The sequence below is a fragment of the Nocardia sp. NPDC059154 genome (genome assembly GCF_042755705.1).
Lineage (GTDB): Bacteria > Actinomycetota > Actinomycetes > Mycobacteriales > Mycobacteriaceae > Nocardia.
Genome location: NZ_JBHZCS010000013.1, coordinates 1 through 56,579 on the forward strand (window position 1 = coordinate 1; position 56,579 = coordinate 56,579).

Genomic DNA, 56,579 nt, shown 5'->3' on the forward strand with positions numbered 1-56,579 from the left:
GTTCGGACAGTGGGTCCAGGGTGGTGGCGGCGCCGACCGGGTCGGTGCCATGGTCGGCGCCAGGGATGATGTCGAACTGGACCGGGGTGCCGGCGGCGCAGTAGCGGTCCGCGGTCTCGAGGGCGAGGTCCAGGGGGACCTGGTCGTTGCTGCCGTGCCATTCGTAGAGGGGTTGGCGGATGAGCTCCGGGACGACCTCGAGGGCATTGGCGTGCATGGTGTGGATCAGGTCCGGGTCGTTCTCCTTGCCGGGGTGGAAGACGTCGCCGATGCTGTGGTTCGCGCCGACCGTAATGATGTCGTCCACACAGGAATTGGCGATGCGGTCGCGCATCCAGAAGCCGAAGGGGGTGAGCGAGCTGTCCAGCTGGATCTGGGCGGGGTACTCGCGCTCCATGCCCACTGCCACCGCGAAGCCCAGGCCGAACAGCGGCTGGGGCGTATTGCCCACCTGGATGGCCAGTTTGCCCGGATTGACCGGCACGCCGCCCTCCGCGACGCCGACGATCGGCAGCTCGGGCGCATAGTTGGGGGCGATGGCGGCCGCGAAACCGGTGGCCATCGCACCGCCGGAGTAACCGGCCAGGCCGACCGGCGAATCACCCAGTCCCGCCGGGGCGAAACGCTCGACGGCGCGAATGCCGTCGAGGGTGATCTGCCCGCCCATGCGGGCCGCGCCGTAGGCGCTGTCGGGGCCGAGGTGATCGGGCACGGCGATCGCCCAGCCGCGCGCCAGCAGCAGCGGGAAAGCGGCAGCCTCCCGCACGCCGCCGTTGAACAGGGCGTGCGACGGCGCGCATTGCATGCCCAGGGAATTCACGAACGGCTGATACGACACCAGCGGTCGCGGGCCGGGGCCCGGGGTGATGAGGGTGGTCACCGCGGCGATGGGCACGCCGGTGGAGTTCGTGGAGCGGAACTTCAGCTGCCACACCGTCGCTCCGGGCCAGGGATGGTTGGGCACCAGGCGGGAATCGAGGACGTCACCGTTGTGGGCGGCGGCGAGATTCCCTGTGGCGTAGTAGAACCCGTCCGGGTCGGAAACCGGATAAATCGCCCCGGCCTGGGCCGCGGGGGTGGCAGCCATGGCGGCCACCAGTACCGTGGCGATTCCGAACCCTTGAACCAGCAACTTTCTGATCGACTGCCGCACCGCCAACTTGACTCCTCGAGGCCGATGGGACAACTCCGGGCAAGCGGCACTATCCTCGCAGTTCCGGGCTGCTGTTCGGGTTCACCAACACGCCGAACAGCAATTATTTGGCTAATTGGAGAGGATGGGCGGTGGCAGCGAGAGTCGCGGGCGTGGACGCCGCCCTGCTCGGTGTCATCGCCCTCGGTGGCGCAATCGGCGCGGAAGCGCGCTACGCCATGAGCCTGTGGGTGCCGCACCACGGCTCGATTCCGTGGCAGACCTTGGCGGTCAACGTGATCGGTTGCTTCCTCATCGGGGTACTGATGGTGTGTATCACCGAGATCTGGGTGGCGCACCGGCTGTTGCGGCCCTTTCTCGGGGTCGGGATTCTCGGCGGATTCACCACCATGTCCACCTACGCGGTGGAAGTTCGTACACTGCTCGAGTCGGGCCGGGTCGGCGCCGGACTGGCCTACCTCGGGGGAACGGTGGTGACAGGACTGATTTCGGTCCTGCTGGGCGTGAGTGCGACACGATGGGTATCGGAGATGGCACGACGATTGGGGGCAGGCGATGAGTGACATGGTTCGGCAGTGGGTACCCGCGTCTCGGCTGACGGTGCTGCTCGGCGAGGACGACACCTATCGGCACCGGCCCCGGTATCACGAGATCGTGCGGCGTGCCCGGGATGCCGGATTGGTCGGGGCCAGTGTGTGGCGCGGCGTCGAGGGTTACGGAGTGTCCTCCCATATCCACACGGCCCGGCTGCTCGATCTGGCCGAGCGGTTGCCGGTGATGGTGATGATCGTCGACGACACCGCGCGGCTGCGGGCGTTCGTGGAAAGCAATGCGGACCTGCTGGATTCGGTGACGGTGGCGCTCTCGCCGGTCGAGGTCTTCGCCGGAGTGCGGCGGTGACAGGGCTGCTGGTGATCCTCGGCGCGCTCTTCGGGGCGCCCGTCCGGTATCTGGTGGATCGCGCGGTGGCCTATCGATTCGATAGTGTTCTCCCCCTGGGCACACTGGCGGTGAACATGGGCGGTTCGGCCGTGCTGGGCGCGTTGATCGGTGCGGGAGCGAATCATTGGCTCCTGGCTGCCGTGGGAACGGGGTTCTGCGGCGCGCTGACCACGTTCAGTACGTTCGGGTACGAAACGGTTCGATTGGCCGAGGAGGGCGCTTACAGCTATGCGGTGGCGAACGTCGTGATCGGCGTCGGCGCAAGCCTGGCCGCGGCCTACCTCGGTGCCTTCCTCGGGCAGTGGGTGTGGCCGTGATTCTCATGACCAGCCGGGCGCAGGCGATACGGAAGGGAGGTGCGAGCATGGCCCACGATCGAGCCGGACGACCGGCCCGGGCCACGGACCTCGAGGACATCGCGCACTTGGTGACGGCCTACTACAGCCGCATTCCGGATCCGTCGGATCCGGCGCAGCTGGTGTCCTTCGGCACCTCCGGGCATCGCGGGTCGAGCCTGGACTGTGCCTTCAACGAGGCGCACATCCTGGCCATCACCCAGGCGATCGTGGAATACCGTGCCTCGCGCGGCATCACCGGGCCGGTGTATCTGGCACGGGATACGCACGCGCTGTCCGAGCCCGCCTGGACCACCGCGCTGGAGGTGCTGGCCGCCAATGACGTCACCGCCGTCATCGACTCGCGCGACAGGTACACGCCCACACCGGCTTTGAGTCACGCCGTGCTGCGGCACAATCGGGGCGGGACCCGGCACCAGGCCGACGGCATCGTGGTGACGCCCTCGCACAATCCGCCGCGCGACGGCGGGTTCAAATACAACCCGCCGCACGGCGGTCCCGCCGACACCATCGCCACCGATGCCATTGCCGCGCGCGCCAACGAGCTGCTGCGCACCGGGCTCGCCGACGTCAAGCGCACCTCGCTGGCGCAGGCGCTGGCCACCAACGTGGAGCGCTACGACTACCTGGACCGCTACATCTCGGACCTACCCAATGTGCTGAACCTGGACGCCATTCGGGGCGCCGGGATTCGGCTGGGCGCGGACCCCATGGGCGGAGCCTCGGTGGACTACTGGGAGGAGATCGGGCAGCGGTACGACCTCGAGCTCGAGGTGGTGAATCCGTTCGTCGATCCGACCTGGCGATTCATGACGCTGGACTCCGACGGGCGGATCCGGATGGATCCCTCGTCGCGGTACGCCATGGCCTCGCTGGTGGCGATTCGCGATGATTACGACATTTCCACCGGCAACGACGCGGACGCGGACCGGCACGGGATCGTGACTCCCGATGCGGGACTGATGAATCCGAACCACTACCTGGCGGTGGCGATCGAGTACATGATCGCCAATCGGATGGGGTGGGACGCGCTCACCAAGATCGGCAAGACGGTGGTGACGTCCTCCATGATCGACCGGGTGGTCGGTGTGCTCGGCCGCGACGTGTACGAGGTGCCGGTCGGGTTCAAGTGGTTCGTGCCCGGATTGTTCAGCGGCAGCCTGGCTTTCGGCGGCGAGGAATCCGCGGGCGCGTCGTTCCTGCGCATGGACGGCACCGTGTGGACCACCGACAAGGACGGCATCCTGCTCGCACTGCTGGCCGCGGAGATCACCGCCGTCACCGGGCAGAGTCCGTCCACCCGCTACACCGAACTCGAAAAACGCTACGGCTCACCCGCCTACGCCCGTGTCGACGCCACCGCCACCCCGGAACAGAAGACCCGCCTGGCGGCGTTGACGCCCGACATGATCACTGCGACCGAAATCGCCGGCGAACCCATCACCGGCATCCAGACCCGTGCCCGCGGCAATGGCGCGGCCCTCGGCGGCGTCAAGGTCACCACCGAGAACGCCTGGTTCGCCGCCCGCCCGTCGGGCACCGAGGACAAGTACAAGATCTACGCCGAATCCTTCCAGGGGCCGGAGCACCTCGCGCAGGTCCAGGCCGCGGCCGAGGAGATCGTCGGACACGCCCTCACGGGTGAATAGCGCGGCCTTCGGTCAGGTGTGGCGAATGGATGGATCGATGTGTGCGCCGGGCGGATCCGGGTGGGCGGTGCGTCGTGGTGAGTGAGGTCGAGGGGCCGGTCGGCGGGCGGCATCGGCTGCCGGTGGAGATCTGGGTGCTGGTGGGGTCGGCGTTCACGATCGCCATCGGGTTCGGGTTGGTGGCGCCGGCGCTGCCGCAGTTCGCGCGGAGTTTCGATGTGGGAGTGGCCGCGGCCTCGTTCATCGTGAGCGCGTTCGCGCTGATGCGGTTGATCTTCGCGCCGCTGGCGGGTCGGCTGCTACAGAAGCTGGGGGAGCGGCCGGTCTATCTGACCGGGCTGTTGATCGTGGCGGTGTCGACCGGTGCGTGTGCGCTGGCCCAGAGTTATTGGCAGCTGCTGGTATTGCGGTCACTGGGCGGGATCGGGTCGACGATGTTCACGGTGTCCTCGCTGGGGCTGGTCATCCGGATGTCCCCGCCCGCCGAACGAGGCCGGGTGTCGGGGGTGTACTCGACGAGCTTCCTGATCGGCTCGATCAGCGGGCCGCTGGTCGGGGGTGCGCTGTCCTTCCTGGGCCTGCGTGCGCCGTTCCTCATCTACTGCGTGGCGTTGCTGATCGCCAGCCTGATCGTGTATGTGGCGCTGCGGGATTCCCCACTGGCCCTGCCGGAGAAATCGAACGGCGCGCCCGTGATGACCTTCCGTGAGGGGCTGGCCCGGCCCGCCTACCGGGCCGCGCTGTGGGCCAACTTCGGCAATGGCGCCGCCGTTTTCGGTGTGCGCATGGCGCTGGTGCCGCTCATCGTGGTGGAGGTGCTGAAGCAGGACGCCGCCCTCGCGGGCGTGGCCCTGACCGCCTTCGCCCTCGGCAATGCCTCGGTGCTGTTCCTGTCCGGGCGGTGGTCGGACACGGTGGGCCGCAAGCCCTTCCTCATCGCAGGAACCCTGGTCTGCGCAGTCGGCACCGCGGGCATCGGCCTGGCCCCCACCCTCGTCTGGCTTCTGGTCGCCTCCTGCGTGGCGGGCATCGGCTCCGGCATGTTCACCCCCGCCCTGCAAGCGGCGGTCGCCGACATCATCGGCCCCGGCACCCGCGGCGGCCCGGTCCTCGCGGGCTACCAGATGTCCGCCGACCTGGGCACCTTCCTGGGCCCCTACGCGATCGGCATGCTCGCCGACCGCGTCTCCTACGGCGTGGCCCTCGGTGTGACCGGCGCCCTACTGGCCTCGGCATCGGCGGTCTGGCTGCTGGTACCGGAAACCCTCCGCCGAAGAGAACCCGCCGCATCCACCGCCGCCTAGCGGGTCGGCCGCAGATTTTGGTGGGGCGGGGTGGGTGTTGCTCGGGTGGGGGCGTCGGGCAGAGTGTTGCGGGTGAGCAAACCGACTTCGAAGCACACACCGCGGCCGGTCTCGAGCAAGACCACCTACGCGCTGGCCGGGCTGGCCGTTGTCGTGGTCGTGGTGATCGTGGCGGCCCTCTACCTGTGGAATCGCGGCGGCGGGGACGAGGTGCGCAACGACGGGTACGGTCCGGTGCACGATCCTGCGGTGTCGGTGGCGCTGGATTCCGACGGAGCCATTGTGCTGGGCAAGCCCAATGCGAAAACCATTGACATCTATGAGGATCCGCTGTGCCCGGCGTGTGGTCAGCTGGAGAAGATCTACGGGCAGGAGATCGCCCAGCAGGTCGACCTCGGCAAGATCGCGGTGCGGTACCGCCTGGTGAACTTCCTCGACCCGCGGTCGAGCAGCAAGGACTACTCCACCCGCGCGGTGGCCGCCAACGAGTGCGTCGCCCAGGCCGGTGACGGTCCGGTCTACTCGAAGTTCCACTCGCTGCTGTTCACCACCAAGCAGCCCGCCGAGGGCGGTTCCGACCACGACAACAAGGAACTGGCCGCCATCGCCAAGGAGGCGGGCGCCGGTGACGATGTCGCCAAGTGCATCACCTCCGGCGACCGCGCCGACACCGGCCGCGCCCACGCCGAAGCCGCGCTCAAGGCCCTCAACGACGCCCTCAACAATCGCGCCGCCACCCCGTCGGTCTTCATCGACGGCAAGAAGGTCGACGTGAACAACAAGAACTGGGTCCTCGACGCCACGAAATAGGCTGGGCGATAAGGCTTCAGGCGTCGAGGACGGGCCGGCGCAGGCGACCTGTGTAGGTGGCTGCCCGGCCCAGCGCATCCTCGGCGGCATCGAGTTCGATGAGGGCCTCGTCGAACACCTCGGCGGCGCCGGCGACGCAGTAGGCCGGGGTGGTGAGTGCGCCGGTGCCCGGCGTATCGAGCAGCAGGCCGGAGTCGGGGAGATCGCGGTAGGCGGCGGTCAGGTCCGCCAGGTCCGCGCGGAGGGTCTGCAGCCGATCTTGCAGTAGCTGCCGCCGCTGCTCCAGCAACAGCGGGTCCCGCAGGTCGGCTTCCTGGCTCGATTCGTGGTCGCTCATGTGACCAGCATGCAGTGGTGGGCCAGAACATGCAGTGGTGCACAGGAATTCGGATGTTCTTGTGCACCACCGCATGCCGGGCGGAATGGGTGGGGTGCGGCCCTCGGGGGAACGGAGAAGTGAGCCGCACCCCGGGGAGGGAGCCGGGCTGGGGGCTCGGCTCCGTGGTCGGGGAGGGGATCTTGCGGGTCAGCGCGATGCGGCTCGGGTGGGGGTTTCGGGGATGTCGTTGTCCGGGGTGGCGCGGGACAGCTGGGGGTGGATGAGGATGTGGGATTCCATCGGGTAGGCCAGGTCCTGGGTGAAAGCTGCTCCAGCCGTGGCGGTTTCGATGGGGTCGGGAACGACGCGCAGGGGGTGTGGCCTGGCGGGTGCGTCGATATCGGTGTGCGGGAACAGGTAGCGCGCACCTTCGCGCACGGTTTCGTGCGACTCGCCACTGGGGTCGATCCAGCGCATGCGATCGGTGTCCGAGAGATAGACGCGCCAGGGGTGTTTTCCGCTGTCGGCCAGTAACTTCAGCCGATGGTGATGGGTGCACAGGACGGCGCGGTAGGCGGGATTCGGGCCCGTGGCGCCGCGCGAGGGATGCGGCTCGAACTGGACCAGAGTGGTTTCCGCCGCGGGCATGGTGCAGCCGGGGAAGCGGCACAGGCCATCGACGGCGCGGACCTCACGGGGTGGCGCGCTCGAAAAAGCTCGTACCGCCACTGGTTTCGAATCCAGAGCGGTCATGGCGCGTTCCCAGGGAGCTTGCCGGACCGTATTGGTCCGTGACTCCGGCCTGCGCGAGGTGCGGGGGCCCGGCGCGCCGGCCGGTTCGGCGCGCTGGGGGGCCGCTCCGTCCGTCGCGTTCGTCTCCTGGACGGCCTCGTTCGGGAAGTACTCCGGAATCACCTGGAAACGTGCGTGTTCGGCAAGGGTGCGTGCGAGGGCGCCGTCGACGGGGCCGTAGCCGGCGAGGAAGGCCGGATCGTCGCGCAGTCCGAGCAGGGTTTCGGCGGAGACCCCGACCTGGATGAGCGGGCGGCGGGGCGTGGTGGGGGCGTCGGCCTTGGGGCAGTCGAGTCCCCGGCCGCAGCCGCAGCGCAGGCGGCCGGAGCCGTCGGCGAGCGCGACCAGCGCGTCGGTGCGGCGCTGGGACATGGTGCGGGGATCGGCCTCACAGACCTGGAGGCTCATTTCGCGTAGCCGCATGGCGAGCGCCTGGGCTCCGGCGGCGGGCAGCAGGCCGTCGAATACGGCCATGCCGTCCTGCACCGCGCGAATGCGGACGTCGCGGTCCTGCTCGCGCTCCTCGCGGCGGCGGGTCTCACCTTCGGGGTCCAGGCGGGTGACCCAGCGCTGGGCGGTCTGGCGTAATCGGGCCGGATCCGAGCGCAGCGCCGCCTCGATCAGCTTGGGCTCCAGCACTTCTCGCACCTCGTGCGGCAGGCCGCGCAGACTGTCCGCGATCACCTGCACCCGCGACAGGTCGATCCGCCCGGCCGCGAAGGCGTGCTTGGTCTGCGGTAGGGAATCCAGCGCCAACCCGATATCGATGAGGGCCGCCGCCACCGCCTCCGATACGTGCACCGCCACGGCGATCTCCGCCGCGGCGAACTCCCCGGCACGCACCCCGCCCGCTCCCGGCGCGGCATTCGCGGCCCGATGCCGGCGATACACCTCCCGCACCGCTGTGATTTCCGCCGCCTGTGCGAACGCCGCCGCCCCGTGTGCCCGCCGCAGCGCGTCGATCAGCTCTTCCTCGCCCATCGCCTCCACCTCTCGGCTATCGAACATGCGTTCGAGACTACATCGAGAAGATCGCCGCCGCCAGCCTCTGTGCAGGCGATTTGGTTTGTTCGACACCAGTCGTGTAACTTCGTTCAAGCAAGCAGGGCAACGCCCGGCTGGCAGAGAAGTGAACACGGGGCTATGGCGCAGCTGGTAGCGCACCACACTGGCAGTGTGGGGGTCAGGGGTTCGAGTCCCCTTAGCTCCACAGAACGACAGAGTCGCAGGTCATCGACCTGCGGCTCTGTTGCTTTTCCTGCGATGCATGAATCCGGGGCGGTCGGCAGGCTCGGACAGCGCCGCCTGGCCGATTACAACACCTACGGGCTGCAGGCCACTTCGGCTGGTTCTGGATGCCGCCGGCCCGGAGCCCACCAGTTGAGGCGGCCCATGGTCTGCATGAGGGCTGGGACCAGGATGGTGCGGATGATCGTTGCGTCGACCAGTACGGCCAGGGTGAGTCCCAGGCCGAAGAGCTGGACGAAGGACACCCCGGAGAACACCATGCCGACGAAGGCGATGGCCAGCAGGGCCGCCGCTGCCGTGAATATCCTTGCGGTGCGGGCGATTCCGACGGCGACGGCGCGACCGGTTGCGCCGGAGGCGAGATGCTCCTCCCGAATGCGTGACAGCAGGAACACCTCGTAGTCCATGGATACGCCGAATGCCAGGCAGAACATCAGGATCGGCATGGTCGGGACCAGATAGCCGGTCGAGGTGAATCCCAGTACGCCCGAGAGGTGTCCGTCCTGGAAGATCCACACCATCGCGCCGAAGGTGGCCGTCAGCGACAGCACCGTCAGCGCCAGTGCCTTGATCGGTAGCACCACGCTGCGGGTGAACATCAGCAGCACCAGGAACATCGACACCGCGATGATGCTCAGCGCCAGGGGAACTCGCCGGGCCAGGGTGGACACCGAGTCGGCATTGCGGGCCGCCGGTCCGCCGAAGAGCACCCGGCCCGGGGCGGGGACCGCGCGCAGGCGGTCGAGTTGAGTGGTCGCCGCCGTGGAATAGGGATCGAGGCGGGTGCCGATCCGCAGATACGTGCCCGCGTCCCCGGCCAGCGCGGATTGTGGTCCGGCCACCTGGAATCCGCCGGCGTAGGCCCCGGCGCTGGACAGCACCGACGTGACATCGGGAATCTGGGACAGCGTCTTCGCGTAGTCGCCGACCGCCGCGGTGTCACCGTGATCGTCGGGCAGGATCGCCAGGATGCCCGCGGTCAGGTTCTCGGAGAAGCCGGACCGGGAGGCGTCGCCGACATCGCGGCTGGAGCCGGCGGCGAGCACCCGATCGTCGGCCCAGCCGAAACGCACGGTGAGGAACGGCGATCCGAGCAGCAGCAGGACCGCCACCACGGCGGTGATCCACAGCACGGGACGGCGCATCACACCCATGGCGAAGCGGTACCAGCGGTCGTCTTCGACGGGAACGGGTACGGGGTCGGGGCGTCCGAGACGGCGGCGCAGGAACCGCCGCACATCCCAGGCGTCGACCCGGGGACCCATGAGCGCCAGGGCCGCGGGGAGCACCAGCAGCGTGGTGAACACCGCCGCCGCGAGCACGGCCAGCCCGGCGTAGGCGAACGAGCGCAGGAAGTACAGCGGGAACACCAGCAGCGCGGACAGCGACAGGGCCACGGTCAGACCGGAATACAACACGGTGCGCCCGGCTGTGCGCACCGTGCGAACCACGGCCTCGGCGGTGTCCGCGCCCGCCGCGATCTCCTCCCGGAACCGGCTCACCATGAACAGGCTGGAGTCGAGCGCCACCGCGAACCCGAGCGCGGTGGTCATGTTCAACGCGAAGATCGAGACATGCCCGACGGCGGCCAGCCCGCGCAGGACCGCCAGCGCGGCGCCGATGGTCACCACACCCACCAGCAGCGGCAGCATGGAGGCGATCAGGCTGCCGAACACCAGCACCAGGGCGATACCGGCCAGTGGGACGGCAATCGATTCGATGAGCACCAGATCGAGGGTCACCTGGCGGCTCATCTGGGCGAGCGCGACCGCTTCTCCGCCCGCCCGGATCTCGACCCCGTCGCGGGTGCCGTTGTACTTCTCGGCGATGGCGTCGGCCACCTTGGGTGCGGCGGTGTCATCGCCGCGCGCGAAGGCCACGATGACGGCGCTGTGCTGATTCTTGCTGCGCAAGGCCGGCCGCATCTCGGTCGCGACGCTCCAATACGACTGCACGCCTTGCAGATCCGGATCGGCGCGCAGTTCATCGGTGAGTTGCTTTCCCACGGTGGTGGCGGCCGGACCGTCGATGCCGTCGGGCGCGGTGAGCAGTAGCACGACGTTCGGCGCGGCACCAGGGAAATGCTGTTCGAGATACTGGTCCACCCAGGTGGATTCGGAGTCGGGCGCCTGAAAGCCACCGGACTGCAGGTGCATCGGCGCGGACCAGCCGACGGCGTAGCAGAGCACGGCGGCCAGCCCCGCCACCGCCAGCACGGCCCGCGCGCGGTGCTGGGCGAAGAGCGCGATTCGAGTCAGCATCGGGCTCACCGCCGTTCGGCGGGCGGCACGTGTCGCCCGGCCCGGACCAGATCTTCGGAGACCCACCAGAGTTCGGCGGCTCGCTCCTCGTCGTAGGACTCCGGTGCGCTGGGCACCTCCGCCGCCCCCGTGAAGTATTTACCGGTGGTGTCGGCGAGTTCGGGTGCGGTGACCAGCCAGGCGAGGTCCGCCGCCGACCGGGTGACGGTGCGGGCGATGGGCATGACCCGAATGAGAACCGGTGCGAGGAACCGGAATCCGATACGCGCAACAGTCGGGTAGCCGCGCGACAGCCCGGTCTGCGGCATCAGCCCGGGATCGAAGGCATTGGCCGTGATGCCCCGGTCGCGCCAACGCCGAGCGAGCTCATGGGTGAAGTAGACATTGGCGAGTTTGCTGGTGGCATAACGGATTCGGCCGTGCGCACCCGAGTCCCGCTGGTCGTCCGGGTCGGCCAGCTCCCGGGGGTGACGCCATTGCGGCGCGGGGAAGCCCATGGACTTGCGCGGCCCCTGGTGTACATCGCTGGACACCACGACGACCCGCGCGCCCGGCGCGAGTAGATCGGCGCACCCGGTGACGAGCGCGAAATGCCCGAGGTGATTGACCGCGAAGGTGAGTTCATAGCCGTCCTGGGAGGTCCGCACGCGGTCCACGATCTGGAGGCCGGCATTGCACACCACCGCGCCCAGCCGCGGATTCTTCCGGCGGCGCAGTTCCGCCACGGCCGCGTCGACCGAATCGAGCGAGGCCAGCTCCAGCCCGACCAGTTCGATCCTGGCATCGGGCGCGAGCGTGCGGATCTGCTGAACCGCTGCCTCGGCCCGCTGCGGGTCACGGCATCCGAGGATCAGCGGAATACCCTCGGCGGCCAGGCATTTCGCGGTCTCCAGACCGAGGCCCGAGGTCGCCCCGGTAATCAGCACGGGGTCGTTCATTCCGCGTTCTCCAGCCACTTCATCGTGAATTCGTCGATGGCGGCGGCGGTGTTCGCGAAGGTCTTGCTCATATCGGCCTCGATCAGCCTGCCGATCAGGGGAACTCGCGCCTCGATCGAGCCCGACATGGTGAACTCGCAACCGATCTCCGTGCGGCGCACCACCAGATCGGCGGTGAGCGAGATGGTCATGCCTTCCACCTGCCCCTGCATCCGTCCCCGGGCCACGCCGTCCTCGGGTTCGTGCCACGACTCGCTGTAGCGGTAGCGCACCCCATGGGGCCGGAAGGTCGCGGCCGGACCGGGCAGCGCCGAAGCGGGGATGACGGTGTTCACGGTGACCATTGCCAGGCCGCCCGCCGCATCGAAGGCGGCCAATTCCGCATCGGGACCGTCGATTTCGTGAATGCGCTGCTCCCAATAGTCGCGGGAGCCGAGCACGCGATGGAACAGGGTGTCCGGGTACGGGTAGGGGGTGGTGTGTTGCACGGAACGCGACATGATCAGTCTCCGAGGTTCTTGGCGTAGATGCGGTGGATGTCGAGCATTCGGTAGCGGGTGCGGTCGGCATCGTCGCGACCGACCTCGGACAGCAGGTAGGCGTCGACGAGCCGGTCCAGGGCGTCCTCCACCTGATCGACGCGCAGATCGGCCAATGCCGGTGCGGTGAACTCGGTTCCGGCCGGTATCCGGCGACCGAGCTCCCGGAACAGTCCGGCGGCGGTGGGGTCGAGCCGGTCGAAGGTGAGATCGAGGCTCGCGCGCATGTCCAGCGCCTGATACGACACCACTTCGAGGCGGCGCTGTTCATCGCTGATCCGGGCGAGCATGTGGGCGAAGGTCCAATGGGGCCGCGTCGTCATGCGGCAGGCGACGGCGCGCAAGGCCAGCGGAATGCCGGAGCAGTGGTCGGCGACCGTCCCGGCGTCCTCCCATTCGGGCAGCACGCGGGCGCGCCCGACGGTGGCGACCAGCATCTGCAGCCCCTGGGTGCGGGACAGCTCGTGCAGGACGAAGGTGCGAACGGTGGTGAGCCCCAGGGCGAATCGGCTGGTGATCAGGGCGGTGCCGACGCCGCCCGGGGGCAGCAGCGGGATGACCTGGGATTCGGTGGCCGCATTGTCCAGAATGACGAGCACCCGCCGATGCGCCAGTCGCGCCCGGTACAGATTGACCCGCTCGGCCAGGGACTTCGGCATGGCGTCGGCCGGTATGCCCAGCGCCGTGAGCAGCCGTCCGAGCACCGTCTCCGGGGTGGTGCACGGCCCCTCGGCGAGGTCGGCGTACAGCAGTCCTTCGGGAAAGCGGTCGCGCAGGCAGTCCGCCGCCTGCAGGACCAGCGCCGTTTTGCCGACCCCCGCGCCGCCGGTCACCAGCACCGGCCGCGGTGCGGGATCGTCGGTCAGCATGCCGGTGAGCGTCGCCAATTCGGTGTCCCGGCCGCTGAATCCGAGCGGAGCCAGCGGCAGCGTATCGGGCGCGACGGCCAGGCCGTGCGGCCGGAGCCCACCGGATTCGGCGCGCACGGTGAGCGGCGGGTAGGCCGGTGCGTCCAGCTCGGGCAGGTCGCCGCGCAGGATGCGGCTGTGTAGATCCCGCATCCCCGGACTCGGGTCCGCGCCCAGTTCGTCGGCGATGAGCCGGCGCGCCAGCTCGTACTGCCGCAGCGCCTGGGCGGTCTCGCCATTGAGGAAGTAGGCGCGAATCAGCCGCTCCTGCAACCCCTCCACCAGCGGATCCTCGAGGAGCGTGGTGTGCAGCCGGTTGATGACCAGCGAGTGATTGCCGCGCCGGATCTCCGCGTCGGCCCAGTCCGCGGTCACCTCGTGCTTGAGCCGGTGCAGGGATTCGCTGAGCCGCCGGGCCCATTCGCTGTCCAGACCCGTCATGGCACTGCCGTTCCACAGGTTCAGCCCGGCCGACAGCCGCTCGACCCGATCGGGATCGTCGATGTCGGTGGCGCGGGCCCGGTCGACCAGATCCATGAAGTGCCACAGGTCGACCGATTCCGGCGGGGTGGAGAGCATGTAGCCGCCGGGGCCGCGGTGCACCTGGACCGGGTCCGCGCCGGTGCCGGAGGTGGCCTCGGTGAGCAGACCGCGCAGCCGGGCGACGTAGGTGTAGACGGCGTCGCGCGCGGCGGCCGGCGGGGAGTCGCCCCAGACCCGGTCGATCAGGGTGTCGATCGACAGCGGCCGGCCCGAATCCACCAGCAGCGCGGCCATCAGGCTGCACTGCCGGGGCGGACCCAGGTCCACGATCTTGCCGTGCACGTGCAGCTGCACGGGCCCGAGGAGTTTGAACTGAATCATTGCCACGCCTTCGTTTCCCGTCGTCACGCGCGAACGCGCGGGCGGGTTATGGTGCGGCGCACTCGATTACACCGAGAGCGCCGCGAGAAATAGTGCAACCAGGGCGATTCCCTGCAGGATCACGCGGACCACGATGACGCTGTCCCAGGTGCGCTGCATGTCCCGGACGTCGACCGGCACCCGGTCGGCCAGCACCGCGGCGGTGAGTTCCTTGTTGACCGGCGCGCTGACCCGCGCGTAGATGCCGAGCCAGATGGCCAGGGCCACCACGGCCGCCGCTGTGAGAATGCCCGCGGCCGCCTTCCCGTCCAGGAAGGCGGCCCCGGCGGCGACGACCGCCGCGACCACGCCGACGGCGCCGGGAATCGGCATGCGCTTGTCGGCGACCTCGTGAATGCGTCCGGTGGCGGCCGTCAGCGCGCGGTCGTCGATGCGAGCCAGCGCCGTGCGCAGCACCAGGGCGCAGAAAAAATCCGTCCCGTAGACCACAGCCGTCGTCATGATCGAAATTCCGATGGCGGACAGTAAGAAATAATTCATGGGAAGAATCCTCGGCGTAGTTATCGTCGCAAGGTGTCGTGAATAGTATGTTGCACCTTGCGGCACAACAGGTTTCACCGAACTGTGATTGTCACGATGTCCAGTTCCTGCCCGGTGTGGGCTGTGATCCGATATAAGCGGACTTGGTCAGGTATTTACTCGCGCAAGGCCGCGGCCACCATAATTCCGCCCGCCAATCCGGCCGCGGTGAGCAGCTCCCAGGTGTCCGGCGGGCCGGTGAGGCCGAGGCGGGCGCGCTTGTTGAGCGTCACTGTCGCATCCACCAGTTCGAGCGCGACGCCCAGGACGAACCAGTGCCGCACCGGATGTCCGCGCCGCAGCGACCAGAGGGTGCCGAGCCCGATCACCACGTCCCGGGTGCCGAACGCGCGGGTCGGCAGCGAGGAGGCGTCCTCGTCGTACTCACCGGACCAGGACTTCGCGACGGCCGCGGGCGCGGTGAGCATGCCGGTGCCGATGGCGATGCGGGCCAGTGCCTGGGACCACGCCGCCTGCCGCACCATCGCCTGGGTGCGTCGGACGAGCATCGAATTACCGTTCATCGTAAGGTCTTTCCTCCGCACAGGCGGCCACGTCCACGGCGACCACCACTTTTCCGCGGGCATGCCCGCCCTGACTGAGCAAGTGCGCCTGCGCGGCGTCGGGCAGCGGGTAGACCGCGCCGACCGGCACCCGGAACACGCCCTTGCCCGCGAGCGCGGCCACCACCGGCAGATCCCCGGTGTCGGGTCGCGTGAACACGTACGCGCCGCCGAGTTCGCGGGCCTTGGGATCGACCACCGAGGCGAACCGGCCGTGCGGCGCGAGCAGCGGCAGCACCGTGCGCTGTATGCGCTTGCCGACCGCGTCGAGCAGCACATCGACCCCGGCCGGCGCGAGCGCGCGCACCGAATCTCCGAGTCCCACAGCGTAATTCACCGGCTCCGCGCCCAGTTCGCGTAGGAAGGCGTGATTGCGGTCGCTGGCCGTGCCGATCACGCGCGCGCCCAGGTGCACCGCCAGCTGCACCGCGACACTGCCGACGCCACCCGCCGCGCCGTGCACCAGCACCGTCTCGCCGCGTCGCACATTCAGCACCCGCACCAGTGCCTGGTAGGAGGTGAGCGCGGCCAGCGGCATGGCGGCGGCCTCGGCCCAGCCCAGATTCGGCGGCTTGAGCGCGAGCGCTCGCACCGGGGCGGGCATGACCTCGGCGAAGGCGCCCCGGCTCAGATAGTCCTCGCGGACACAGCCGACGACCTCGTCGCCCACGGCGAATTCGGTGACGCCGATTCCGATTTCGCGCACCACCCCGGATACGTCGGCACCGGGGACGATCGGGAACACGGTGTCGGCGAAGGGATCCAGATAGCCCTCGCGCGCCTTCCAGTCGATCGGGTTGACCGAGGCGGCCTTGACGTCGAGCAGCACCCCGTCGAGCGCCATCTTGGGCACCGGCAGTTCGCCGTATTCGAGGACCGACGCGTCGCCGTAGCGCCGGTAGAAGACCGCCTTCACGACCGCACCGCCGCGCCGATGTAGGTGGAGGACAGGTCCGGGGTGGTGAACATGAGCAGGTTGCCGTCGCGCCGCTTGCCGAGAATGGTCAGCCCGCGCTGCTTCGCCAGCGGTGTCAGGCCCGCCGCGTCGAGGTGGCGGCGCAGCTCCGCGGGCTTGATGAACTGGTGGTGATGGTGGGTGCCGCGGGCCACCATGCCGGTGAGGTACTCGGGGATCCAGATCATGACGATCCGGGCCATGAGCGTGCGATTGATGGTGTCGTAGCAGAAGATTCCGCCGGGGCGCAGCACGCGGGCGATCTCACGGACCGCCAGCGCCGGATCGTCGACGTGCTCGAGCACGTCGACACAGGTGACGACGTCGAAGGCGGCGTCGGGGTACGGCAGCTTCTCGGCCCGCCCGACCGCGTACTCGATGGCCTTGCCGGTCGCCTCGGCGTGCGCGCGGGCGGCGGCGACCAGGCGGGCGGACGGGTCCATCCCACTGACCACGGCCCCGCGCCCGGCGAGGAACTCGGTGGTGAAGCCACCCCCGCAGCCGACGTCGAGAACCTTCTTGCCCGACCAGTCCTTCACGAATCGGTCGAAGTACTCGAAGCGCGGGCGCTGGAAGGAGGTGAGCCCCTTCATGGCGGAATCGTCGTCCCACCAGGATTCGGCGAAGTCGCCGAAGAAGTCGCTCTCCGTCTGGGATTGCTTCATGTCATGCTCCGTCTGTCTGAAAACTCTTGTCCGGCAGGGGTTTCGCTGGTGTGCGCCAACGGGTGGCGTAGGCGATCTGGTCGCGCTCGGCGATCCGGAACACCAGCCGCGGCCACACCGCGCGCATGCCGAGTTCCCGCAGCCGAATGAGCAGGGGGTTCTCCAGCGCGCCCAGTCGGCCGATGCGGTGGGCGACCTGCTGCAGACCGGCCGTGCGGGCGCGGCGCTGTTTCTCGTAGCGGCGCAATGCGTTCACGGGATCGGTGGTGTCCAGTTCCTCGGCGAGCACCAGCGCGTCCTCGAGCGCCTGGCACGCGCCCTGGCCGATATTGAAGGTGATCGGGTGGGCGGCGTCGCCGAGCAGGCTGACCCGGCCGGACCCCCAGCGCCGGTCCGGCGGCCGGTCCAGCACATCACTGCGGATGATGGCCTCCGGCGGCGTGGCTTCCAGGATGTCCGCGATCGGCGGCATCCAGCCGCGATGACGCTCGAGCAGCATCGCACGGACGTCGCCCGTATCGCGGCCGCCGGGTGCGCCGTTGGCGACGCTCATCCAGTGCACGACGCCGGGTGCGACGTCGTAGAAGGTGAAGCGGGTACCGGGACCGAACAGGGCGTAGAAGGTGCCCGGCGGGATCTTCTCGTGTCGCAGTTCGGCTTTGCCGCGCCAGGCGATGTAGCCGGTGTAGCGCGGCGGGCGCTCGCCGAGCAGTCCGGGGCGCACCGCGCCGTTGATGCCGTCCGCGCCGATGAGAACGTCGCCGCGCACCCGCTCACCGTCGGACAGTTCCACGGTGACGCCGGCGTCGTCCTGCTCGAAGCCGGCAACTCCGGCGCCCGTGCGAATCTCGGTGCCGCCCGGATACGCCGACACCGCCGCGCTGAGCACCCGATGCAGCACCGAGCGTTCGACCGCGATGGTCGGAGCGCCGTACCGGTCGGCGAAGTCGCCGACCGGCCATGCGCCGAAAAGGTCGCCGCGCCAGGTGCCGAAGTGGGTGATGTGCTGGATCGGCGCGGTTTCCAGCACCTCGTCGAGTACGCCCAGCCGTTGCAGCGCGATGGTGCCATTGGTCCAGATGTGCAGTCCGGCACCGCCATCGCGCAGGTCGGTGGCCCGCTCGAACACCCGCACGCGGATGCCGCGCTCCCGCAGGGCGAGTGCGGCGGCCAGGCCGCCGATGCCGCCGCCGGAGATGAGGACGGTGAGCGGTTGGGCCGTCACGGCTGTTCCGTCGCGGTCAGCGCGGTGGCGGCCGCCGCCAGATCCGCGAGATCCATCCCGCCGCCGCGGCGGCGGCCCTTGCGGGCCAACGCGCCGGACATCAGCCAGCCCAGGCCCAGTGCCTCCAGCATGGAGGACTCGACGCCGATGCCCCAGCGCTCGGCGATCAGGCCGTTCGCCAACCGCCACACCACGACACCGTGGAATTCGATCCGCTCCCCGGTGGGGTCCATTCCCAGGAACTCACCGGTGAAGGTGCCGCGCCAGGTGTTGTGGATGACCACGTGGTCGGCGTGCGCACTGAGCGCTTCGATGGTGACGTGCAGGTCCGGAAAGCCTTGGCGCAGACCGGCGATGGTGTACTTGACGCCCTCGGTGCCCTCCGGCGCGCCGGGCAGGGGCTGGTGATCGACCATGTCCGGCGCGTAGATCTGGTCGACCACGGAGAAGTCGCCCGCGTTGACGAACTCGTCGAACACGCGCCGGATGATGCGGGCATTGTCCTCGGGGGTGAAAACCGGCTCAGGCGTGGACATTCGCGGTCTCCTCACCGGGCGCGGGCGCTTCCCAGCGCAGCGACAGGCCGGCGTACAGGTAGCGGCTGGCCTCCACGGCCAGCAGCAGGACCCGGTCGCCCGGCCGGACGCGGCCCTGTACCCAGCCCTCGTCGAGGGCCAGCGGCACGGCGGCGGAGCCGGTCGCGCCGACGGTGGCGAGGTTCTCCACGATGTTCTTGGCCAGCACCGCCTGGTCCTCGGGAGAGACTCCGGCGGCATCGAACTCGGCGGTGAAGTAGTCGGCATTGCCCTCGGGCAGCACGCAGGCGTCGATCTCGGCCACCGTGAGCCCGGTGCGGGTCAGCATGTCGCGCATGCCCGCCACGAAGACCTTCGGCCCGAAGGTGGCGGTCCCGGAGACATCGAGTTTCATCTCCACCAGGCGCTTGCGTTTGGCCTGATCGGCCACGGGCTCGTGGGTGCCGCCGCCCACGATCTGCATGCCGGGCTTGCGGTCGCCGCCCAAACAGGCGGTGGCGAACTGGAATTCGCCGTTCGGGTCGGCGCTGCCCGGTTCCCCGGCGCGCAGCACGACCGCCCCGGCCCCGTCGCCGAAGGAGTTGATGACCAGCCGGTCACGCATGCGCACCGACTCCGGGTCCATGCCCAGGTACATCGGGGCCAGCAGCGGGGAGATCGCCTCCGCGCCGATCACCACGGCGGTGCGGTAGGTCCCGTCCGCGAGCATGCGCCGCGCGTAGTCCAGTCCCTGCACGAAACCCGTACAGGCGGCCCGGAATTCGATGGACGCGCAGTGCGCCAGGCCCAATTGCTCCTGAACATAGGTGACCACCGCCGGCAGCTGGTATTCGGGGCTGGCCGAGGACACCACCAGCAGGTCCACCTCCGCCGGATCGATGTCCGCGCGGGCGAGGGCGCGTCGTGCGGCGGTGGCGGCCATGGTGTTGGTGCCGGTGCCGTGCTCGCCGGTGGCGGGATCGATCATCCAATGCCGTTGGCGTACTTGGATATTGTCGAGCACCTCGGCGGGCAGGGTGCCGCACAGGCGCTCCAGGGTGGCATTGTCGATCGGGTCGCCGGGCAGGAACGAGCCCGTGGCCAGGATCGAGACGTGACGTGGTTCGGGATTCGGCATGTGGTGTCTCCGTTCACGAGTGGATGACCGCGGCGGGGTGCCGCAGCACGAAACTGGTGTGGGTGCCGCCCAGTGAGGAACCGTTGACCAGCACCGGGCCGTGGTCGCCGCCGCGCTGCCAGGCGGTGATGGCCAGCGCGGCGGCCAGTTGCGCGCCCGCGCCGATGGGATCGCCCAGGACCCGCTTCGGCTCGGGCCGGGCGCAATTCGCGCTGAGACCGAGCCGGTCGATGGCACGCCGCTCCGGGCCGTCCACCACGGGCAGGCCCGCCGCGGCGGTCCAGACGGCGGAGAGGTCGGCGGGGGATACCCCGGCCGCGGCCAGGGCGTCGCGCATAGCCCGCTCCATCCCGCGGCCGCGCGGATCCCACCGGGCGATGCCCAGGGCATCGGAGGTGGTCGCGTACCCGGCGAGCACCGCGATCGGGGTGACGCCCCGCTGCCGCGCCACCGAGGCCCGCTCCAGCAGCAGGGTGACGCTGCCCTCGGCGAGCCGGAAGCCCCGGCCGTGGCGGCCGGTGAAAAGCCCCGCGCCCCGGTACGCATCGAGGGCGTAGGGGGACAGCTCGTCCGCGCCGGTGCACAGCACGGCGTCCGCGCGTCCGGCGCGCAGCAGGTCGAACGCGGTCCCGAGGGCAGCGGCCCCGGCGGCGTGGCCCGAGGTCAGGGTGGAGGTCGGGCCCTTGGCCCCCAGGGCCATGGCCACCTGTCCGGCGGCGGCATTGAAGACGGTGTTGGGGAAGATGGCGGGGCTGCCCTGGGTGGGTCCGCCGAGCACGGTCGGTTCGAAGAATCGGGAAATGCTGCTCATCGGCCCGATACCGGTGCCGACGACCACACCCACGCCTTCGTGGGCGGTGAGTCCGGCCGCGGCGAGCGCCTGCTGACTGGTCGCGACTGCCAGCTGCCCGAGGCGGTCCATGCGCCGGCGGGCCTTGGCCGGAATATCGGCACCCGGGTCGGTGCTGACGCGGGCGAGCCGTAATCCCTGGTGCGACTCCGTCGTCACGGTGTCACCGGTCCAGGCGTCCCAGAGTTGATCGGCATCGGATGCCCCGCCGATCAGCACGCCGATCCCGGTGACGACGACCTCGTCGGCGGCGACGGGCTCGAGATCGGTGCGGGCGGTACCGGGCCGGCCGTACACCACACAGGCATTGGCTCCGGCGAATGCGAAGTTGTTCGACGCCGCGACCCGCATGGGCAGCGCCCGCGCCTCGGGTGCGGGGTCCAGGCCGCAGCCCGGGTCGGTCTCGGCGAAACCGGCTGTCGGCGGGACCATTTCATCGCGCAGTCCGAGGATGGTCACGATGGCCTCGACCGCCCCGGCCGCACCCAGCAGATGGCCGATCATGGACTTGGTGCTGCTGAGCGCCACCGTCGACGCGGCCTCGCCCAGTGCGGCCCGCACCGCATTGCTCTCCGCCGCATCATTTTTCGGCGTGCCGGTGCCGTGGCCGTTGATGTAGGGCACGTCCTCGGGCGCGAGACCGGCGGTGTCGATGGCCGCGCGAATCGCTCGGGCCGCACCCGCGCCCTGCGGATGCGGGGCCGTGGCGTGGTAGCCGTCGGCCGACATGCCGTAGCCGAGCACCTCGGCGATGATCGGCGCACCGGCCGCCAGCGCCACCTCGGCGGCCGCCAGCACCATCATGCCCGCGCCCGCGCCGAGCGAAAGCCCGTCACGATCACGGGAATACGGCCGGGCCGGGCGCGTGGACAGCGATTCGACGCTGGTGAATCCGTAGTAGGCCATCTCGGTGAGCGCGTCGCTGCCGCCCACCAGCATGGCGTCGGCCCGGCCCGCGCGGATCTGCTCGACCGCATGCGCCAGCGCGTGCGCGCTGGACGCGCACGCGGTATTCACCGACAGCACAGGACCTTTCAGCCCGAACGCCGCGCTGAGCGCCTCCGCGCAGAACTGTGGCGGCACCAGCAGCAGATGCCGGTCGTCGCCGAGACCCAGCCCGTCCGCGTCGACCGTCCGCCCGGCGTCGACCGCGCGGCGCACAGCCTTCTCGGCACTGCGGATTCCGCTGTTGCAGCTGCCGAACGCCACCCCCCACCGGTGCGCGGGCAGGGCGTCCGGTCGTGGTGGCGCGCCGTCCTCGAGCACGCCCAGACCCGCGCCCGCCATGGCCTCCTCGGCCGCGATGAGCGCGTAGTCGACGGCGGGTTCCGGGTCGGTGAGACCCAGCGGCGTGAGGTAGTCGTATTTGGGGCGCGGCGGGTCGAGGATCTCGCCGCCGATGGCCCCGGCGAGTCCGGGCACCGCGAGCTCGCGCAGCGGCCGGATGGCCACCTCGCCGCCGCGCACCCGCTGCCACAGTTCCTCCGCGCCGACGCCGTACGCGGTGATCGCGCCGAGCGAGGTGATCACGATGCGCCGGTGCGGCGCGAGATGAGGGGTTTCGTGCATGGCCGAAGTTCCTGTCGGTCAGTTCGATGCGGTGAGGGTGAGCGCCACGGCCTGGCCCTCCAGGCCGCGGGCCAGGGCCAGCGCGACCCGCGGATTCGCCTGGCGCGCGGCGCCGGACACGATGTCGAGATCGCAGCCGGGCGCGGGTGTTTCGTGGTTGCCGGTGGCGGGCACGACGCCGGAGTCCAGGGCCAGTCCCGCGAGTGCGGCATTCAGCGCACCGGCTCCGCCCACCAAGTGACCGGTCTGTGGTTTGACGCTGGTCACCGCGGCCCTGTGGGCTTCGGGACCGAGGGCGGTGCGCAGGGCGCGCACCTCACTGGCATCGCCGAGCGCGGTGGCGCAGCCGTGGGAGAACACGGCGTCCACCGCCGGCGCTCCGGCGTCGGACAGGGCCGTCGAGATGGCGCGGGCCAGTCCCCGTCCGTCCCGATCGGAGGCGGGTACGCGCACACAGTCATTGCCCATGCCGTAGCCCGCGAGCTCGGCATAACAGCGCGCGCCGCGTCGCAGTGCCCGGTCACGCTCTTCGAGGATCAGGATCGCCGCGCCGTCACCGATGACCGAACCGCTGTGTTCCCTGTCGAAGGGGCGAAAAGCCTTGCCGCCCAGATCGTTGCGTGGCGAGAGCACCCCGAGCCCGTCCAGTTTGGCCATTGCCCACCAGTTGGTGGCGTCGTCGTACCCGCCCGCCACCGCGATATCGGCCTCGCCCCGGCGGATCGCCCGCATGGCCCGCCCGATCGCGGTCGCCCCGGAATCCGCCGCGCCCGCATAGAAGGCATTGGGTCCGCGCAGGCCGAACAGCGAGGAGATGTGGTAGGTCCCGCCGTTCTGCAAACCCTCCACGTACGCCAGCGGCGGCACGATCGAGCGGGCCAGCTCCCCGAGCCGCCGCATGTCCGGTCCGCCGTCTGCGCCGCGGATGGCCTCCAATTCGGTGATCGAATCGTCGCGCTGGCAGATGTCCTTGTTCCCACCGAGATACAGGCCGGTGCGGTGGCCGAGGTCGCGTTCCTCGAGTCCCGCGTCCCGCAGCGCGAGGGTGGCCGCCGCGACGCCGTACTGGTCGCCGCGGGTGGAGGTGCGCATGGAGCGCAGCGACAGGAACCGGCTGGGATCGAAGTCGGGGATCTCCGCGCCGAGCCGGGTGCGCAGCGGCGACGGATCGTAGGCGCGCAGGGGGCCGATGGCGGTGCGCCCGGCCACGATCGCCGACCAGGTGTCGTCCGCACCCTCGCCGAGCGCCGTGACCAGACCGATCCCGGTGATCACGACGCGCCGCGCGTTCACGACTTCGCCTCGGCGGTAAGCCCATTCGCTTCCGCGGTGCTCCCATTCGCTTCCGCGGTGCGCCCGTTCGCTTCCGCGACCGGCCTGCGGACCAGGCGGAGGGTGCGGACGGCCGCGACGGTGGCCTCGCCCACGCGAGCGGTGGCCTTCCACCGGGACTCGGCGGGATCCGCGCCGGCACCGGCCGTTTCGACGGTGATGCGCACCTGGTCACCGGGCGTCACGAAGCGCCGGAAGCGCAGCCCCTCGGCGGCCCGCAGCCGCAGCAGCGGATCACCGGCCGCGAGCACGGCCAGCGCGATCATGCTCTCGGTCAGCAGCACGCCGGGCAGGATGGGGCGGCGCGGGAAATGGGTGTCGAAGAACGGCAGGGTGCCGGTCACGTTCAGCAGGGCCTCGGCGCGAATTCCGGGACTCACCTCCAGGATTCGATCGAATCCCGGGGTGCCGATACCCGCGGCCGGGACTTCGGCGGGCGTCGGGAGTGCGGTGGGCACGGTGTAGGACGCGGTCATGGCAGCTCCTGGGGTCTGCCCACCACGAGGCAGGTATTGGAACCGCCGAACGCGAGGGCATTGATCATGGCCGCGCGCACCGGCATGGAGCGCGCGCGATGGGGGACGTAGTCGAGATCCAGTGCCCGGTCCGGGGTGTCGAGATTCAGGGTGGGCGGAACCACCGAATCCCGGAGCGCGCCCAGCGCCGCCAGCAGATTGAGCGCCGCCGCGGCGGCGGTGAGATGCCCGGTCATGGATTTGGGGGAGGACACCACCAGCCGGTGCGCGTCGTCGCCGAAGACCTTCTTGATCGCCCGGGTCTCGGAGACGTCATTGCCCGGCGTGCTGGTGCCGTGCGCGGCAATGTAGTCGATATCTGCTGTGCCCAAGCCGGATTCGCCGAGCGCGGATTCCATGGCCTCGATCGCGCCCGAGCCGTCCGGTGGCGAGTCGGTGATGCGCCAGGCGTTCATGGTGGACCCGTACCCGAGCAACTCGCCCAGGATCGGTGCACCGCGATCCAGCGCGGACTCGAGATCCTCCAGGACGAAGGCCACCGCGCCCTCGCCGATGACGAACCCGCTGCGGTCGGCGTCGAAGGGCCGGGACGCCTTGGCGGGATTGTCGTTGTAGCGGTCGGTCATCGCGCCCAGCAGACCGAATCCGAGAATGTCGGCCCAGGTGGTGAGCGAGTCGTAGCCGCCCGCCACTATCATGCGGGCATCGCCCTCCTGGATCAGCCGGAACGCCTCGCCGAGGGCGTGCCCGGAGCCGGCGCAGGCGGTGTGGATGCCCACCATGGGCCCGGTCGCGCCGATCAGCCGCACCATGGCATTGAGCGCCAGGTTCTGATTCCCGGTCAGGGTCGCCGACGGCGCGGGCCGCACGAAGGCGTCGGGTTGACCGGTGCGAGAACGCAATTCGGATACCTTCAGCACCAGGTTGAGATCCGGGCGGCCCACGCTCGCGCCCATCGCGACACCGCGATCCGACGGTGCGTAGGGGGTCTCGGTGAGCGGGTCGAGGCCCGCCGACCGCAGGGCCTCGCCGGTCGCGGCGAGCCCGAACAACCCCGGTCGCGACACCCAGCGCCGGTCAGCGGCTGCCGGGACGGCGGTGGCCGGATCGAAGGAGTCGGGCACCAGCCCGGCGATCCGGACCGGGAAGGTGGTGCAGTCGAAAGTGGTCAATGTCCCGATGGCATTGCGGCCCTCGATCATTCCGGCCCAGGTGGTCGGCGCGTCGACGCCCAGGGGGGTGACCGCTCCCACGCCCGTCACGGCTACCCGCCGCAGTCCCGCCGCGTTCGTGGCGCTCATCAGACCAGCTCCTCGCCGAGCAGCTGGCGCGCCATCCGTTCGGTGTCGACCGGATCGTCGAGCCGATCGGCCTCGATGAGGGCACACATGATGTTGCGGGCGAACAGGATTCGCTCGCCGTCCACCTCGATCCAGCCGTCCACCACCGCCGCCTCCGGCGTCGCGTGCACCACCTGTGCGGTCATGCGCAGCACGTCACCGGGCACCGCGTCGCGGTACACGGTCACCTCACCCACGGTGAGCAGCGCGGCCCGGCGGGTGTGCGCCGAACTCAGCAGCACCAGCCAGGCGCCGGCCTGGCACAGCGCCTCCAGCGCCAGGCCGAAGGGCAGCACCGGGCCGGCGGCGGAGGGCTGCCAGACGTTCTCGTAGACCGAGGTGAGTTTGCGAGCGGTAATGTGCTGCAACGGTTCCCAGGACTCGATGCGGTCGATGAGATGAAATCGCATGGCAGTCACTCCTTTTCCGATTCAGCGGGAGACCAGGCGGCCATTGCTGAGCTGCACCGCCAGTCCGCCGTCCACGCGCAGCAACTCGCCGGTCACGTAGTCGGCGGCCGGACTCGCCAGGTAGGCCACCGCCTCGGCGACCTGCTGGACGGTCCCGTAGCGGCGCATGGGGACATGGGTGCGCCCGCGCCCGCCGTCGCGCTGCAGCAGGTCACCGATCAGATCGGTCGGGATCACGCCGCCCAGAACGGCATTCACGCGGACCCCGAACCGGGCCATCTCCACCGCGCAGGCCAGTGTGAAGGCGTTCATCGCGCCCTTGGAGGTGGAGTAGTTGGACTGCCCGGTGAGCCCCTTCTCGCCCATGATCGACGACACGTTCACGATCGAGCCCTCGCCCTGGGCCATGAGGTGCCCGGCCGCGGCACGGGTGCAGTTGAACGCGCCACCCAGGTTCACCCGGATGACCTCCCACCACACCTCGGGATCCATGTCGTGCAGCAGGCCGTCGCGGGTGATGCCCGCGTTGTTGACCAGAATGTGCAAGCCGCCCAACTGTTCTCGCGTCTGCTCCACCAGATCACGGGCCGCGCCACCGTCGGCGACATCGGCCCCGATGGCGACCGCGCGCCCGCCGGAGCGCTCGATCTCGGCGACCACCTCGAGGGCCTCGTCCTTGTGGGACCGGTAGTTGACGGCCACGGCCGCGCCGCGACCGGCCAGGGTCAGGGCCACGGCCCGCCCGATGCCCCGGGACGCGCCGGTGACCAGCGCGACCCGGCCGGTGAAGTCGCCGGACATCAGGCGACAGCCTCGGCGTCGGCCGGACCGGCGGCGGCGCGCTGGGCGACCAGGTCCACCAGATTGCGCACGGTGACCAGGCCGAGCACCTGCTCACCGCGCAGTGGGCCGTTCAGCTCGGTCCGATCGAACTGCGGCAGTACCTTTTCCAGGTGTGCGAGGCCGATGTCGGAGACGATCTCGTTCTCGTCACCGAACTCGTCGTCGGGGATGCCGCCCTGCAGCAGCTCCTGGACATCGGCGACGGCGATCTTCACGCCGGTGTCGCGGTGGATGCGGAACAGGATGTCGAGCAGGTCGATGGATTCCGCGCCGAGCTCGTCGATGAGGGTGGCGTCGAGGGTCACCTCGGACTGGTCGATGCCCAGGGCGTCGGCGATCGCGTCGATGACGGCGGGAGCGAAATCGGTGCTGGTTTCGGGCATGGTTATCTCTTCCTTCGTGGTGGGGACACCGTTGGGTCCCCTGGGGCGCGGGACGCCACAGGGGTGGGGAAAGGCCGGGAAATCGGTCGGATTCGGTGGATCAGGCGTAGGCGGCGATGGCCGCGGCGATGCGGCGGGCGTCCTGGGTGCTGCGCACGGTGGCCGTGTCCAGCATGCGGTTGGCTAGCCCGGACAGCACGCGTCCGGGACCGATCTCGAGGTAGTCGGTGCAGCCGAGATCGGCGGCGGTGCCGATCACCTCGATCCAGCGGACGGGGGCCGTGAGCTGTCGGCGCAGTAGGTCGCGGGCGTCATCGCCACTCGAAATCTTGTGCGCGGTAACGGAACTGAGGACATCTATGGCGGGATCACGGAATTCGGCGCGATGCAGGTCGGCCGCGAACCGCTCCTCCAGCGCGGCCATGAGCGAGCAATGGAACGGCGCTCCGACCCGCAGCGCGACCAAGGAGCCCGCGCCTTCCTCGCGCAGTAACTCCACGGCGGCGTCCACCGCCTCCGCCGTGCCGGAAATGACCGACTGATCGGGGGCGTTGTAGTTGGCGAGTTCGACCACGCCGGCCACTCCCGCGCAGATCTCCTCGATCCGCGCCGCGGGCACCCCGGACACGGCCGTCATGGCACCCGGTATCGCCGCGGCGATTTCCGCCATCAGCTCGCCCCGGCGTCGCACCAGGGTCAGCGCGTCGGCGAGGTCCAGCACCCCGGCCGCGACCAGCGCGGTGAACTCGCCGAGGCTGTGCCCGGTCACCATGTCGGGGGAGAAGCCCTCGGCGCGCAGCACCTCGAAGATGGCGAAGGAGGTGGCCAGGATCGCGGGTTGCGCGATCTCGGTGGCCCGCAACTGTTCCGCGTCACCCTCGGCGCACAGCTTGGCCAGGGGCAGGCCCAGCACCTCGTCGGCGCGCTCGAATACCACCCCCGCCGTGGCGGGGTGTTCCCGGATCAGGTGGGCGGCCATGCCCTCGCGCTGGGAACCCTGGCCGGGAAACATGGCGATCACACTGGCGTTCATGTTGTCTTCCGAATCCTGCTGGTAGCCACGGCTACTGCGAGACATATCCTGAACGTCGCTGTTCTCGCCCCGAGTATGTGAATCCCGGCTCGAGCAGTCCTCGAGGAAAACCAAACACGCAGTAACTATCTGAGCGAAGCCCGCTTTTCGGCCGGCCGCTGCTCGTGCGGTAACTGGACATGGCCGCGACGCTAACCAGGGGCGGTTAGGACCGGGTTAGGGGTCAGCGAGCGCGATCGGCCTCAGCCGCAGTGGCTTTCGAGATAGAGCCGCAGTACCAGCCGGCCCTGGCTGACCGCCCACTCGTTGCGGGGAGCCTCCCGATAGGCGTGTTCGATGGTGCCCTCGGCGATCGCGATCGCGACCCCGAACACCCGGGGATCGGTGTGTGCGGGCATCACCCCGGATTGCAGCAGCAGGTGGCCGAACGAGTGCGCGCAACGGCGCTGATGGACGTGGACCACGTCGCTGTCGCCGTAGGCGAAGTAGAGCGCGACGAATTCGAGATGCCGCAGGAAGTGGGTGCGATGCACGGCGGCGAACAGGTCGATCGCGTGCGGGATGCTGTCCGCGCGAAGCGTTTCGATCTCCGCCGCGACCCGCCGGTCGATCCGGTCCATGTCGCGGTCGAGTAGCTGGCGGAACACCGCCTCCCGATTGGCGAAGAACTGGTAGAGCGTCGCGATCGGCACGCCGGCGCGCTCGGCGATCGCGCGGGTCGTCACGGCGTCCACGCCGTGCTCGTCCACGAGTTCCCGTGCCGCGTCCAGGATGCGCTCGACACGTTCCCTGCTGCGCGACTGCACAGGTGCGCGTCGGAGGCGCGCCGGCTCGGACACGCGATCATGATCGCAGACGACTCGGCGTGGCCGCAAAACATGAGCGGAACATGACTTTTCGTCCGATCCACCAGGTAGCGGCGTGAAGGAAACATTACTGTTTCGTGGGTCGCGTAAAGAATTCTCGCGGCTGGGGTCAATTTGCGAAACATCCACTTGCGCAGGCAAGTTGGTCATGCGAACATTGCCGCCAGCGGAAATGGGATGCGAGATGGATTGTGGCGAAATACATTTGAATATTTCTGCGGTTCGCCCATGGCGCAAGGAGTTTCATTGAGAGCATCTGGTGAACGGGCGATCCATGTCAAACTGATGGGCGAGTTCGCCATTTCGGTCTCCGGTGCGGATTGTGTTCGGTGGCGTGCGAGCAAGGCTCGATCACTGTTCGGAGTGTTGCTCGTGAACCGCAACAGCGTCGTGGGCAAGGAGCGGCTACGAGAGTTGTTGTGGCCGGACATCGATGGGCCCAGTACGTCGTTGAAGGTTACGGTGCACGCCCTGCGCAGAACGTTGGATGCCCACTTCGGAACCGAACGGCGAGACCTGCGCATCGAGTTCCGGGATTTCGGCTACGTCATGGACGTGAGTGACGATGTGATCGTCGATTGCCAGGAATTCGAGCGGTATACGGCGGCCGCACGTGACGCCGCCGCGCGGGGCCTGCGGGAGGAGGCGCTGGGCCTGTATCGACGGGCCGCCGCACTGTACTCGGGCGAGTTTCTCGACGGCGAATCCGACAGTTGGGTGATCGAACACCGGCACTGGCTGCGCTCGATGATCCTGAGCGCGTTGAACACGCTGGCCGAATACGCGCTCGAGGCAGGAGAACTCGCCGACGCCGCCGACGCGTGCCGCCGCACGCTGGCCATCGATACGGCGAACGAGGCGGCTTTTCGCCGACTGATGACGATCCACGCCCGGCGCGGGGAGCTGCAGCAGGCGGAACAGTGGTACGCGCTGTGTGCGCAACGTCTGCGGGAGCAGTTCGAAATCGATCCCAACCAGGACACGCGGTCGCTGCGGCATCGCCTGCTCGGCAGCGAATTCCTGGAGGGTTCCCGCCCGGTCGGTGCGGGCCGCCGGGCTCGCGACGGCGTCTCGAATCGCCTGGGCTCGATCGCCTGACCGCGGAGACCGAGCGTGCCGTGCATGAGCAACCCTGCTCATGTGAAAGGGCCCGGTCCTGATGGACCGGGCCTTTCCGCATTCAGAGGGTGCCGTTTTCGATGTCGCGTTTCAGCGCCGCCTGGTACGCCTGGTGGGATGAGACGCCGTTGTCGACGGTGAAGTTGATGAGCAGCGGGTTGGCGATGAAGGTGAGGTGTTCGTTCACCGAGGTGGTGCCGTTGCCGTTGTCGACGAAGGTGACCTTCTGATGGGTGATGATGCCGGGCGAGTCATAGCTGTCGGTGAGGTAGTAGTGATCGACCGGATAGAGGCGCTGTTCTGCCTGGGTTTTCGCGGGGTAGTCGACCGAGCCCATCGGGATGTTCTCCAGCGCGGTGAAATCGATGGTCTCGGTGGCGCCATCGGTGCAGGTGCGATGCACGATGATGTCCTTCAGGAACGGATGCCGCCCGATGTCGTTGCGCAGGTTCGAGTACACCGTCCATACCTTGGCGATCGGCGCATTGATGGTGATCGGCAGATCGACCGTCCGCGACGACGTGCCGGACGACGGACTCTTCTGCTCGGCCTGATACGTGGCCCAGCCGGTCTGCCAGCCGGCGGTGTAGGCGTTCGGGGTGTCGGTACAGGCCGGTGCGGAATCCGCCTGCGCCACCGGTGAACCCGCCGCGAACGACAGGGCCATTGCGCATCCCACAAGATATTTCACGGGCGGACTGTAACGTGTTCTCGCGCCCGATCGCGAGGCGCTCCCGAATTCGAGACCGAACCGTTTGAATTGTGCTGTGCGGCCCGCCTACCAGCAATGCACGGTTCGAATGACTGTCCGGCCGGCCGCCCGTCGGAAGGACGAGCCGGCCGGACCCGCGTCAGCTCCGCACGGCCGGCACGCCGAGCAGCGCGGCCAATGCCGCGGCGGTGCCCGGGAATCGGTCGAGCAGGCCGGCAACCTCGTGGTTTCCGGCCGGTCCGGCCTCCTGCCAGCCGCCCTCGATGCCGAGCAGTCCGCTGAGCGCGTCGCACGCGGCGGGGTGGGCGGCCAGCAGTTCGGTGACCGGCCCGCGCGGTGCGGCGGCCACCGGCGGTGCGGCCGTGGTGAATTCGACCGACCAGGGCGGGACGAAGGCGTCCACGGCGGGCAGTGCGCCGGGGAAGGTGCGGCCCGCTTCCCGGACCAGGCCCGGGATCAGGTCGCCCGCCTGATCCTTCAGGGTGGTGATCAACTTCGGCAGCCAGGGCAGCAGCACCACGTCCGGCAGCGTGCCGAAGGCCTTCGACAACAGCTCCACCACAAAGGGTTTCAGTGCCGGAGCCGGGTCGATGGCCTGCACGAAACCGCTGACGTACTGCGGAACCGTCGGCAGCACCAGCGGATTGGCCAGCATCCCGTCGCACCGCGCGCGCAGCTCGGCCATGGTCAGCAGGCCGAGCTGGAACCGTGCCGCCCACAGCAGGGCCACCTTGGCCGGCGCCTCCGGATGTGATTGCAGCACAGCCAGTTCCAGCTGCGTGTGATCGCAGCCCAGCGACAGCGCCAAATTCTCCATCCCGAACAGGAAGCCCAGCATGGCCGCCACCTGCGCCGGCCCGGTCTCCTCGGCGGCGAAGGCGGTGGGCAGCAGGGTGCAGTAGTGCGCGTACCCGGCTGTCACGAACCGTTCGCACCACGCCGGTAGGCCGTCCTCGGTGGAGCGGAAGTAGTTGAGCAGCACGCGGATCCGCCGCAGCACGACGGGCGCGTCGTCCACTGTCCGTTCGGCGGCGAGGAGTTCGACCGCGCGATGGCCCAGCTCATCGGCGAGCCGGACCGATCCCAGATACACCAGCGCGTCCTCGACCGCGCCCAGCGCCACGGCCGCGGTCGCGTCCGGCGCGGCGACCGCGCGCCGCAGGCGCTGCTCCAGCACCTGCTCCACCGACACGCCCTCGTACCCGAGCTCCACCAGTGAGCGCTGGTGTTTGCCGAGCCCGATGTCCCAGCTCTCCTGGATCGAGGTCTCACCCAGTCCGCGCGAGCCCATGATCGGCCGCAGCGCGTCCTGCGGCAGCAGCCTGCGCAGCAGCCACAGCAGATCCGAGCAGGGCCGCAGGTCCGGATTCGCCTTCAGGTCCAGCAGCGCGCGTTGCAGCGTCCGCTTGGACAGATCCAGTCCCAGCGGTGCCAGCCGGTCGAGCACGTCGCGGGCCAGCGGCGGCAGCGCCGCGTACCCGACCTGGCCGATGCGGTCGCCGCCGAGCAGGATCTCGCACAGCCGCCGCACATCCCGCCGCCCCGGCACCCGGTCCTTCTCGAGGCAGGTGACGGCCGCGTCCTGGAAGTCGTACGGCGTCGGACGGGCACGATTGCGCAAGCCCGCCAGCAGGATCGAGGTCTCGAAGATGGCGATGGCGTCGGCGGTGCTGGCCAGGTAGCCGTTGCGCCGGGCCAGCCGGACGATATCCACCGACCATTCCAGGAGCTCGGCCTCGTCGAGCGGGTCCAGGACCGGTGGCCTGGACAGGAAGCGCGAAAGCCGGTCCGTCACTTCGGCTTCCGGTTCCGCCGGAAGCGGCGGCCGCTTGGCGCGCTTCTTCGCTCCCTGCTGTCCTTCCAGCTGGAACGACTGCAATTTGCCGCGCCGCAAGCCCTTCGCCCAGGTGGCCGCCGCGATCGACACCGCGCCGCCGGCCAGCCCGAACTGCGCCTCGATGGCGGAGTGGCTGGACGGGATCAGCCCGTAGTGCCATTTCGTGGCCGAGCGCGGCGAGATCTCGAACGGCTCCGCCGCGGCCAGTCCGAACTGTTCGACCGGGCTGGCCGCATGGGCCGCGCCGCACACGTATAACGCCTGTGCCGGATCGATGTCGTTGGCGGCCAGGTGTTCCCGCATGCGGGTCCACATGTACCGTTCGCGGTCCTCGTCCTCGACGGTGCTGCCGCGCCGCAGCCGCCGGAACAGGCTGCCGATCATCACCATGACCTGGCGGTAGGTGTCGTAGTCGGCGTCCACCAGGGGCTGCTCGACGTACTGGTCCCACCATTCCGACCAGTGCCGGACCTTGCCGTGGTGCAGCAGGTGTTCTTCCAGTTCGGCGAAACGCGGTCGCAGATCACCGATTTCGAGGCCGACCGCGCCGCCGTGCAGGCCGTCGTCCTCGGGCTGCTCACCGTCGGAGGGTGTCTCGGACTGCTTCGCTTCGGGAGCCCACTGGAAGACGTGATCGGTGGACCGATCCACCAGCACCAGTTCGACGCCCGGCGTATCGAGCGCGTAGGCGATGGCCTGGTACTCGGCCGACGATTCGGTGATCGGCGCGACCACCGACAGCGGCGCCCATTCCGCGGGGAAGCCCTCGATCTCGGTGGCGAAGGCCTGCAGCGCAATCGGCAGGCGGCAGTTGCGCAGCTCGTCCAGCAGCGGCCGCATGTCCTCGCACAATTCCAGGTAGATCACGCTCGGCTGCTTCTCGCGCAGCCGTCGCACCATGGCCAGACCGGAGGCGGGCGAGTGGTGACAGACCGGGAAGATCTCCAGCCGCTCCGACAGCGCCCGGTCGACATCGTCGACGATGCCCGCCAGGATGTCGCCCGCCGCCCCGGGTGCGCCGGCGAACGCGACGGCCGCGTCCGCCAGCTGGTCCCGCAGCGCGGCAAAGGTATTCGGCGCGGGCCGGGTATCGGACATGCTCACGACAGCCTCGCGATCGCCGCCCGGCCGCCCTCGAGGAATTCGCCCCAGGCGGCATCGCCCTTCTTGTCCTTGGTGCGCGGCTCGACGACGCCGTGCAGGTACTTGTTGAGAATGGCCAGGTCCTCGGGCGTGCGCCGGGCCAGCGACCCGACCAGCGAACCGGCGAGGGTCTCCGCGCGCAGTTCCTTCGCACCGAAGAACTGACTGTGCAGGATGGCGTCCTCGAGTACGCCGATCTGCTCGGCGGTGGACAGTGCCGACTCCAGCTTGTCGTCGTCGCTGGTGGCGGCCGCCGCGGCGGCGCGCAGATCGGCGAAGCTCTCCAGCAGGATGTCCAGCAGCGTGGGCGGCAGTTCCAGCTCGATGGAGTGGCGGCGCAGCAGTTCCGCGGTGCGGAAGCGCACGATCTCCGCCTCGCTCTTCTTGTTGGACACCACCGGAATTCGCACGAAGTTGAAGCGCCGCTTGAGTGCCGAGGACAGGTCGTTCACGCCGCGGTCGCGGCTGTTGGCGGTGGCGATGATGGAGAAGCCCGGCTGCGCGAACACCACATTGTCGTCATCGAGCTCGGGGATCGAGACGTACTTCTCCGACAGGATGGAGATCAGCGCGTCCTGCACATCGCTGGTGGAGCGGGTGAGCTCCTCGAAGCGGCCGATCACGCCCTGCTCCATGGCGGTCATGATCGGGGACGGGATCATCGACTCCCGCGACTGACCCTTGGCGATGACCATGGAGATGTTCCACGAGTACTTGATGTGGTCCTCGGTGGTGCCGGCGGTGCCCTGCACCACCAGCGTGGAATTGCGGCTGATGGCCGCCGACAGCAGCTCGGCCAGCCAGCTCTTGCCGGTACCCGGATCGCCGATGAGCAGCAGACCCCGGTCCGAGGCCAGCGTGACAATGCTGCGCTCGACGAAACTGCGGTCGCCGAACCACTTCTGCTCCACCTCGCGGTCCAGTCCGTCGGCGCGTTCGGAGCCGAGGATGAACAGCCGCACCATCTTCGGGCTCAGCCGCCACGCGAACGGCTTGGGGCCGTCGTCGATGGACTCCAGCCAATCCAGTTCCTCGGCGTACTTGACCTCGGCGGGGGCGCGCAAAACGTCGTTCATGATGGCTGGTCTCCTAGTCGAGAAAGTTCTTGAGTTCGTGCACAAGCTTCTGGATGCGTCCGGAAATCACCGGGGTGCCAAGGTTTTTGAACCGCTCGCGGAACCACGGGTTGACACTCTGGTGGCCGGAGCTGTTCACCGAGCCGACCGGGATGAGCTTCACCCCGGAGCGGTGCACCGCTTCCATGGCCTCGAACAGCGCCTGGGAGCGATCGAACTCGTAGAAGTCCGAAATCCACACCAGCACGGTGTTCTTCGGGTCGGTGATCTTGGGCTGGGCCATGGCCATGGCGACCGGGCCGTCGTTGCCGCCACCGAGATTGGTGCGCAACAGCACCTCGAACGGGTCGTGTACCCACGGGGTGAGATCCAGGGCGCGGGTGTCATAGGCGATGAGATGCACATCCACCTTCGGCAGGCCCGCGAAGATCGACGCCAGAATGGTGCAGTTCACCATGGAGTCGACCATGGAGCCGGACTGGTCCACCACCACGATCATGCGGGCGGGGACGGTGCGCTTGGCGGTCTGGCGGTAGTAGAGCCGGTCGACGTAGAGGCGCTCGTCCTGGGGGTTCCAGTTGGGCAGGTTCTTCCAGATGGTCCGGTCCACATCCAGGTTGCGCAGGATGCGCTTGGGCGGGACCGAGCGGTCGACGGTGCCCACACTGGTCTGCTGCACCTGGGTGCGCAGCACTTCGGCGACCTCGTCGATGTAGCGGCGGATGAGGCGTTTGGCATTGGCCAACGCCACGCCGGACAGATTGTGCTTGTCGCGCAACAGTTGTTCGATCAGCGACATGCTCGGGGTGAGCTGGGCGGCCAGGTGCGGATCGGCGAGCACCTCGCGCAGCCGCATGCGGGACACCAGCTCACCTTCCAGACCGGTGAGCACGCCTTGCACGGCGCCGGCCTGCTCCTCGCCCAGGCAGCGCCGCAGCCAGTTCGCATCGGACTGCCAGCCCGCCAGCTGGGTGGCGCTGACCTGGCCGGAGCCGGTGGCGAAGACGTTCAGCAGCAGCTTGGAAACCAGTGCGGCGGTGCGGACATCGGCCGCGCCGATGGATTGGGGCGCGGCGGCTTCGGCCTCGTTCCCGGCGTCTTCGGCTGCCGCTCCCTCGGTCGCGGAGTTCCCGGTTTCGGAGAAGTCGAGACTTTCGAACTCCGCCTGCATCTCCGGATAGCGTTGCACCACATTGTCGATGGAGATGCCTGGATCGAGCACGGCCAGCGGCAGACCCAGGTCGTCGACGATGCCCGCGCTGGCCTGCTCCAGCGCCGGTTGCTGATCTCCGGTGAAGACACCGGCCAGGAGACGCCAGTACAGGATCTGGCGTCGCGTTTCATGATTCGTCATTTGCGCAGCAGCCGTCCCGCGCGCTCGCGCAACACCGCCACGGCATCGCCCGACTTGGCCTGTGCCTTGGCGACCTTCGGGTCCGTCGGGCCGAGCGCCCAATCACCGTTGTGGAAGGCGGTGAGCGCGCCCTTGACCTTGCGCTGCACGGCCAGCGGCCGCACCGACCAGACGCCCGCATCCCAGCGCAGCAAGCCGATCATGGCGCTGGACCCGGTCACCCCGGCCGGAGTGAGCGGACCGGCCGACGGCAGCGCGTCCAGCTCCACCCGGATCCGCTGGTCACCCATCTCCAGTACGCCGTCGCGGAACCGGTACCCCTCGAGCACAACCGGTTCGGCGATGTGCACCGGATCGCGATCCAGCGGCGCGACGGCCGGGGCCTGCGCCTGCGGCAGTTGCACGGTGGCGGCGACGAACGGATCGGCGGCCTCCCCAGCCTTCGCCCGATCGTCATCCCACAGCAGGTCACCGGTCGCCGTCAGCGGCATATCGGTGAGCTCCAGCGCGCGCTGCCCGGCCAGCGCGGTGAGCAACTGGCGATGCGCACCCAGCAGCTGCCACACCGCCGGTCCCACAATGGTGTCCACCTTGGCCGCCGCCACCGACACCCGCACCCGGCGGGCCGGCGCGCCCGCGACCTCGAGCACGCCGTGCAGCTGTGCCTGTACCGCGGTCCCGTGCTCGTGCAGGTCCACGCCGAGCGGGAGCAGGCGACCCGAAACCGGCTCGGTGGCAGCGGATTCCGCGCCGCGCCAGGACAGCAGCAGGGCGCGCGTCCACAGATCGGCCCAGCGTCGCGCGGGCACCCGGTCCATGGTGGCGATCGGCGCGGACGCGCCCAGTTCGGCGGTGAAGCCGTCCAGCAGCATCGCCAGCCGCCGCAGCGCGGGTTCGGCCAGCAGCGACTCCACGGTCTGATCCGCGGCCGCCACCAGGTCGTGGTCCACGCCGCGCCATCCGGCGATGGCCAGTTCACCCAACCAGGCGCGGGAACCCGCCGCGAGCGGGCTCGATGCGGCAGCATCCGGCGTCGCCGTCCACTCGGATCGATTGCGGCCCATGGCCGTATCGGCCTGGTCGACCAGTGCGTCGTGCACCGCGCCCAGCAGGGCGGCCCGCGCGGCGGCCAGCGCCGACAGCTCATCCGCGCCGATCGCCCCCGTGCTCACCTTCGACACCGCCGCCGAAACCGTGTCGGCCAGAGGCGAACCCGCCACCGCCGCGGCCAGTGCCGCCAGCGCCGCGCTCTGCGGTTCGGAAACCCGGGCGAAGCCATTGACCAGAGCGGAATCGAAGCCGCTCACCGCATCCAGGGCCGCCTCGACGCCGGCGGGCGCATCCGTCAGCGCGGCCAGTTGTACTGCCTGCATCAGCGACCCACCCCCGCCGGGAACCAGTGCAGCTCCGGAATCGGCGTCGCGCTACCCGGCAGCTCCAGGTAGGTCAGATGCCGCAGGAATCGGCTGAACACCGCGGCGGCCGGAGCCGGATCACGAGTTCCCTCGAGACAGTGGGCAAGTCGAGAACCATCCGGGACCTCGACCCGCAGGAACCGTGCCACCCGATCCTGCCCGTACTGGAGCACCGCTTCATCGATCAGCGCGTCCAGATGCTTGCAGCCCCACCCCTGGTTCAACCCGCCGCACGGCCGGTTGTTGTTGGTGCTGCAGCTCAGCCCGTGCGTCCCCGCGGTCACCGATGCCACGTACACCCGTGAGATATCGGAGCCACTCGACACCACCCCCTGCAGGCGTCCGTCGGCCAGCTCGACGAACGGCACCTTGTTCAATTTCCGCGGCGCGACAGCGGGCAAAACCCGCACCACAGCAGCGCTTTCCCAAGCCGGTTCACCCGGCGTGGCACTCGGATTCGAGGCCATCGTTCTCCCTCCCGGTCGATCACGATGCGCCCAAGGTATGTGACCCCACCGACAAGTCCCGTCCCACCCCCGAAACGGCTGGTGAGGATCCCTTCCCGTGGCAGCTCCCGGGCCCATCCGCCGGCGACGGCGGCTGCCGTGAACGGAGTCGTGCCGCTCGAAGCGGACGTATTTCACTGACTCGCAACGCAATTCCGATGCCTGGCTCGGAATGTTTTGCAATTCACCGCCATTCGCATCATCCGGTGCCGTGACCCGGCTCGTCCACCGGCAACGGTCACTCGGATTTCCGTCGCATCCGTGCCTATGGATGGTCCCCTCAGCTCCACGAAGATCGGTGCGCTCTGCAAATCGCCGCGCGATAAGATCGATCATGGCTCGGGGTTTCAGCTCGGGGTGATGCGCAATGGGTGATCGGCCGACCGGCGATGCCACCGCTGCCTTCGATCCATTGGCCGATCGGGCGGTGAGTGAGCGGTCGAGCGCGCCGATCGCGAGTGACGAACTCGAGCCCGGGGATCGGATCGACGATTTCGATCTGCTGCTGGAGCTGGGCCACGGCTCGTTCGCCCGGGTGTTCCTGGCGCGGCAGCGCTCGATGCAGCGACTGGTGGCGGTGAAGGTTTCCACGGACCACGGCATCGAACCCCAGACGCTCGCCCGGTTGGAGCACGAGTACATCGTTCGGGTCTACGACCAGCGGGTGCTGCCGGAGCGCGGGCTGAAACTCCTGTACATGCAGTACCTGCCGGGGGGAACGCTGGCGGCGGTGCTGAAGCGGGTCCGCGAGACCCCGCCGGAGCTACGCAGCGGGCGGTTGCTGCTGGACGCCGTGGACGCGGCATTGGAGGAGAAGGGCGAGATCCGCACCACGGGCATGCGGGTGCGTGAGGAAATCGCCGCCCTGTCGTGGCCGGAGACCGTGGCCTGGCTCGGACGCCGGCTCGCCGAGGCACTGGACTACGCCGAGCGACAAGGTGTACTGCACCGCGACATCAAGCCCGCGAACATCCTGCTCTCCGCCGACGGTGTGCCGAAGCTGGCCGATTTCAATATCAGTTTCAGCGACCACCTTGCGGGCAGCAGTCCGGTGGCGTATTTCGGCGGGTCCCTGGCCTACATGTCGCCCGAGCATCTCGCGGCGAGCCACCCGGCGCTGCCCGGCACGGTCGACGACTTGGACACGCGCAGTGACATCTACGCCCTCGGCGTCGTGTTGTGGGAGCTGCTGACCGGGCGGCGACCGTTCCCCCGGGTCGAGGCGAAGGATTCGCAGGACTATGTCGAGCAGGAGCTCGCGATCCGCCGCCGCCCGGTCGCCGAGGAATTCCTGGACGACCTGCCCGCCGACTGCCCGGCCTCGCTGCGCCGCGTGCTGCTGACCTGCCTGTCGCCACGACGGGATGATCGGTGGGCCAATGGCGCGGAGCTGGCTCAGCAATTCGAGCTGTGTCTCGACCCCCGGGCCCGGGATCTGGTCGATGCACCGCAGCACTCCCGGCGGCCGACCGGACCGCTGTGGCCGCTGCCGATGATTGCGATAGCGATCGGGATACCGAATGTGGTGGCGGCTGGGTACAACTATTACTACAACAAAACGCTCATCGTCAGTAAGCTCGCGCCCGCAGCCCAGCGGTCCTTCGACTATGTCGCCTCGGTGCTGTATCCGCTCGCTATCGTGGTGGGCGGAATCCTGATTCTCTATGCGTCGCGCCGCCTCATTGTCGTACCCATTGGTTTGCGGCTCGGATGGAACTACAGCGACGAGACCCTCACTCGGACGCGTATCGATGCACTGCGGCTCGGCAGCCGGGCGGCGCGGATCGCCTTCGTGTTCTGGGTGCTCTGCGGCGTGATCGTCCCGGTGATGCTGAACCTGATCGCCGGCGGCGTTCCACGCGGCACCTACGTGCATTTCCTGCTGTCGGTCGTCGTGTGCGGCGCAATCGCCGTGGCGTATCCGTACTTCGCGGTCACCTGGTACGTGGTGCGGTGCCTGTATCCCGTCTTCCTCGTGCACGGACGGTCCGACGCCGCCGATATCGACCACCTGGGCCGCCTCGCCGGGCGCACCGGTTTCTACCTCACCGCGGCGGCCGCGGTGCCGCTGGTCGGCGTGACCGGCATAACCTTCCTTCCGGGCGCGGAGATCGAATCCATTATCTGGGCGGTCCGGATCCTGTGCATCGGCGGCATCATCGGCTTCGTGCTCGCCTATCTGCTGTACGGCGTCATCGAGAAAGACCTCGAGGCACTCGAACGCGTTGCCTCCGCATCCGATACGTGTGCCGCAGGCGCGGACGGGCCGAGCCCCGATACGGCATCAGAGACGACTCGGCGGCAGCACTAGCGGTCAGGAGTCCCACACGGGCACCGCGGTTGCGCTGGTCCGAGCGGTTCGCGGGGCCGTCCGCGACCGGCATCGATCCCCATCGGCGAGTCTCGGTGGGTGCGGGTGTACGCCTGGGAGGGGACGCCGATAATGTGATGTCGGATGAGTTGTTCTACCGCTGTTGCTGACCCGAAGTCGCTGACCCGCCGTTTCGGGCGGGTGATGTGGCTGGTTCCGGCGTTGTGTGTGGCCTTCACCGCGCTGTGCCTGATGCTGCCCGTGTGGCCCTTCAAGCAGATCACCGGTGGGTTCATCGACCTGCAGGTATATCGGCTGGGCGTGCAGACGCTATGGCACGGCGGGGATATGTACGGGCAGTTGCCGCAGACCACGATCGGGATCGGGCTGCCCTTCATCTATCCGCCGTTCTCTGCGCTGGTGCTGTCGCCGTTCGCGGCGTTGCCCTGGGATGTGGCTCGCACCGGGTTCTTCGTGACCTCGGTGGCCGCGCTGGCGATTTCGTTCTATCTGGTGGCGCTGCGGGTGTGGCCGGGGGAGAGCCGGCAGCGGCTCGGGCTGTGGGTGACCGCCTGCGCCACGCCGCTGGCCCTGCTGCTGGAGCCGACCCACTCGACGCTGGATTTCGGGCAGGTCAATCTGCTGCTGATGGTGCTCGTGGTGGCCGACTGCCTGACGGAGAAGCCGAAGTGGCGGCGCGGCATGCTGATCGGTATCGCGGCCGCGGTGAAGCTGACGCCGGCCGCGTTCATCCTCTACTTCCTGATCCGGCGTGATTACAAGGCCGCCGTCACGGCCGCGATCACCGGTGCCGTCGCGACCGCGCTGACCTTTGCCGTGTTGCCGCAGGCGTCGGTGAAGTACTGGTTCGGCGGGTTGGGCAATGTGTCGGGGCTCAGCGGTTCGGCATTCCACACCAATCAGTCGATTCAGGCGGTGCTGGCTCGGTTCGAGATCCACAAGCCACTGCTCACGATTCTGTGGCTGGTGCTGAGCGCCGCACTGCTGGCGCTGGTGGTGCCCGCTATGCGCCGCGCGGCGGACTTCCCGCCGCTGGCCCTCGGGATCAACGCGGTCTTCACGCTGCTGGTGTCTCCGATCTCCTGGTCGCACCACTGGATCTGGATCGCCCCGGCCCTGCTGGCGATGCTCGGCTACGCGACCCGGTTGCCCTGGCGCCGTGCCGCGGGCTGGTACCTGGTCACCGCGATCACGGCCGCGATCTTCGTGATCGGCCCGCAGAATTGGCTCCCGGACGGTGAACACCGCGAATCGCACTGGACGCCTTGGCAGCACCTCATCGGCAACACCTACGTCTGGTTCAGCGTGCTGCTGGTGGCGCTGTTCCTGCTCGGCACCCGGCGTGCGCGGCCGGTCGACCAGAACCATGCGGTTGGTGCGCTGGTCCGTTAGGCCCCTTCCTGTTTCACCATTTCCTGTTTCGGCTCGCGGCAATGCGTCGCGGCTGGACCGGAGCGGGGGAAGGGGTTATTCTCGGCCAGGTGTCGACTCCTTCTGAACAAAGATTGGGGGTCCCGTTCGTGCCAGGTGAGTGCTGATGCGCACTTCGAGTACGAATAGGGACGATTCCCGCTTTTCCTTCTGGCTACGCGTGCGTGACTACGCCGTGCCGCCGTCCATGATCGAGACCGCGACTGCCCGGCGTTGTGTCGGCGACTGGGCTGGGGCTTGTGCCGCAGCGGGTTTCGATGTCGATATCGATCTGCGTTCGCTGGTGCGCGCCCACGGCCGGGACCTCGCCGCTCGGGTGCGGGCCGATCTACGCCACTTGGCACCGGACCTGTTGCGCTGGCACATGCCGCGGATTGCTCCTGACGGTCTGCTTCGGCCGGGGCTGACGATCACGCTGGCGCGATACGATCCGGGAGACTCCAGAATCCCTTGTGGCAGAGAGCGTTCCGTGCATCTGATCGTCCGGACCGCGCCCGCTTGGGCGGATGCGGGCCAGCGAATCAGCCTCGCACTCTGGGACGGATCCCGCTCCGGTGCCGGCCTGCACCCGCATTCCCGTCCCAACCGGCGGTTCCGGCTCGATCTGCACCGTCATCTGTGGGATGCCCGCAGCAGTGATGAGCTGCGGATGCGATCCGGTGCAGCGCGACTCGCCGACGAAGGCACACCGGGCTCCGGGCTGTCGGAGCTGGTGCCGCCGGGGTGCGCCGTCGACCGGTGGGCGGCGGAGGCGGGAATACTGCTGCGGGCCCATACGCGCCGGGCCGGGCCGGTCCTGGTGCGGTGTGGTGCACGGCGGCGGATCGTCGTCGATGTGTCTGTGCCCGAGGATGATTCGCCGGTATTGCGGATCGAGGAGAGGTATCCGCGCGGCGGGATATCTGCGTTGCCGGTGCTGCCGGACGCGGCGACCTGGGTGTTGCCCGATCTGGAACTGCTTCGTGCCGGTGCCATCACGCCCGATCGGCTGCATCCACTGGTTGCGTCGGCGCTGGTAACGGATCATTCGCCGGCCGATATCTCCCCGATTGCCGACCCGGCGGGCCGGCCGCACCTGGTGGACTGCCGGGGCGAGCTGCACCGCATCGGACTGGTGAACGGAGTGCTGGCCGCACTGGACCACGATCCGGCGGAGATCCGCAGGGAGGAGCTGCTGGTCGCGTTGACCGGCACTCCGCTGCCCTGTCTGCAGGCCATCGACCGGGCGCATCGGCATCCGGATTGTCTTGTCGGCGTTCGTGAACGGCTGGACTACGGCGACACCGCCGGTGCGCTGGCTGTCGTCGAAGGTCTGCTCGGACCCGACGCGCTGCTGCGTGCGGGAGCGCTGCGGGACGAGCTCGAGGCTTCCGCGCAACGGCGGATCGGCTACGGACTGTTCCGGGCCGGGCTGACCAGAGCATCGCTGACCCCACCGGCGGCCGAACACGATCATGCTCGCCGATGCCGCAGCGGACGTCGCGCGCATCCGCGCCACGCGACCTCACGCTGATCCTTCCTCAATTCCTTTACACCCATAGGTGATTCACACATGTCCGTAGATACCTCGTGCGCTCCGACCGCGAACAGCCCCCATATTTCCCAACTCGACGTCGCAGGCGAACTGCTGAACCTGCTGGGCGCGGTGACCACCGAGCCGCGCCCGAACATCCAATTGGACGCGCTGACACTGGCGGTCGCCGCCGACCTGCCGGTGCTGCTGTGGGGCGAGCCCGGGATCGGCAAGACCGCGGCCCTGACCCAGCTCGCCGCATCCCTGGATCTTCCACTGACCACCGTGATCGCGAGTGTCCATGAGCCGTCGGACTTTTCGGGCCTGCCCATCATCGGAGACGACCCGGCGACGCACGGCGTGCCGATGGCGCCGCCGGACTGGGCCGTCCGGCTGGTGCGGGCCGGTCGCGGGCTGCTGTTCCTGGACGAACTGTCGACCGCTCCGCCGGCCGTGCAGGCCGCCCTGCTCCGTCTGGTCCTGGAGCGGCGGATCGGTGCACTGCGCCTGCCCGACGGTGTCCGCATCGTCGCCGCCGCCAACCCGCGTTCCTCGGCGGCCGACGGCTGGGAGCTGAGCCCGCCGCTGGCCAACCGCTTCGTGCACCTGCAGTGGACGCACGATCACGATGTGGTGGTCCGGGGCTTGGGCGGCACTTGGCCGCGCGCGACCTTGCCCACGCTCGCTCCGGAAAAGGTCACGGAGGCAGTGGCTTTCGCCCGCCGCGCGGTGTGCGCGCTGCTCGCGGCGCGTCCCAAACTCGTCCATCAACTGCCCAGCACCGAAACTCGAAGGGGTGGCGCCTGGCCGTCGCCGCGCAGCTGGGAGATGACCGTGCGGCTGATCGCCTTCGCCACCGCGGCCGGCTCCGGACGGGACGTGCTGTCCCTGCTGGTCCGGGGCGCCGTCGGTGACGGTCCCGGTTTCGAATTGCTGACCAGCATCGATCGGATGGACCTGCCCGATCCGGAGGTGCTGCTCGCCGATCCGGCCGCCGCCGAGCTGCCCGAGCGCGGCGATCTCCGTCAGGCCGTGCTCGACGGTGTGGTGGCGGCAGTCCGCTTGCGGCCGGAGCGATCCCGCTGGGACGCGGCGTGGGCGCTGCTGGTGAAGGCCGTGGAATCCGGTGCGCCGGACCTGGTGGTCGTCCCCGCGACGACCCTCGCCACCCTGCGCCGGGACGACTGGGACGTGCCCGCCTCGATCGAACGACTGGCCGGCATGGTGTCGGTGTCGCAGGGCGCGGATCGCGCCGCGGCCCGGGTCGCCGCGCAGGCGGGCCGATGACACCGGACACCGCGCGGCTCGACTTCGACAAGCTTTTCGCCGCCCGGCTGCTGGCCGCCCGGGCCCGGCCGTATCTGGCGACCGCGCTGTTCGCGCTGCACCTGGTCGAGTCGCCGCGGGTGCCGACGATGGGCGTGGACCGGTACTGGCGGTGTTATGTGTCGCCGGCGTTCGTGAACTACACGCCGGTGGCGGACCAGGCCTCGGTCCTGGTGCACGAGGTGTCGCATCTGCTGCGCGAACATCACAGGCGCAGTGACCGATTCGCCCGGGAGCACGACCTGACCGGCCCGGCGGAGCGACTGCGGATGAATATCGCCGCGGATGCCGAGATCAACGACGACGCGTTCGGCGACGGCCTGGTCCAGCCCGAGGGGGCGGTGCTGCCGTCGACGCTGGGGTTGGACTCCGGTGAGCTCATGGAGGACTACCTGCGTCAGTTCCGCCTCGGGCCGCGCACCGCGGACCTGGCCTGGCTGGACTGCGGCAGCGGCGCCGACGGCCTCGACCGGGAATGGGAACTGGGGCCGGACGGCGCGGACGGACTGAGCGAACAGGAACGCGACGCCGTCCGATTTCGCGTGGCGCAGGGCATCATCGGCCGTCCGGGGCACGCACCCGAGGGGTGGCGCCGGTGGGCGGAGGAGGCGGTGCACCCGCCGCAGCCGTGGCGAGATCTGCTGGGAGCGGCGATCCGCTCGGCGGCTTCCGCCCCCGGCGTCGGCGCGGACTACAGCTACGGGCGGCCCGCGCGGCGCTCGGCCGGAGTGCCCGGCGTCGTCCTGCCGAGCCTGCGGCGCACCCCGCCCCGCGTCACCGTGATCATCGATACCTCGGGGTCGGTCAGCGACGCCGAACTGGGCAGCGCGCTGCTCGAGACGGCAGCCATCGCCCGGACCGTGGGCGGCCGCCGCGACCTGGTCACCGTGCTGTCGTGCGATGCCGCGGCCCGGATCGCGGATCCGCTGTGCCGTGCCGAGGGCATCCCGCTGATCGGCGGCGGGGGAACGGATCTGCGCACCGGCTTCGCCAAAGCGCTACGCGCGCAACCTCGTCCGGATGTGGTCGTGGTGCTGACGGACGGTCAGACACCCTGGCCGGCCGCCCGCCCCGGGTGCCGCACGGTCGTGGGCTTGTTCCGCCGGGACCCCGCCTGGCGGGAAGACGATCCGGAGTACGTACCGGACCGCCCGCCCACCTGGGCAAGGGTCGTCGATATCGGGTGACGGCGCGGGCCGCCTCGGCCGGGATGGTTGACGGCGGTACGGGTGTGGCGCATGGTGGGCCGATGGGCGATGACGTGCGGGCCGGGTTGAAGTTCTCCAGTCTCGACAGTCCCTTGTTCGACGGGGCCGAGGCCACCAAGGGCGAACTGATCGACTACCTGGAGGCGATCGGGGAGCGGATGGTGCCGTCATTGCGGGAGCGTCCGCTGTCGGTGGTGCGGGTGCGGCCGGGGCAGGAGTTCATGCAGAAGAACCTGCCCAAGTACACACCGGAGTGGGTGCGGCGGGTGACGCTGTGGGCGGGCAGCTCGAAACGGGAGGTGTCCTACGCGCTGTGCGATGACGTGCGGACGTTGCTGTGGTTCGGGAATCAGCGCGCGGTGGAGTACCACGTGACACTGCTGTACGCGGAGGGTCTCGCCGACTATTCCGGCAGCCCAACGCATCTCGTGCTGGATATCGACCCGGCGCCGGATCAGCCCTTCGCCCAGGTGGTCGGGGCCGCGCAGCTCATTCGGGAAGCGCTGGCGGCGGACGGGCTGGCGGGCGCGGTGAAAACCAGTGGCTCCAAGGGCGTGCACATCTTCGTCCCGGTGGTGCCGGGCGTCGATCTCGAGGATGCCGCGGCGGCGACCCGGGCGATCGCCGCGCGTGCCGAACGTCTCGATCCGCAGCTCGCCACCACGGCGTTCATTCGAGAAGACCGGGGCGGCAAGGTCTTTCTCGATTCGACTCGCGCCGGCGGCGCGACGGTGGTGTCGGTCTACAGCCCGCGGATCCGTCCGGGCGCGACCGTCTCGTTCCCGGTCGCCTGGGCGGACCTGCCCGACATCGACCCGCACGACTTCACGATTCGCACGGCGGCCAAGATGCTCGGCGACCGCGATCCCTGGGCCGAGGCCATGCCCGAACCCCAGTCTCTCCCAGCCGATCTCATCGCCGAGGGGCACACCATCCCGGTGGCGCGGGTGCAGGCCATGCACGAGGGCAAGCGCCGCGCCCGCGCCCGCCGGGAGAACTGACTCAGGCCATGCACGCCGACCGGCACCCACACCACGGTGGACACCACCAGCAGTACGATCACCCGGCTCAGGCCGGCCAGGCCCATGATGGTGGCGGGCCCGAATTCGGCCAGCCCGACGATCGCCGCGGGACGATTCGGAATGGTGAGTTCGAGAGTCGTGGATGAATCGGCATCTATTCGAGAAAAGGCACGCGGAAATAGGCGAGCGCCAGGAGCGTCGCCGAATATCGGAAAGAGTTGAGAGCGTCGGACGGGAGATCCGTAGACAAGCCCTCATGAATTGTCAAAAGCGCGTATTTACATGCGCTGGGCGCCATGTCACAAGTCGTCCGCTGCGTCGCCGATCGCATGATTCGGGCGGTTCGCCTACGCTGGTCGGCGTGATGAGAGCGGTGGGCGCGGTGGCGGGGATCGCCCTGATCGGGGCGGCGATCGCGGGCTGCGGCGGCTCGTCGAATCAGCAGGCGGCCCCGGCGACGACCACATCCAAGGCGGCGGTGATGCCGGCGCCGAACACCATCGGACTGTGCGGCGGGGTGGCCGATGCCGACGTCGGCCAGGCGACCGGGCTCAATGGGCTGCAGCGAGTGGCGGTGAATCCGCTGGGATGTGCGTGGCAGCGGCCCGCGGGCGGTGACTACGCGGTGGTATTCCACTGGTTCCGGGGCAGTCCGCTCGCGGACCGCCGGACTCAGATCACTGACGCGCGCCCGTCCGACGTTCAGGTGGCCGGGCAATCCGGCATCGAATGGCAGGGGCCGCAGTCGTGCGAGGTGGCACTTCCGTTCGGGGACAGCGATTTCATCGATTGGTCGGAGCGGGCCGCGATCACGGAGACCGCCAAGGAGCCCTGCAAGGGCCTGGAGCAGCTGGCGGCGTCCACTCTGACGAAGGCAGGGCAGGGGTAATGCGTACGGTTCGAACGCGAATCGCCTTGGCGGCCTTACTGATCGCCGCATTGGCGGGGTGCTCGCAGGGCCCGAAGGAATCACCCGTGCGCGCCGCCGACGCCCCGAACCTGCTGGCCGGCTGCGGCCCGCTGGAGGATCAGAAGATCGCGAGCAACCTGCACGTCTCGGGCATCAAGCAGCAGAGCGCCCCCACCATCTGCAACTGGACCGCCACCAGTCCGAACGGCGGTGCGGTCGACATCACCTACGCCTGGCTGGAGAACGACACCCTGAGCCGTGAGGTCCAGATCGCCGACCAATTCGGTTATCAGGTCGAGCGTTTGGTGATCAGGCACTTCGGCGGCATGTACTGGCGTGATCCGAAGGATCCGAGCACCTGCGCCGTGACCGCTTCCGACACCGGCACCGTCACCTGGTGGGTCCAGAACCGCGACCACGCGGCGCAACCGGACCCGTGCGCGGGCGCCATGACTCTCATGCAGGCCACCCTCTCGGTAGACGGTGTGTGACAGCCCCGAACCCGCTGCCGGATAAGAAGGAGCGGCGGCGAGTATCGAGACACTCACCGCCGCAACAGGTTTCGCCAGCGCAAGCGGACCCGCCCGCTAGACGGCAGGGGCGGGCGCCGCGCCCGCGGGAGCCGGGGTGGAGTCGGGCGCGGACAGGCGCTGGGCCAGGCCGATGCCGACCGCGATGGCGGCGGGTACACCGGTCAGCACCAGACCGGCCGCCGCACCCAGCGGAATGCCGATGGCGGCGCCCGCGAGGCCGCCCGCGATGCCGGTCGGCACCGACATGACCGTGACGCCGGCGATGGCGCCGCCCGCGGCGCCAATGGCGCAACCGGCCGCGCCGCCGATGAGGGTGCCGATCAGAGTGCCCATCGAGGTGGCCAGACCGAACTGGTTGACCGCCGCGGAGAACGCGGCATCCTGGTCAGCCTGGCTCACGACGTTCTTCGGCAACGGCAACGGCACCGGCACCGGCACCGGAGCGTGTAGGGCCGGGGCGGGGACGGCGGCGGCCAGGGTGTACGCGGTGATTTTCCTCATTTGTGAACCTTCGAAATTCTGGGTGGATGATTTCGAATTTCCACCCGCAAACGGGTGAGTGGAACGGATGACTCGGATACGGACTGTCGCCGAGGGCCATGGGTCGTCCTCACCTCCTTGCGGCCGGAGCGCACGAGGGCGCTGATCACGGGTGCACACGAGGAGTCGCCACGGTAGCAGGCCGGAGGGCGAGCACCCCTCTCGTCAGAGCTTCGGCACTGCACGACGTATCCCCAATGACAATGACGTTGGGAAGCCACTTCGGGTGACCCCTTAATCCGGGGAAACCTGTCCTAACCCTGGGCGTCTCTCGACGTCGTCGGATCAGTGGCCTGTGTTCGTACAGGAGCCTCGCCTAGCGAGGTGCTGATTGACGCCGCAAAGTCTGGCAGTAGAGGATTGATTCGTCAATTCGGACATACATCCCAATGGGCGCGTCATTCGTCCGCTGGACGTTTACCGTTGGGCCATTGTTCGACGAGAAGCGCCGAAAACCGTGCAATGTTGCCCGTGGCCGCCGGAAATCCGGGGACGCCGAGTCAGGAGCGCATATGACCGAACCCACAGTGTCGTCGAAACCGGAAGCGGTTGCGACGATGCATCTGTCGCAGTTGCTGAAGGCACCGGTGATCGCCGCGTCGGGAGAGACTATCGGCCGGGTGGACGACCTCATTGTGCGTCTGCCGGGTGGTGACGCCTATCCGCCGGTGACCGGTGTGGTCGTCGGTATGGGCGGGCGCGAGGTGTTCGTCTCCGCGGAGCGTATCCGGCAGTTCGAGGCCGATCGGATCGTCCTTTCGGTCAACAAGGTCGATCTGCGGTCCTTCGAGCGGCGTGCGGGTGAGGTGCTGCTGCGCGCCGACATCCTGGGTCACCGGCTGATCGATGTGGAGGCTGTCGAGCTGGTGCGCGCCTACGACGTCGAGCTCGACAGGGTCGGCGTGCCCGACGACTCGGGCTCGGGCTGGGTGCTCGCGCGACTGGACACTCGCCGCCCGGCGCGGCTGTTCGGGCTGATCAAGTCCACCGGCGGGCACGCCTCCCGGGACTGGAAGGCGTTCGAGCCGCTGATCGGCCATGAGCAGTCGCTGACCCTGCGGGTCAGCAGCCGGGTCCGCGGGCTGAAGCCCGCCGAGATCGCCGACCTGCTCGAGGATGCCGACAAGCACGAGCAGGACGAGATCCTGGATCAGGTGCACGACGATCCCGAGCTGGAGGCGGATGTCTTCGAGGAGCTCGACTCCGACAAGTCCAGCCGCCTGCTCAACGACATGTCCGATTCGGAAGTCGCGGCCCTGCTCGGGCGCATGCGCGCCGATGACGCGGCCGACTCCATCATTGAACTCAAGCAGTCGCGGCGCCGCCGGGTGCTGGACCTGATGCCGGCCGGGCAGCGCGTCAAGGTCGTGACGCTGATGGGTTTCAACCCGGACAGCGCGGGCGGCCTGATGAATGTCGACGTCGTCTCGTGTCCGCTGGACGCCACCGTGGCGCAGGCGCTTTCGGCGATCTCCGCCGCGCACGCGCTGCAGCCGGAGGCCCTGTTGAAGGTGCATGTGCTCGACTCCGACCGCCTGATGGGCGTGGTCTCGGTGATCGCGTTGCTGCAGGCCGACCCGGCGACGCCGGTCGCCGACATCATGGACGACGATCCGGTGCGGGTCTCGCCCGAGACCGATATCACCGACATCGCCTTGCTGATGGCCGATTACAACCTGTACGCGGTGCCTGTGGTGGACGACGCCGACCGGGTGCTCGGCGTGGTCACCGTCGACGATGTGCTCGAGGACGTCATTCCGGAGGACTGGCGGCGCCGTGAACCCGCGCCCCGGCCGGCCCGGCCGGTCACCACCGGATCCAGCGACAGCCCGGACGGCGCGGCACAGCTATGACCGATACCGAGGAAAACCGTTCCACCCCCAACGGATCCGGGCCGCAGCCCCCGGCGGGGAGCGGACAGCCCGCTGCCGCGGAGAAGCCCGCTACCATCGAGAAGCCCGCTGCCGTTGAGGATCCCGCCACCGCAGTGGCGAATCGCCAGTCGGCCGTGCTGGATTCGGCGCACCTCGGCGATATCGAGGGCGCGCTCGGCAAGATCAAGATCGGTGACATCGAGCATTCGCGCACGTTCAAGACCCGGATGCTGACGCTGCTGGCCATTATCGGCCCCGGGCTGATCGTCATGGTCGGTGACAACGACGCCGGTGGTGTCGCCACCTATGCGCAGGCCGGGCAGAACTACGGCTACAGCCTGCTGTGGGTGCTGCTGCTGTTGATCCCGGTACTGATCGTCAACCAGGAGATGGTGGTTCGCCTGGGCGCGGTCACCGGCGTCGGGCATGCGCGGCTCATCAACGAGCGCTTCGGCCGCGGCTGGGGCTGGTTCTCGGTGGGCGATCTCTTCGTTCTGAACTTTCTCACCATCGTGACCGAATTCATCGGTGTCAGCCTGGCCGCGGAGTATTTCGGCATCTCGAAATACGTCGTGGTGCCGGTGGCGGCCGCGGCGCTGGTGGCGATCATGGCCACCGGCAGCTTCCGGCGGTGGGAACGGGCGATGTTCGTCTTCATCCTGGTCACCCTGCTGCAGATTCCGATGCTGTTGCTGTCGCATCCCGACTGGGGCCGCGCCGCAAAGGATTTCGTGGTGCCCGGTGTCGAGGGCAGCTGGACCTCCGACGCGGTGCTGCTGATCATCGCCATCGTCGGCACCACCGTCGCGCCGTGGCAGCTGTTCTTCCAGCAGTCCAATATCGTCGACAAGCGCATCACCCCGCGGTTCATCGGCTACGAGCGGGCCGACACCACCCTGGGCGCGTTCGTCGTGGTGATCGGTGCGGCCGCGCTCATGATGACCGCCGACTACGCCGCGCGCGCCAATGACGCGGTCGGGAAGTTCACCGACGCGGGCGAGATCGCGCACCTGCTGGGCCAGGTCCACCACCTGCTGGGGTCGGTCTTCGCGATCGTGCTGCTGGACGCGTCGATCATCGGTGCGGCGGCGGTCACCCTGGCCACCAGCTACGCCTTCGGCGATGTGTTCGGCATCAAGCACTCGCTGCACCGCGGGTTCAAGGACGCCAGGCAGTTCTATCTGTCCTATATCGCGATGGTGGTGCTCGCCGCGGGCGTCGTGCTGATTCCGGGTGCGCCCCTGGGGCTGATCACCACCGCCGTGCAGGCCCTGGCCGGGCTACTGCTGCCCAGCGCCAGCGTGTTCCTGCTGCTGCTGTGCAACGACCCGCAGGTGCTCGGGCCGTGGGTGAATCGCACCTGGCTGAACATCGTGGCGGCGATCATCGTCGGCGTGCTGCTGTTGCTGTCGGGAATCCTCATGGCCACCACGCTGTTCCCGGACCTGGATGTGGTCGCCACGGCCGGATACCTGGCGGTGGCGCTGGTGCTCCTGGCCGTGATCGCGGTGGTGGCGCTGAGGTTCACGCAGCGCGGGGCGCCCGCGCCCGCGCCGCGGCCCCGCTTCGAGGCGTCCGCGAAGGACACCTGGCGGATGCCGCCGCTGACGCTGCTGGAACCGGTGACCTGGTCGGCCGGTACCCGGCTGGGCATGATCGCCCTGCGCGCCTATCTGGTAGTCGGCGCGATTCTGCTGCTGGTCAAGGCGATTCAGCTGGGGCGGGGCTGACGGTCGTGGGGCGCGGCCGAGCTCAGTGCTCGAGGAAAGTGGCGACGATGTTCCAGAACATGTTCGGGTCCACGCTGTTGAAATCCCAGCTCTCGGTGAGGCTGTGCGTGATGCTGACGATGCTCGGGATGTCGAAGTCGTGCCGGGTGGCGGTGCCCTTGGCCTCCACAGCGGTGACGACGTAGGCGGTGGCGGTTTCTGCGGTGTGGGGCACGAGGAAGCTCCAATCGAGGACCGGGACCGGATGGGGACACGCGGCCGTGGACAGCGTCGGCCACCACCACGCATCGGAAACGCCGTGGCGAGCCTCGCGGCGGGCGCGTCGTGGCGTTTCCGTCCAGTTTCATTTCCGCCCGCGTCGCGCGGGAGTTCCGAAGACGCCAAACCGGGCCGGTACACGCCAACCTTGCTGTGTGGTTGCCGGAATACCGTACGGTAGGTGCGATTTCGGCCCGCACGCGGGGTCCTTCTTTCAGGAATCGTCGCGATCGCGCCAGCGATGTACGGCGCGCCGCAGGCTGGCCGGATCCGCGTATCCCAGGAATTCCGCCTGCTGAGCGCGTGGAAGGTGTTCGGCCCGTTGCAATCTGCGGCGCCGCGCCCGGTCCACCTCACGGCGCCAGGTGGTTCCGGCCTCGGTCAGGCGGCGTTGTAGTGATCTTGGTGAGGTCAGCAGACGCCGCGCTACCACTTCCAGTGTCGCCATGCCCTCGTCGAGGGCGCCGTCGAGGACGTCGCCGAGCCGTTCCAGCCAGGTGACGCCGGACTCGGGAGTGGCCGGCAGCGTGGCCGCGTAGGACAGCAGCACGGCCGTCAACTCGGGATCGGCCGACTTCATGGGTAGCGCCAGATCCGCGGCCCGCAGCGTCAGGGAGTCGACGAGGCTCCCGAAATCGATTGCGCGAGTGCCGAACAGCTCGGTGACGGCGGCGAGATCGACCGGCGCGGCCTGCCGGAAGGTCACCCGCGCGGGCACGATCGGATAGCGGGTGGCCGCCCGGCCCCGGCCCACGAGGAGCGCGAAAGCCGCCTGCACCAACAGTTCCCGCCCGCGGCAGTCCTCCACCCCGGACAGCACCTCGTAGCAGACCTCGTGTTCGGTGCGATGCGTGATCCGGAAGTTGTAACTCGTTGTCAGACTGCCGGTGTGGCGCACGCATGCGTCCAGCGCCGCACCCAGGGTCTCCGCCGACAGGAACAGATACTCCAGCAGCCCGAATTCGCCGGTCGTACTGTCCTCCGGCACGCGCAGGGCGATATCCGGGTCACCGGTTTCCTGTTCGAGCAGCTCCCACACCCGCAGGCAGTACCGGGACGACACCCGGGTCCCCTCGCCGCCCTCGCGCCAGGCGGATATCCCGGCCAGCCGGGCGATCCGCTCCGGGTCGAGCCCCGCCCGGGCCGCCCGCTCCAGTGCGAACCGGGCCATCAGAATGCTGTCGTGAGAGTCGGATCGAGTAGTCACGGCCGCCCGTCACCACGCCGCCCGGCGGCGCGCGCTCGCCAGCTCCCGGCTCCAACTGGTTCCGGCCGCGGCCAGCCGCCGCTGCAGGGTGCGCGGGCTGGTATCCAGCCGCCGGGCCATGCCGTGGATGGACGCCGTGTCCAGCGATGGTAGTGAATCGAGCTCGGCGGCAAGCAGATCGGCCCAGGCGCGCGCGGGCGGGGTGGACAGGGTCGCAGCCGTGGCGGCCCGGCGTAGCACGGCCGCCCGGCCTTCCCCGGCCGTCTCCGCCGCGAAGGTGACGTGCCGGTCGTCCTCGCCGACCACGGCCACGCGCCGCGTGGTCGACAGCGCGGATCCGAATTCCCCTGCGGCCCTGAACCCTTCGCCCACGGTCGACGCCGTGGCGAGCAGATAATCCATCATCCCCAGTTCCCCCATTCCGTACCGTTCGGCCGCCCGCAGTCCCACGTGCGGCAATTCCGCCCTGCGCTCGAACAACTCCCACAATCGCGGATAGCACTGCCCCGGAATACTTCCCGGCGGCCCGTCCAGCGCGCCGGCCCCGATTCCCGCCGCCCGCGCCAATTCCACCGGATCCAGCCCCGCCGCCCGGGCTCGCGTCAGCACGAACCGGGCCAGCAGCACACTGTCCGAGGCGGTCATGATCGCTGCTCCATTCGCCCGGCCACACCGCCTCGCCCACGCCACCTCGGGTCACCTCGCCGGAGTGGGTACCCCCTGGAACTTCGGCGAATCATGGCGTATCGCCGTCGTGTTCGGCGGCCCAGCCGGATTCGATATCTTCGAGGTGGCGTTTGCGGGCGCGGTCGACCTCGAGGCGCCAGGTGGTGCCGGATTCGGCGAGGCGGCGCTGGAGGGTGCGCGGGCTGGTGTAGAGGCGGCGCGCGACCTGGTCCAGCAGCGCGTCGGTGCCGTCGAGGACCTCGGCCAGCACCGCCGCCACCCGGTCCGGCCACTCGGTGACGCGCGGCGGCGGGGGCGGCATGGTGGCGGCGTGGCGGCGCAATACCGCTGCCAGCAACGGGTCCGCCGTGATCTGGGCCAGCTCGAAGTCCGCGTTGCGGAAGGTGATCCGGTCGACCGGAGCGCCGAAATCCAGCCGCGCCGTGCCGAACTGCTCTGAGAAGGCGTCGAGGCGGCGGGGCGCGCGCTCGCGCAACCGGATGCGCACCGGATCCATCGGGCGGCCGGTCGTCTGGCGCATGCGCGAGATCAGGGAGGCCAGCGCCATCTGTACCGATAGGTCGCGGGCGCGGCCCTCGGTATTGACGGTGTAGATGTCGAAGGTGGACTCGGTCTCGGTCTGCGCGCCGGGCTCGACGCGGTAGTTGGTGGAGATCGCCCCCACGAACGGGCCCATCACGCCGAAACCCGCGCCGACGGTCTCGGCCGTCGAGATCAGATAGTCGATCAGCCCGAATTCCCCGAGCCGGTAACTGCCGGTGGCCCGCAGGGTGACCTCCGGGTCGTCCAGCTCGTACTCCAGCAGCTCCCACAGCCGCGGGAAGTAGTCACTGGACACCCGGGCATCGCCGTCCTCCAGCAGCCAGCCCGGCATGCCGGCCTCGCGGGCGAGGCGGGCCGGGTCCAGGCCCGCGGCCGCGGCGCGCGACAGGACGAAACGTGGCAGCAGCACGGAGTCGGAGGTGTGCATCAGCCAATGGTGCGGGGAATTCGCGGCCGGAAACCCGGAATTCGCCGAACTGTGAGACAGCCCGCTCGTCCCCGATTTCCTGCGGGTCCGGGCGAGCGGGTGTCGCTCCCTGGTCTTTCTGCGGGTCAGGCGCGCAGGAACGTGGCCGCTATGCCCCAGAACCGGCGGCGGTCGACCGCCTGGAAATCCCATGTCTGCGTGATGCTGTGCGTCGTGCTGACGATCCCGGGGATATCGAAGTCCTCACGGGTCGCCGTCCCCTTGGCCTCCAGGGCGGCGATGACGTAGGCGGTCGCGGATTCCACGGTGTGGGGCATGGGAGCTCCGGTCTGTCGTAGGGGCATGGGGCGGTGCGGTTTCAGCGGATGGTGTCGCTCAGTACTTCCTCGTAGCGGTACTCGGTGGGGATGGTCTCGCCGGCCGCGTGCGCCTGCTCCTCGCGATGGCGCAGATCGACGCGGCGGATCTTGCCGGAAATCGTCTTCGGGAGCTCGGTGAACTCCAGCCGGCGGACACGCAGGTAGGGCGCCAGGTGATCGCGGGCGTATTCCAGGATGGCGCGGGCGGTTTCACGGTTCGGCTCCCATCCTGCCGCCAGTGCCACGTATGCCTTGGGCACCGCGAGCCGCGTGTCATCCGGCTGCGGCACCACGGCCGCCTCCACCACGGCCGGATGCTCGATGAGCACGCTCTCCAGCTCGAAGGGGGACACCTTGTAGTCGGAGGACTTGAAAACGTCGTCGGTGCGACCGATATAGGTGATGTATCCGTCCGCGTCTCGCACGGCCACATCGCCGGTATGGTAGTAGCCGCCGTCCATGACCGCGGCATTACGCTCCGGATCGCCGAGGTAGCCGGTCATCAGATTGACCGGTGCCGCGGCCAGATCCAGGCAGATCTCGCCCTCCTCGGCGCGCTGGCCGGTGATCGGATCCACCAGCACCACCGGGACGCCCGGCGCGGGCCGCCCCATGGAGCCGGGCTTGAGCGGCTGCCCGGGCGTATTGCCCACCTGCAGGGTGGTTTCCGTCTGACCGAAGCCATCGCGGAT

At 69.1% G+C, this 56,579-nt stretch carries 53 protein-coding genes, 1 tRNA gene and 1 riboswitch (1 of these 55 running past the window's edge); of the genes, 18 read left to right on the plus strand and 36 right to left on the minus strand.

Annotation, left to right across the window (positions count from 1 at the left end):
- Positions 1-1,153: lipase family protein (locus ACFXN1_RS13815; RefSeq protein ID WP_379463583.1), on the minus strand; the 1,153-nt coding region annotated here is incomplete at its 3' end.
- 131 nt (positions 1,154-1,284) lie between these two features.
- Between ACFXN1_RS13815 and crcB (ACFXN1_RS13820) the strand changes: the two genes are divergently transcribed.
- The 6 genes from crcB (ACFXN1_RS13820) (at position 1,285) to ACFXN1_RS13845 (ending at position 6,214) form a co-directional block, all read left to right on the plus strand.
- Positions 1,285-1,716 (plus strand): fluoride efflux transporter CrcB, encoded by a 432-nt coding sequence (gene crcB, locus ACFXN1_RS13820; protein ID WP_379444610.1) that lies wholly within the window; start codon positions 1,285-1,287, stop codon positions 1,714-1,716.
- Positions 1,709-2,053, plus strand: coding sequence for a DUF190 domain-containing protein (locus ACFXN1_RS13825; protein WP_379399746.1), 345 nt, complete (start codon positions 1,709-1,711; stop codon positions 2,051-2,053). The genes crcB (ACFXN1_RS13820) and ACFXN1_RS13825 overlap by 8 nt, the downstream gene beginning before the upstream one ends.
- Positions 2,050-2,412, plus strand: coding sequence for a fluoride efflux transporter CrcB (gene crcB / locus ACFXN1_RS13830; protein WP_379379169.1), 363 nt, complete (start codon positions 2,050-2,052; stop codon positions 2,410-2,412). Before ACFXN1_RS13825 ends, crcB (ACFXN1_RS13830) begins: the two co-directional genes overlap by 4 nt.
- A 47-nt stretch (positions 2,413-2,459) precedes the next feature.
- Positions 2,460-4,100: a phosphoglucomutase (alpha-D-glucose-1,6-bisphosphate-dependent) gene (pgm, locus tag ACFXN1_RS13835; RefSeq protein ID WP_379399745.1), complete on the plus strand. Its 1,641-nt coding sequence runs from the start codon at positions 2,460-2,462 to the stop codon at positions 4,098-4,100.
- Between the two features lie 77 nt (positions 4,101-4,177).
- Positions 4,178-5,404, plus strand: a complete 1,227-nt coding sequence (locus ACFXN1_RS13840; protein WP_379399744.1) for an MFS transporter — start codon at positions 4,178-4,180, stop codon at positions 5,402-5,404.
- A gap of 72 nt (positions 5,405-5,476) precedes the next feature.
- On the plus strand, positions 5,477-6,214 hold the full coding sequence (locus tag ACFXN1_RS13845; RefSeq protein ID WP_379444609.1) for a DsbA family protein: 738 nt from the start codon (positions 5,477-5,479) through the stop codon (positions 6,212-6,214).
- Between the two features lie 16 nt (positions 6,215-6,230).
- Here ACFXN1_RS13845 and ACFXN1_RS13850 read toward each other — a convergent pair whose 3' ends face one another.
- Positions 6,231-6,551: a hypothetical protein gene (locus ACFXN1_RS13850; protein ID WP_379444607.1), complete on the minus strand. Its 321-nt coding sequence runs from the start codon at positions 6,549-6,551 to the stop codon at positions 6,231-6,233.
- 189 nt (positions 6,552-6,740) lie between these two features.
- On the minus strand, positions 6,741-8,333 hold the full coding sequence (locus tag ACFXN1_RS13855; RefSeq protein ID WP_379444606.1) for a DUF222 domain-containing protein: 1,593 nt from the start codon (positions 8,331-8,333) through the stop codon (positions 6,741-6,743).
- Positions 8,334-8,462: 129 nt separating this feature from the next.
- Between ACFXN1_RS13855 and ACFXN1_RS13860 the strand changes: the two genes are divergently transcribed.
- Positions 8,463-8,535, plus strand: a tRNA-Ala gene (locus ACFXN1_RS13860).
- Between the two features lie 112 nt (positions 8,536-8,647).
- On the opposite strand, the gene ACFXN1_RS13865 is transcribed toward ACFXN1_RS13860, so the two are convergent.
- The 20 genes from ACFXN1_RS13865 to ACFXN1_RS13960 form a co-directional block, all read right to left on the minus strand.
- Positions 8,648-10,834 carry an MMPL family transporter gene (locus tag ACFXN1_RS13865; RefSeq protein ID WP_379444605.1) on the minus strand — a complete coding sequence of 729 codons (2,187 nt, stop codon included), beginning with the start codon at positions 10,832-10,834 and terminating at the stop codon, positions 8,648-8,650.
- Positions 10,835-10,839: 5 nt separating this feature from the next.
- Positions 10,840-11,772, minus strand: a complete 933-nt coding sequence (locus tag ACFXN1_RS13870; RefSeq protein WP_379444603.1) for an SDR family NAD(P)-dependent oxidoreductase — start codon at positions 11,770-11,772, stop codon at positions 10,840-10,842.
- Positions 11,769-12,272 carry a DUF2505 domain-containing protein gene (locus tag ACFXN1_RS13875; RefSeq protein WP_379444602.1) on the minus strand — a complete coding sequence of 168 codons (504 nt, stop codon included), beginning with the start codon at positions 12,270-12,272 and terminating at the stop codon, positions 11,769-11,771. Before ACFXN1_RS13875 ends, ACFXN1_RS13870 begins: the two co-directional genes overlap by 4 nt.
- Before the next feature lie 2 nt (positions 12,273-12,274).
- Entirely contained in the window at positions 12,275-14,083 is a 1,809-nt protein-coding gene (locus ACFXN1_RS13880; protein ID WP_379399737.1) for a BTAD domain-containing putative transcriptional regulator, read from the minus strand.
- Positions 14,084-14,149: 66 nt separating this feature from the next.
- Complete coding sequence (locus tag ACFXN1_RS13885; RefSeq protein ID WP_379444601.1) at positions 14,150-14,623, minus strand: DUF1772 domain-containing protein; 474 nt, start codon at positions 14,621-14,623, stop codon at positions 14,150-14,152.
- Positions 14,624-14,778: 155 nt separating this feature from the next.
- A complete protein-coding gene (locus ACFXN1_RS13890; RefSeq protein WP_379399735.1) occupies positions 14,779-15,186 on the minus strand; it encodes a hypothetical protein in 408 nt (135 codons plus the stop codon).
- Positions 15,176-16,141 (minus strand): NADP-dependent oxidoreductase, encoded by a 966-nt coding sequence (locus ACFXN1_RS13895; RefSeq protein ID WP_379444599.1) that lies wholly within the window; start codon positions 16,139-16,141, stop codon positions 15,176-15,178. Before ACFXN1_RS13895 ends, ACFXN1_RS13890 begins: the two co-directional genes overlap by 11 nt.
- The gene (ubiG, locus tag ACFXN1_RS13900) at positions 16,138-16,845 is read right to left on the minus strand and encodes a bifunctional 2-polyprenyl-6-hydroxyphenol methylase/3-demethylubiquinol 3-O-methyltransferase UbiG (RefSeq protein WP_379399733.1); all 708 of its coding nucleotides are present in this window, start codon (positions 16,843-16,845) and stop codon (positions 16,138-16,140) included. Before ubiG ends, ACFXN1_RS13895 begins: the two co-directional genes overlap by 4 nt.
- 1 nt (position 16,846) lies before the next feature.
- Complete coding sequence (locus tag ACFXN1_RS13905; protein ID WP_379444598.1) at positions 16,847-18,070, minus strand: FAD-dependent oxidoreductase; 1,224 nt, start codon at positions 18,068-18,070, stop codon at positions 16,847-16,849.
- Entirely contained in the window at positions 18,067-18,606 is a 540-nt protein-coding gene (locus ACFXN1_RS13910; RefSeq protein ID WP_379444597.1) for an ester cyclase, read from the minus strand. The genes ACFXN1_RS13905 and ACFXN1_RS13910 overlap by 4 nt, the downstream gene beginning before the upstream one ends.
- On the minus strand, positions 18,593-19,723 hold the full coding sequence (locus ACFXN1_RS13915; protein ID WP_379444595.1) for a 3-oxoacyl-ACP synthase III family protein: 1,131 nt from the start codon (positions 19,721-19,723) through the stop codon (positions 18,593-18,595). Before ACFXN1_RS13915 ends, ACFXN1_RS13910 begins: the two co-directional genes overlap by 14 nt.
- A 13-nt stretch (positions 19,724-19,736) precedes the next feature.
- Entirely contained in the window at positions 19,737-22,142 is a 2,406-nt protein-coding gene (locus ACFXN1_RS13920) for a beta-ketoacyl synthase N-terminal-like domain-containing protein (RefSeq protein ID WP_379444594.1), read from the minus strand.
- An 18-nt stretch (positions 22,143-22,160) separates the two neighbouring features.
- The gene (locus ACFXN1_RS13925) at positions 22,161-23,435 is read right to left on the minus strand and encodes a beta-ketoacyl-[acyl-carrier-protein] synthase family protein (protein ID WP_379444593.1); all 1,275 of its coding nucleotides are present in this window, start codon (positions 23,433-23,435) and stop codon (positions 22,161-22,163) included.
- Positions 23,432-23,950, minus strand: coding sequence for a 3-hydroxyacyl-ACP dehydratase FabZ family protein (locus ACFXN1_RS13930; RefSeq protein ID WP_379444592.1), 519 nt, complete (start codon positions 23,948-23,950; stop codon positions 23,432-23,434). The genes ACFXN1_RS13925 and ACFXN1_RS13930 overlap by 4 nt, the downstream gene beginning before the upstream one ends.
- Positions 23,947-25,251: a beta-ketoacyl-[acyl-carrier-protein] synthase family protein gene (locus ACFXN1_RS13935; RefSeq protein WP_379444590.1), complete on the minus strand. Its 1,305-nt coding sequence runs from the start codon at positions 25,249-25,251 to the stop codon at positions 23,947-23,949. Before ACFXN1_RS13935 ends, ACFXN1_RS13930 begins: the two co-directional genes overlap by 4 nt.
- Complete coding sequence (locus ACFXN1_RS13940; RefSeq protein WP_354840748.1) at positions 25,251-25,700, minus strand: hypothetical protein; 450 nt, start codon at positions 25,698-25,700, stop codon at positions 25,251-25,253. The genes ACFXN1_RS13935 and ACFXN1_RS13940 overlap by 1 nt, the downstream gene beginning before the upstream one ends.
- Before the next feature lie 21 nt (positions 25,701-25,721).
- A complete protein-coding gene (locus tag ACFXN1_RS13945; RefSeq protein ID WP_379463584.1) occupies positions 25,722-26,501 on the minus strand; it encodes an SDR family NAD(P)-dependent oxidoreductase in 780 nt (259 codons plus the stop codon).
- On the minus strand, positions 26,501-26,926 hold the full coding sequence (locus ACFXN1_RS13950; RefSeq protein WP_379399724.1) for an acyl carrier protein: 426 nt from the start codon (positions 26,924-26,926) through the stop codon (positions 26,501-26,503). Before ACFXN1_RS13950 ends, ACFXN1_RS13945 begins: the two co-directional genes overlap by 1 nt.
- A 100-nt stretch (positions 26,927-27,026) precedes the next feature.
- Entirely contained in the window at positions 27,027-28,004 is a 978-nt protein-coding gene (fabD, locus tag ACFXN1_RS13955; RefSeq protein ID WP_379444978.1) for an ACP S-malonyltransferase, read from the minus strand.
- A 197-nt stretch (positions 28,005-28,201) separates the two neighbouring features.
- Positions 28,202-28,798, minus strand: a complete 597-nt coding sequence (locus ACFXN1_RS13960; protein ID WP_379444976.1) for a TetR/AcrR family transcriptional regulator — start codon at positions 28,796-28,798, stop codon at positions 28,202-28,204.
- Positions 28,799-29,197: 399 nt separating this feature from the next.
- Between ACFXN1_RS13960 and ACFXN1_RS13965 the strand changes: the two genes are divergently transcribed.
- Positions 29,198-29,923 (plus strand): BTAD domain-containing putative transcriptional regulator, encoded by a 726-nt coding sequence (locus tag ACFXN1_RS13965; protein ID WP_379444975.1) that lies wholly within the window; start codon positions 29,198-29,200, stop codon positions 29,921-29,923.
- Positions 29,924-30,005: 82 nt separating this feature from the next.
- Here the strand turns inward: ACFXN1_RS13965 and ACFXN1_RS13970 are convergent, their stop codons facing one another.
- The 6 genes from ACFXN1_RS13970 to ACFXN1_RS13995 form a co-directional block, all read right to left on the minus strand.
- Positions 30,006-30,635: a hypothetical protein gene (locus ACFXN1_RS13970; RefSeq protein WP_379444973.1), complete on the minus strand. Its 630-nt coding sequence runs from the start codon at positions 30,633-30,635 to the stop codon at positions 30,006-30,008.
- Positions 30,636-30,795: 160 nt separating this feature from the next.
- Positions 30,796-33,591: a DUF5682 family protein gene (locus tag ACFXN1_RS13975; protein ID WP_379444981.1), complete on the minus strand. Its 2,796-nt coding sequence runs from the start codon at positions 33,589-33,591 to the stop codon at positions 30,796-30,798.
- 2 nt (positions 33,592-33,593) lie between these two features.
- The gene (locus ACFXN1_RS13980) at positions 33,594-34,712 is read right to left on the minus strand and encodes an AAA family ATPase (RefSeq protein WP_354835976.1); all 1,119 of its coding nucleotides are present in this window, start codon (positions 34,710-34,712) and stop codon (positions 33,594-33,596) included.
- A 13-nt stretch (positions 34,713-34,725) separates the two neighbouring features.
- On the minus strand, positions 34,726-36,066 hold the full coding sequence (locus ACFXN1_RS13985) for a VWA domain-containing protein (RefSeq protein WP_379444972.1): 1,341 nt from the start codon (positions 36,064-36,066) through the stop codon (positions 34,726-34,728).
- Positions 36,063-37,439 (minus strand): hypothetical protein, encoded by a 1,377-nt coding sequence (locus ACFXN1_RS13990; protein ID WP_379444970.1) that lies wholly within the window; start codon positions 37,437-37,439, stop codon positions 36,063-36,065. Before ACFXN1_RS13990 ends, ACFXN1_RS13985 begins: the two co-directional genes overlap by 4 nt.
- Positions 37,439-37,849, minus strand: a complete 411-nt coding sequence (locus tag ACFXN1_RS13995) for a hypothetical protein (protein WP_379463585.1) — start codon at positions 37,847-37,849, stop codon at positions 37,439-37,441. Before ACFXN1_RS13995 ends, ACFXN1_RS13990 begins: the two co-directional genes overlap by 1 nt.
- A gap of 505 nt (positions 37,850-38,354) precedes the next feature.
- On the opposite strand from ACFXN1_RS13995, the gene ACFXN1_RS14000 reads away from it, so the two are divergent.
- The 8 genes from ACFXN1_RS14000 (at position 38,355) to ACFXN1_RS14035 (ending at position 48,220) form a co-directional block, all read left to right on the plus strand.
- A complete protein-coding gene (locus ACFXN1_RS14000) occupies positions 38,355-40,298 on the plus strand; it encodes a serine/threonine-protein kinase (protein WP_379444967.1) in 1,944 nt (647 codons plus the stop codon).
- Positions 40,299-40,442: 144 nt separating this feature from the next.
- Positions 40,443-41,711 (plus strand): glycosyltransferase 87 family protein, encoded by a 1,269-nt coding sequence (locus ACFXN1_RS14005; RefSeq protein WP_379444966.1) that lies wholly within the window; start codon positions 40,443-40,445, stop codon positions 41,709-41,711.
- A 145-nt stretch (positions 41,712-41,856) separates the two neighbouring features.
- Positions 41,857-43,263, plus strand: a complete 1,407-nt coding sequence (locus ACFXN1_RS14010) for a hypothetical protein (protein ID WP_379444964.1) — start codon at positions 41,857-41,859, stop codon at positions 43,261-43,263.
- Between the two features lie 39 nt (positions 43,264-43,302).
- Positions 43,303-44,550, plus strand: a complete 1,248-nt coding sequence (locus ACFXN1_RS14015) for an AAA family ATPase (RefSeq protein WP_379444963.1) — start codon at positions 43,303-43,305, stop codon at positions 44,548-44,550.
- Positions 44,547-45,776: a VWA-like domain-containing protein gene (locus ACFXN1_RS14020; RefSeq protein WP_379444961.1), complete on the plus strand. Its 1,230-nt coding sequence runs from the start codon at positions 44,547-44,549 to the stop codon at positions 45,774-45,776. The genes ACFXN1_RS14015 and ACFXN1_RS14020 overlap by 4 nt, the downstream gene beginning before the upstream one ends.
- A gap of 62 nt (positions 45,777-45,838) precedes the next feature.
- Complete coding sequence (locus tag ACFXN1_RS14025) at positions 45,839-46,798, plus strand: DNA polymerase domain-containing protein (RefSeq protein ID WP_379444960.1); 960 nt, start codon at positions 45,839-45,841, stop codon at positions 46,796-46,798.
- 385 nt (positions 46,799-47,183) lie between these two features.
- Positions 47,184-47,708, plus strand: a complete 525-nt coding sequence (locus ACFXN1_RS14030; RefSeq protein WP_379399809.1) for a DUF3558 family protein — start codon at positions 47,184-47,186, stop codon at positions 47,706-47,708.
- Positions 47,708-48,220 carry a DUF3558 family protein gene (locus ACFXN1_RS14035; RefSeq protein ID WP_379399710.1) on the plus strand — a complete coding sequence of 171 codons (513 nt, stop codon included), beginning with the start codon at positions 47,708-47,710 and terminating at the stop codon, positions 48,218-48,220. The genes ACFXN1_RS14030 and ACFXN1_RS14035 overlap by 1 nt, the downstream gene beginning before the upstream one ends.
- 96 nt (positions 48,221-48,316) lie before the next feature.
- Here the strand turns inward: ACFXN1_RS14035 and ACFXN1_RS14040 are convergent, their stop codons facing one another.
- On the minus strand, positions 48,317-48,763 hold the full coding sequence (locus ACFXN1_RS14040) for a hypothetical protein (RefSeq protein WP_379444959.1): 447 nt from the start codon (positions 48,761-48,763) through the stop codon (positions 48,317-48,319).
- A gap of 189 nt (positions 48,764-48,952) precedes the next feature.
- A riboswitch (M-box (ykoK) riboswitch) is annotated at positions 48,953-49,133 on the minus strand.
- Positions 49,134-49,359: 226 nt separating this feature from the next.
- On the opposite strand from ACFXN1_RS14040, the gene ACFXN1_RS14045 reads away from it, so the two are divergent.
- Complete coding sequence (locus ACFXN1_RS14045) at positions 49,360-50,655, plus strand: magnesium transporter MgtE N-terminal domain-containing protein (protein ID WP_379446244.1); 1,296 nt, start codon at positions 49,360-49,362, stop codon at positions 50,653-50,655.
- Positions 50,656-50,810: 155 nt separating this feature from the next.
- Positions 50,811-52,406: an NRAMP family divalent metal transporter gene (locus tag ACFXN1_RS14050; protein WP_379446243.1), complete on the plus strand. Its 1,596-nt coding sequence runs from the start codon at positions 50,811-50,813 to the stop codon at positions 52,404-52,406.
- A 22-nt stretch (positions 52,407-52,428) separates the two neighbouring features.
- Here the strand turns inward: ACFXN1_RS14050 and ACFXN1_RS14055 are convergent, their stop codons facing one another.
- From ACFXN1_RS14055 to ACFXN1_RS14080, 6 genes are all read right to left on the minus strand, one after another.
- Positions 52,429-52,620, minus strand: a complete 192-nt coding sequence (locus ACFXN1_RS14055) for a hypothetical protein (RefSeq protein WP_354835950.1) — start codon at positions 52,618-52,620, stop codon at positions 52,429-52,431.
- Positions 52,621-52,878: 258 nt separating this feature from the next.
- Positions 52,879-53,871, minus strand: a complete 993-nt coding sequence (locus tag ACFXN1_RS14060) for an AraC family transcriptional regulator ligand-binding domain-containing protein (protein ID WP_379446242.1) — start codon at positions 53,869-53,871, stop codon at positions 52,879-52,881.
- A 9-nt stretch (positions 53,872-53,880) separates the two neighbouring features.
- Entirely contained in the window at positions 53,881-54,516 is a 636-nt protein-coding gene (locus ACFXN1_RS14065) for an AraC family transcriptional regulator ligand-binding domain-containing protein (RefSeq protein ID WP_379446241.1), read from the minus strand.
- Positions 54,517-54,607: 91 nt separating this feature from the next.
- A complete protein-coding gene (locus ACFXN1_RS14070; protein WP_379446240.1) occupies positions 54,608-55,528 on the minus strand; it encodes an AraC family transcriptional regulator ligand-binding domain-containing protein in 921 nt (306 codons plus the stop codon).
- Positions 55,529-55,653: 125 nt separating this feature from the next.
- Positions 55,654-55,845: a hypothetical protein gene (locus ACFXN1_RS14075; protein ID WP_379379084.1), complete on the minus strand. Its 192-nt coding sequence runs from the start codon at positions 55,843-55,845 to the stop codon at positions 55,654-55,656.
- Between the two features lie 41 nt (positions 55,846-55,886).
- Positions 55,887-56,579: the end of an AMP-binding protein gene (locus ACFXN1_RS14080; RefSeq protein WP_379446239.1), read on the minus strand. Its footprint extends 1,008 nt past the window's final position; 693 of the gene's 1,701 nt are visible here — the last part of the coding sequence; its start codon lies beyond the right edge, outside the window; it ends in the stop codon at positions 55,887-55,889.

Excerpts from the sequence above, each read along its gene's own strand:
- ACFXN1_RS13825 (WP_379399746.1), top strand. The coding sequence starts at position 1,709 with ATGAGTGACATGGTTCGGCAGTGGGTACCCGCGTCTCGGCTGACGGTG.
- pgm (WP_379399745.1), top strand. The coding sequence starts at position 2,460 with ATGGCCCACGATCGAGCCGGACGACCGGCCCGGGCCACGGACCTCGAG.
- ACFXN1_RS13850 (WP_379444607.1), bottom strand. The coding sequence starts at position 6,551 with ATGAGCGACCACGAATCGAGCCAGGAAGCCGACCTGCGGGACCCGCTG.
- ACFXN1_RS13855 (WP_379444606.1), bottom strand. The coding sequence starts at position 8,333 with ATGTTCGATAGCCGAGAGGTGGAGGCGATGGGCGAGGAAGAGCTGATC.
- ACFXN1_RS13865 (WP_379444605.1), bottom strand. The coding sequence starts at position 10,834 with ATGCTGACTCGAATCGCGCTCTTCGCCCAGCACCGCGCGCGGGCCGTG.
- ACFXN1_RS13870 (WP_379444603.1), bottom strand. The coding sequence starts at position 11,772 with ATGAACGACCCCGTGCTGATTACCGGGGCGACCTCGGGCCTCGGTCTG.
- ACFXN1_RS13875 (WP_379444602.1), bottom strand. The coding sequence starts at position 12,272 with ATGTCGCGTTCCGTGCAACACACCACCCCCTACCCGTACCCGGACACC.
- ACFXN1_RS13880 (WP_379399737.1), bottom strand. The coding sequence starts at position 14,083 with ATGATTCAGTTCAAACTCCTCGGGCCCGTGCAGCTGCACGTGCACGGC.
- ACFXN1_RS13885 (WP_379444601.1), bottom strand. The coding sequence starts at position 14,623 with ATGAATTATTTCTTACTGTCCGCCATCGGAATTTCGATCATGACGACG.
- ACFXN1_RS13890 (WP_379399735.1), bottom strand. The coding sequence starts at position 15,186 with ATGAACGGTAATTCGATGCTCGTCCGACGCACCCAGGCGATGGTGCGG.
- ubiG (WP_379399733.1), bottom strand. The coding sequence starts at position 16,845 with ATGAAGCAATCCCAGACGGAGAGCGACTTCTTCGGCGACTTCGCCGAA.
- ACFXN1_RS13910 (WP_379444597.1), bottom strand. The coding sequence starts at position 18,606 with ATGTCCACGCCTGAGCCGGTTTTCACCCCCGAGGACAATGCCCGCATC.
- ACFXN1_RS13915 (WP_379444595.1), bottom strand. The coding sequence starts at position 19,723 with ATGCCGAATCCCGAACCACGTCACGTCTCGATCCTGGCCACGGGCTCG.
- ACFXN1_RS13920 (WP_379444594.1), bottom strand. The coding sequence starts at position 22,142 with ATGCACGAAACCCCTCATCTCGCGCCGCACCGGCGCATCGTGATCACC.
- ACFXN1_RS13930 (WP_379444592.1), bottom strand. The coding sequence starts at position 23,950 with ATGACCGCGTCCTACACCGTGCCCACCGCACTCCCGACGCCCGCCGAA.
- ACFXN1_RS13935 (WP_379444590.1), bottom strand. The coding sequence starts at position 25,251 with ATGAGCGCCACGAACGCGGCGGGACTGCGGCGGGTAGCCGTGACGGGC.
- ACFXN1_RS13940 (WP_354840748.1), bottom strand. The coding sequence starts at position 25,700 with ATGCGATTTCATCTCATCGACCGCATCGAGTCCTGGGAACCGTTGCAG.
- ACFXN1_RS13945 (WP_379463584.1), bottom strand. The coding sequence starts at position 26,501 with ATGTCCGGCGACTTCACCGGCCGGGTCGCGCTGGTCACCGGCGCGTCC.
- ACFXN1_RS13950 (WP_379399724.1), bottom strand. The coding sequence starts at position 26,926 with ATGCCCGAAACCAGCACCGATTTCGCTCCCGCCGTCATCGACGCGATC.
- fabD (WP_379444978.1), bottom strand. The coding sequence starts at position 28,004 with ATGTCTCGCAGTAGCCGTGGCTACCAGCAGGATTCGGAAGACAACATG.
- ACFXN1_RS13975 (WP_379444981.1), bottom strand. The coding sequence starts at position 33,591 with ATGTCCGATACCCGGCCCGCGCCGAATACCTTTGCCGCGCTGCGGGAC.
- ACFXN1_RS13980 (WP_354835976.1), bottom strand. The coding sequence starts at position 34,712 with ATGAACGACGTTTTGCGCGCCCCCGCCGAGGTCAAGTACGCCGAGGAA.
- ACFXN1_RS13985 (WP_379444972.1), bottom strand. The coding sequence starts at position 36,066 with ATGACGAATCATGAAACGCGACGCCAGATCCTGTACTGGCGTCTCCTG.
- ACFXN1_RS13990 (WP_379444970.1), bottom strand. The coding sequence starts at position 37,439 with ATGCAGGCAGTACAACTGGCCGCGCTGACGGATGCGCCCGCCGGCGTC.
- ACFXN1_RS14000 (WP_379444967.1), top strand. The coding sequence starts at position 38,355 with ATGGGTGATCGGCCGACCGGCGATGCCACCGCTGCCTTCGATCCATTG.
- ACFXN1_RS14005 (WP_379444966.1), top strand. The coding sequence starts at position 40,443 with ATGAGTTGTTCTACCGCTGTTGCTGACCCGAAGTCGCTGACCCGCCGT.
- ACFXN1_RS14010 (WP_379444964.1), top strand. The coding sequence starts at position 41,857 with ATGCGCACTTCGAGTACGAATAGGGACGATTCCCGCTTTTCCTTCTGG.
- ACFXN1_RS14015 (WP_379444963.1), top strand. The coding sequence starts at position 43,303 with ATGTCCGTAGATACCTCGTGCGCTCCGACCGCGAACAGCCCCCATATT.
- ACFXN1_RS14020 (WP_379444961.1), top strand. The coding sequence starts at position 44,547 with ATGACACCGGACACCGCGCGGCTCGACTTCGACAAGCTTTTCGCCGCC.
- ACFXN1_RS14025 (WP_379444960.1), top strand. The coding sequence starts at position 45,839 with ATGGGCGATGACGTGCGGGCCGGGTTGAAGTTCTCCAGTCTCGACAGT.
- ACFXN1_RS14030 (WP_379399809.1), top strand. The coding sequence starts at position 47,184 with ATGAGAGCGGTGGGCGCGGTGGCGGGGATCGCCCTGATCGGGGCGGCG.
- ACFXN1_RS14035 (WP_379399710.1), top strand. The coding sequence starts at position 47,708 with ATGCGTACGGTTCGAACGCGAATCGCCTTGGCGGCCTTACTGATCGCC.
- ACFXN1_RS14040 (WP_379444959.1), bottom strand. The coding sequence starts at position 48,763 with ATGAGGAAAATCACCGCGTACACCCTGGCCGCCGCCGTCCCCGCCCCG.
- ACFXN1_RS14045 (WP_379446244.1), top strand. The coding sequence starts at position 49,360 with ATGCATCTGTCGCAGTTGCTGAAGGCACCGGTGATCGCCGCGTCGGGA.
- ACFXN1_RS14065 (WP_379446241.1), bottom strand. The coding sequence starts at position 54,516 with ATGACCGCCTCGGACAGTGTGCTGCTGGCCCGGTTCGTGCTGACGCGA.
- ACFXN1_RS14070 (WP_379446240.1), bottom strand. The coding sequence starts at position 55,528 with ATGCACACCTCCGACTCCGTGCTGCTGCCACGTTTCGTCCTGTCGCGC.
- ACFXN1_RS14075 (WP_379379084.1), bottom strand. The coding sequence starts at position 55,845 with ATGCCCCACACCGTGGAATCCGCGACCGCCTACGTCATCGCCGCCCTG.